Consider the following 53,955-nt stretch of genomic DNA (forward strand, 5'->3'; position numbering starts at 1 on the left):
GGCTCGGCACCGGCGCCACCCCTTGCGCCTTCCTGCTGCCGCCCCTTCTCGCCGATCTCAAGCGCCGCTTTCCCGACCTCGATATCACCGTGACGACGGGCAACAGCGCCGACATCGTCAGGGCCGTCGATGACAACCTGCTCGACATCGGGCTGGTCAGCCTGCCGGTCGCCGGCCGCATCTTCGAGATCACGCCGCTGTTCGACGAACGCTTCGTCGCCATCGCCCCGGCGGAAACCGCCCTGCCCGACACCGTTACACCCGAGACCCTGGCGCAGCGACCGCTGATCCTTTACGAGCCAGGTGCCAATACGCGCCGGATCACCGATGAATGGCTTGCTTCCGGCGGCACAACGGTCAAACCGGTCATGGCGCTCGGCAGTGTCGATGCGATCAAGGAAATGGTCGCCGTTGGCCTCGGCGCGGCACTCGTTCCGGAAATCGCGCTCCGCGCCACCGATCGGGAGCGGCTGGTCGTACGCCCGCTGTCGCCGCCACTCTCGCGCCGCTTCGCCCTCGTGCTTCGCCGCGACAAACGCCTTGATCGGGCGCTCCGGGAAACACTGGCGGCGCTGAAGACGCTGGCCGCATTGGAGCAGCCCGGGCGCTAGGGCAGTTGCAGAAACGGCGCGAAGCGGTCTTGCGTCGGGAATTGCGTGGAAACAGACGGACAGAGCAGGAAGCGCGCAAAAGCGCTCACGCAGGCAGGCTCAAGCAGCCGCAACGCTCAGAGATGCCGCACCTCTGATGGTGTCGAGCCCCAATCGTCGTTCAGCCCGTCGAAGTAGGTGACGGGTGCTGCGACCAGTTCGTCGATATCGACGCCATCGAGGCACGCCACGTTGATGTTGTAGTAGATGTGCCCCGTCATGTTCGGCATCTCGATGCGCTCGAACGGACGCACGCCGCAATGGTGGCAAAAGAAGTGGTGGGCGACCGGATTGCGGCCGCGATAATCCGTCAGCGCCTCCTCGCCGGCAACAAGGCGAAAGGCCTCCGGCCTGACCTCTACCGACCAGAGCCGCATCTTGGTGCAGAGCGTGCAGTTGCACTTGCCCGTGCCGGCGCTGATGTCGATATCCGCCTCGATGCAAACCGCGCCGCAATGGCAACTGCCGGTGTAGGTTTTCAGCATCTCGTTCCCCTCCCTCGCCTGAATGCACCTGGAACCCAGGATCTGGGCGCGCCCGACGCGGCCGGCTCGATGCTGCCCCGCAAGCGCGACTATGCCACCACTCCCACCGATTGAAAATCGCGGAGCCGGAGAGCCTGAGCCACACGCAGCCTGGGGCCGGCGATCACGCAGCGACCGTCACCGATGACCGCTCGACCTTGCTCGTGCAAACACGCGCGCGATAGTGCATTGTCGTGCCTTGAACAAATCTTCCTCGCCCGGGTCCACCGAGCGCGCAACGGAGGCTCCCTTGATCAATCCTGCACCGGCATCCGCCTTGTTGCATATCCCGACCTTCCACGATGTCCAGACCGCACGAGAACGCATCTCTGGCGTAGCGCACCGCACGCCCGTCTTGACATCGCGGACTGCCAACGCCCGAACCGGAGCAGCGCTTTTTTTCAAGGCGGAGCCTCTGCAGCGTGCGGGCGCTTTCAAGTTCCGCGGCGCTTACAATGCCATCGCGGCGCTGGACACGCTCTCGCGGAAGAATGGCGTGGTCGCCTTCTCCTCCGGCAACCACGCCCAGGCACTTGCCTATGCCGCCGGGCTCCAGGGGGTTGCGGCAACGGTGGTGATGCCGCGCGACGCACCGGAGATAAAAGTGTCGGCGACGAAGGGCTACGGGGCCCGGATCGTCTTTTATGATCGGTACACGGAAGATCGCGTGGAAATAAGCGAGCGCCTTGCACGCGAACAGGGTGCGGCCCTGATCCCTCCCTATGACCATCCGGACGTTATCGCCGGACAAGGCACCGCGGCGCTGGAGCTGATCGAGGAGGTCGGGGAGATCGACTTGCTCGTCGTTCCCCTAGGCGGCGGTGGTCTGCTTGCCGGCAGCGCGCTCAGCGCCCGGGCGCTTTCGCCCACTTGCACCATTGTCGGTGTCGAGCCCGAGGCAGGCAATGACGGCCAGCAATCCTTGCAAAAGGGCGAAGTGGTCAAGATCCCGGTGCCGAAGTCCATCGCCGATGGCGCGCTCGTCACGCATGTCGGCGACCACAACTTCGCCATCCTGAAAAATACGGTCGATGATATCGTCACGGTCACCGATGCCCAACTGGTCGAGACGATGCGGTTCTTTTCCGAGCGCATGAAGATGATCGTGGAGCCGACCGGTTGCCTGGCGGCCGCGGCCGTCTTGCATGGCGCAATCGCCTGTAGCGGAAAGCGGGTCGGCATTCTGCTCAGCGGCGGCAATATCGATCTCAAAACCTTCAGTGCGCTCCTGGACGGGCGCTAAAGCTACCCTTTGCTTGCATCAATGCTAAAATGGAGCCGAACGGGGATCTCGCCATGGTCGAGGGGCAAGCGTTCTACTATGTCCTGATTTGGATACTGGCCTTCGCTGTCTGGTTTTTCGTCTTCCGCTGAAGGTCATCAACCGTCGGCCCTGGCATGAGAGTGCTTGAGCCGCTTCATCGCCACGCCGAGCTTTCAAGCGCGCACGGCAACATGGGATCGTGGCAGCGGCCGGGCCCCGACGCGGCTTTCCGCGCCGCGCGGTGTTCAGTACCTCCCGGCTGCTCAAATCCTCGACGACCCCCGTCTTTCCTTTGCAACGATCGGAAATCGGGTGGGCGCTGCTCCTTGCCGCCGATACGCCAGGGCCCTCAACCAAGAGGAGCAAGTCCATGTCCATGTTGCTGAACAAGATCGTCATCGTCACCGGCGCCTCGTCGGGTATCGGCCGTGCGGTCGCGGAGCTTTTCGCCGCCGAGGGCGCGAAGCTGATTGTGAATGCCCGCGCCGAGGCGCCGCTCACAGCCGTGGTCGAGGCGATCCGTGCCGAAGGCGGTGAAGCGATCGCCGTCAGCGGCGACGTTGCCGATGAAGACACGCATGCCCGGCTGGTCGACGCCGCCGTCACCCGGTTTGGCGGTCTCGACATCGCCATCAACAATGCCGGCGCCGTCGGCGCGGTCAGGCCGCTTGCGGCGATAACGGCCGCGGAATGGCAGGAGGTGCTGACCGCCAACCTCACCTCCGCCTTCCTCGGCGCCCGCCACCAGATCCCGGCGATGCTCGCGCGCGGCGGCGGCGCGCTGGTCTTCACTTCCACCTTCGTCGGCACCAGCGTCGGCATTCCCGGCATGGCCGCCTACGGCGCTTCCAAGGCAGGACTGATGGGGCTGGTCAAGGGCATAACCGCCGACTATGGCGCCAGCGGCATCCGCGCCAATGCTCTTCTGCCAGGCGGTGTCGACACGCCGATGGGCGGCAGCAGGGAGCAGAAGGAATGGGCCGCCGGCCTGCATGCCATGAAGCGTATCGCCCAGCCCGACGAGATCGCACGGGCGGCGCTGTTTCTGGCAAGCCCGATGGCAAGCTTCGTCGCCGGCTCCGCGCTCTATGCCGATGGGGGCAATGCCGCGGTCAAATGACGCCGGCGGCAACGCCGTCCTTGTGCGCCGGGGTAGATCGCCCCGGCGCTTCCTACGCGTCCCCTTTGCATCGGGTTTGCGGTCGGCGAAGCCGCCCGGCCGTCACGCATCAGATCGGTATCTCCGTCGTGTCCTTGCCCGTGCGAATGACGAATGTCGTGTAGTACCGGGCAACGTTGCTCTCCTCGCGAAAGAGCCGCTCGGTCAGGGCATCGAGCTCCTCCATGTCCTTCAGCCGCAGCATCAGCAGCGCGTCGGTCGCGCCGCTGACGCTGTAGGCCTGGGTGACGGCCGGTTCCTTGGCGGCCATGTCGAGGAACCGGCGCACATATTGTTCGCCGTGGCGCTCGAGCTCCACGGTAATGATCGCCTTCACCGACCTCCCGGCCTTGGCCGGATTGAGGACCGCGACGACGCGTTCGATGACACCAGCCGCGTTCAACCGCCGGATGCGACGCAGGCAGCTCGATGGCGAGAGCCCGACTTCGGCCGCAAGATCGGCATTGGTTCGCGACGCGTCCTGCTGCAGCAGTGTGAGCAGCTTCTTGTCGATCCGGTCCATTTCATTCCCCTTTGTCGTCGCATGCAATTTTATTGCACAAACTCGCATATTTTGACCACAACTGCGAACGACCTCGCGTTAGTCCTTGGAGGACAACCAGGGAGACATCGCCATGACCTTTCACATCATCCTCTATCGAAAGACGCTGGATACGCTTGAAGTCTATTGGGACCTCGTGCGCATCATCGTGCCCGTTACCGTCGCAACGCATGTCCTGCAGGAGCTTGGCGTGATCCGCGCCGTTGCGCCGGCCTTCGAGCCGCTGATGACCCTCGTCGGCCTGCCGCCCGAGCTTGCCTTTGCCTGGCTGACGGGACTTTTGGTGGGGATCTGGGGCGCGGTGGTGGTCGTCTTCACTCTCGTGCCGGTGTCAGAGCTGACCACCGCCGACATGACCGTGCTTTCGGCGCTGCTGCTGGTGGCGCACGCCATTCCGATCGAGCAGCGGATCATCCAGAAGGCCGGCCCGAGCTTCGTGGTCACCGCAGCGCTTCGCGTAGGCGGCGGCCTGATCTTCGCGGCACTGCTCCACCAACTCTTCGCCGCGACCGGCTGGCTCTCCACCCCGCTGCAGCCAACATGGATACCGGTAAGCCAGAGCGCCGACTGGATCGGTTTCGTCGTGAGCACGCTGAAGACGCTCGGCACCATGCTCGTCGTGCTGCTGGCGCTCAGCTGGCTGATCGAGATCCTCAAGATGGTCGGCATCCTCGGCTGGCTGAACCGGGGCATGGCGCCACTGTTTCGGCTAGCCGGCATCCAGCAGCAGACGGTGCCCTTCGCCGCCGTCGGCGTGCTCCTTGGCATTTCCTATGGCGGCGCGCTTTTGATCCGCGAGGCACGCGCGGCGAGCGTCGCGCCGCGACAGGTCTTCCTCGCCTGCGTCTTCATGGGCTTTACCCACAGTCTGATAGAGGACACTTTGCTCGTTGTCGCACTCGGCGCCGATTTTGCGAGTGTCTTCTTCGGCCGGCTGGTCTTTGCGATCGTTGCGACGGCCGTGATCGCCAAAGCCATCGGTTCGGCACCCGACAGGGTGTTCTTCACACGGTGCTTCCGAAAGGAGCGTGTGACACTCGCGCCGTCGGAAGCCTGACTCTTGGCGCACGGCTCGGCGGCGCGGTTCGCGCCGCCCTGAAGCCTTATCTCATCCGACGAACCGGCGGAGCGGCGCAGGCGCATTGATGGAGATCGTGCGGTATCCCAGCGAAACAAGGCCACGCGCAACAGCACGGCGTTGCCCTTCCCGCCTTCGAAGCCCCATCGTAACGGTTACATCCTTGTCTAATTTTAGCATTCTGTAATTCTCTCTGTTTCAGCAGAGGAGAAGCGACAATGTTAAGACTTGGAACGCTGTTTCTTGCTACCTTGAGTTTGACGGCAACTCCGAATTTCAACGCCAATGCGCAGGAAACCACTGGCGTGCCTGGCTCGCCCAGTGCAACAACGACGATCGACGGCCGATACTTGCCGAACCCGCCAGCGGCCTTCGGTGGAGAAATCGGTCTCGACGCGAAGACCTCCAAGCCCTATTGGCCAGCACAGATCGTGCCCCCAAAGGGCGCTCCAAATATCCTGCTGATCATGACGGACGACGCCGGCTACGGTGTTGCAGGCACCTTCGGAGGCGTCATACCGACGCCAGCGTTGGACCGTGTTGCAAACGCCGGCTTGCGCTTTACCCAGTTCCACTCCACCGCGCTCTGTTCCCCATCGCGCGCCGCGCTGATCACCGGCCGTAATCATCATTCGGCGGGCTTCGGCGTCATCTCTGAGCAGGCGACCGGTTATCCCGGATATGACTCGATCATCGGTATCGAGAACGCGACGATCGGCAAGATCCTGAAGCAGAACGGCTACGCCACGTCCTGGTTCGGAAAGAACCACAACACCCCCGCTTTTCAATACAGCACCGCTGGTCCGTTCGATCAATGGCCGACGGGAATGGGCTTCGACTATTTCTACGGCTTCATGGGAGGAGATACCAATCAGTGGGAGCCGTACCTGTTTCAGAACACGACCCAGATTTTTCCCTGGACCGGCAAGCCCGGGTACAATCTCGTAACGGACACAGCCGACAACGCGATTGATCATATCAAGCAACTAAATGCGACAGCACCTGACAAGCCGTTCTTCGTCTACTACGTGCCCGGCGCCACCCATGCCCCCCATCATCCCACGAAGGAATGGATCGACAAGTTCAAGGGCAAATTTGACATGGGTTGGAACGAGTTGCGCGAGCAGATCTTCGCCAATCAGAAGAAACTTGGCGTCATTCCCGCCAACACGCAGCTAACCGAATGGCCAGATAGCCTGCCGACATGGGATTCTCTCGACGCAGAAAGCAAGAAGCTGTTTGCCCACCAGGCCGAGGTGTATGCTGCCTACGTGGCCTACTCGGACCACGAGATCGGACGGGTGATCCAGGCCGTCGATGACCTTGGAAAACTCGACAATACCCTGGTCATCTATATCGAGGGTGACAACGGAACCAGCGCCGAGGGAAGCGTGCTCGGAACGCCAAACGAGCTTATCACAATCGAAGGCATGCAGATGCCGGTTGCGGCTCAGATGAAGTTCTTTGATAGCTGGGGCTCGAACCAGACCTATCCGCATATGTCGGTGGCGTGGTCATGGGCCTTTGACACGCCGTTCAAGTGGACAAAGCAGGTTGCCTCGCACTTCGGCGGCACGCGTCAGGGCATGGCGATGTCCTGGCCGGCACGGATCAAGCAGGCCGGTGGCGTTCGCACTCAGTTCCACCACATGATCGATATCGTTCCGACCATCCTCGAAGCGACGGGCATTCCAGCGCCGGTGATGGTCGATGGCGTTGCGCAAAAACCGATCGAAGGCGTCAGCATGGCCTATAGCTGGGACAATGCCCAGGCGCCATCTGCCCGCAAAACCCAATACTTTGAAATGTTCGGCAATCGCGGGATCTACAGCGATGGCTGGTATGCTTGCACGACGCCGCCTGCAGCACCCTGGTTGATGGGCACGACCGCGATGCCCGACGTCGTCGATGGCTACAAATGGGAACTGTACAACCTCACGGAGGATTATTCGCAGAACAACGACCTTGCAGCAAAAATGCCGGAAAAGTTGCATCAGATGCAGGAGCTGTTTCTGATGGAAGCGGCAAAATACGACGTCTTCCCATTGGACAACTCAATCCTGGAGCGCCTTACGACGCCACGACCGAGCGCCACTGCCGGGCGGACGGAGTTCAGTTACGGCGGCTTGATGTCAGGTATCCCGACGAGCAATGCGCCAAACGTCATCAACAAGTCCTATACGATCACCGCAGAGATAACCGTTCCTGAAGACGGCGGCGAAGGTATGCTCGTCACCACAGGGGGCCGCTTCGGTGGATACGGGTTCTATCTGCTCAAGGGCAAGCCCGTGTTTCTGTATAATTTCGTCAACATGGAGCGCTTCCGTTGGCAGGGTCAGGACACCCTTTCATCGGGCAAGCACACACTGGTCTTCGATTTCAAATCTGATGGTCCCGGCATGGGCAAGGGCGGCACTGGCGTCCTGAAGGTCGACGGCAAGGAGGTTGCGAATGCGAAAATACCGCACACGATTCCAGCGCTCATGCCTTGGGATGAGACTTTCGATGTCGGCGTCGATACCCGCACAGGCGTAGAAGAAACGGATTATCAGGTGCCCTTTGCTTTCAATGGCGAAATCGCAAGGCTGACCGTCAATCTGCAGCCGTAAATCCAACGAAGGGCTCCGGGAGCGTGCACCCGGAGCCCAACATATGATGTGGTCCCGCGGGGCCTGCGAAGAAACAGAAGATCAACCCGCCCACCCAAGGCGGCCACACCTTCGATGTCCGGGCGACCATCAAGGCTGCAATCGCAAAAGTGACAGCAGGGAGGATAGATTGATCGCCGTATCCGGTGATCAATCGACAGGTCTTGATGGGAGCGTTGAAAAACGGTCTGCCACCGGGATCGTCACGCTGAGGAAGCAAAGTGCATGTGCACGTCGCCTGTTCCGGCGAGAGCAAGGCTATGCATTCCTCGAGCAATTCCGGCAGACGCGCGCAGCGATTTTTCGCCAGGATTTACGGAGAAACAAACAGATACAGGGTTTCGACGGCTCCGCTTGCAAGGGAAGCGCTCCAGAAGCGTGGTCGCTGACGGATCACTCCACGCTGGCTTCGGCAAGCGCGCTTGCAGGCGTCCCCATCCGCCCGAACATGGCGCGATAGGCGGCGGGCGTCGTCGAAAGCTGCTGGCGAAAATGGTGGCGCAGCGTCTGGGTCGAGCCGAAGCCGGAAATGTCGGCCACCTGCTCGATGCCGAGCGCACTTTCCTCTAGCAGTTGCCGGGCCCGCGCCAGCCGTTCGCCAAGCAGCCAGCGTGCCGGCGTGGTGCCGGTCGCCGCCTCGAAGCGGCGCAGGAAGGTGCGCTCGCTCATGCCCACGGATCTGGCAAGCACGGCCGTCGAAGAATCCTCGCCGAGCTCAGCGCGCATCCGGTCGATCAGCGGGCCGAGGCGTGCGCTCTCGTGCACCTTGGGCACCGCCCTTTCGATATATTGCGCCTGCCCGCCATCGCGGTGCGGCGGCACGACGAGGCGGCGGGCCACCCGGTTGGCCGCCTCGCTGCCAAAATCGCGGCGAATGAGGTGCAGGCAGAGATCGATGCCAGCGGCACTGCCGGCAGACGTCAGCACCGTGCCACTGTCGACATAGAGCACATCGGGCACCACCTCGATGTCGGGATAGGCCGCCTTCAGCTTGTCCGTATAGCGCCAATGGGTCGTTGCCCTCAGGCCAAAGAGCAGGCCGGCTGCCGCCAGCACGAAGACGCCGGAGCAGATGGAAAGCACCCGCGCGCCGCGGGCATGCGCGGCGCGCAGCGCCTGGCACAGGGCTTCGGGCACCGGCGTATCGGCCCCGCGCCAGCCGGGCACGATGATGGTGCCCGCCTCACCCAGAAGATCGAGCCCGCCATCGGCCACCATCCGGATGCCGCCGGTCGCCCTCAACTCCCCCGGCTCGATCGCCGCGACGGCGAAGCGATACCAGCCCTCGCCCATTTCAGGACGCGGCAGGCCGAACATTTCCACCGCCACGCCGAACTCGAAGGTGCAGAGACCGTCATAGGCAAGAGCGACAACAAGCGGGTTGGCGGGCGACGGGGGTGAGGTGGATGGTTTTGGCATGATCTTGAGCATATATGGCAAACCTGCCATCTGCCAGCCCCTCTCCGACGTTGTTACAACCATCCTCGTCAACCGCTGAAGACCAGAGCCACAGGAGAGCCAGATGAGCTACGTCACCGAAACCCCAGCCGCAGCGCCCGAGATCGCCATGGCCCATTTCGCCGGGCGCCTCAGCGTCGAGACCGATTGCGCCGATGTCGCCCATGCCCTCAAGAGCGGCGAGCAGGATTTCGTGCTGCTGCACGCCGTCGGCACCGAGGCAGCCTACGCCCGCCGCCATGTGCCGGGCGCGATCCACCTGCCGCATCGCGAAATCACCGCCGAGCGCATGGCCGAATGGCCTGATGACACCCTGTTCGTCGCCTATTGTGCGGGTCCGCACTGCAACGGTGCCGACCAGGCGGCGCTGAAGATCGCCCGTCTCGGACGACCGGTAAAGATCATGATCGGCGGCATCACCGGCTGGGAAGACGAGGGCTTCGCCTTCGCTTCGGGTACAGCCCCCGGCGAGCCGCAGTTGCTGCTGGCCGCCTGACGGCGGCGGATACGAGACGGAAGGGCCGCCATCAGGCGGCCTTGGCGGATCAACGCAAACACGCCAAGGTAGACGGCAGGAACATCGACGCCGACCCTGCCCCTTTAAGGAACCCGATGACCAATTTCCTTTCCGTCCGCCCGTTCGACCATCGCGATGTGCCCAAGGTGCTGGAGCTGATGCGCGGCCTCGCCGTGTTCGAGGGCTACATCGACAGGTTCGCCGTCACCGAACAGGACCTGATCGACCATGGCCTATGCGACACCCCGCGCTTCGGTGTCCTCGTCGCCGAACTCGACGGTCGCGTGATCGGCATCGCCGTGCACTATGCCATTCCCTGGACCTACGACCTGAAACCGACGGTCGTGTTGAAGGAACTGTTCGTCGAGGACGGCGCACGCTCATCAGGCGCTGGCGCTGCCCTCATCGCCGCCCTGAAACGCCACGCCGCCGCTATCGGCGCGCCGCGCATCAACTGGACCGTGCTTGCCGGCAACGAGCCTGCGAAACGCTTCTACCGTCGCCAGGGTGGCAGCCCCGACGAGTTATGGGAACCGTGGACGATGGCGACATCATCCGGCGATGAAAGCTGAAGGCGCTTTGCGACCGATGGCGCAACGGCTGCTTGAGCGCGACGCAGCACCCGAACCCATTGGCTGATGTAAAGAACGCACGCCAACCCGATCAATCCTCGAGACGTGGCCAATCCATTTCCGGGGGTCCGGGTAGCGCACCGCTTTCGGCTTGGTTGGATGACGGTGCCGCGTTGGGCTTTACGGCGCAGAAACGCATTAATCCGCACGCACAATGCCTTGAATCGATTCCGATTTGAGGCATTGTGCGGCAGTATTTTGTCAGTCCACACGTCAAAAAGCTAAGACAACGTCTTGCGCCCAGCCAAACCAGGCGTTGTTGTTGTTGCAGTCAGATGAAGCCGCGCCGGAAGTTGGAGGATGAAGACCCAATGAATGCATCTGAGCATGTCGACCAGTTGATCGCCAACACCGACGACTGGCGCGGCAAGACACTCGCCAATGTGCGTAAGCTCATCCTTGGGACCGACAAGGACATCGTTGAGGAATGGAAGTGGATGGGGAGCCCGGTGTGGTCTCGTGACGGCATCATCGCCGTCGGCAACGCCCACAAGGATAAGGTGAAGCTGACCTTCTCCCACGGCGCCAGCCTGCCGGACCCTGAAAACCTGTTCAACAACGGCCTGAACGGCAAGGTGTGGCGGGCGATCGATCTCTTCGAGGGCGACGAAATCGACGAGCGCGCATTCCAAAACCTCATCCGCGCTGCCATCGACTTCAACCAGGCCAAGGCGAAGAAGAAGACGTCTTCGGGAACGCGAGCAAAAGCGGCAAAAAGCAAGGACGCGTGACCCGCTGGCCGGTCCCTGCGCGTGCTTCAGGCCGTGACTATCTTACCGCCTGCCCGGTATGATCGGCGAGAGCCGCCGGATTGAACGCATCTGTTTGCGGGCGAACACATTGCGGTTCACCTTGCGCAGGGACTGAAGCAGGCGACGCTGGTTGTCGAGCAGCCCATTTTTTGGCAGGTGCGGCAACCGTCGGGCCAGGTACCCTAACGGTACGGAACGCCCCGCAGCGTGCGCCTCACGTCAAGCAACACCCCTTGTTCGACAGTGAAGGCTGCACCGCCTGCCGTTCCAGACAGGGCAGCGCCATCAATGCCCGCCCAGCACCAGCGTCTGCACCGGCAGCATCACCGCCTGCATGCGCAGGATCATCGCGTGCACCAGACCTACCGTATCGACCACATGCAGATAGACCCAGCGCAGCGAACTGATATCGGGCGACTCCAGCTCGTCGTGGCTGTTGGTGTAGGCGTTGGCAATACAGCTGCTGCCCGGCGGAATGCCGTCCAGCGCGCCTGCAAAGAGCGGTTCGAGGAAGACCGTCAGCGTTCCGGGTCTCGCCAGTTGCGTGACATCGACCAACTGGTCGCTCGCCCTGATCTGCCCACCGGCAATCACGTCCTGTACCTCCGTGACCACCATCGGAATGATGGTGAAGGGCTTGCCGACGCAGGTCGCCTCGGCAATCATGCCGACCTTCAGCACCTGCGCCTCTATCTGGCCGAAACCGGCAATCAGCGCCACCTTGCCAGCCTCGGACGGCACCAGAACGCCGGCCGGGCGCAGCATCGGATTGACGACTTCGCCGACGCGCAGCGTGAACTGATGCAGCGTGCCCGTGACACCGGCGCGCACGGTCGTCTTGTCGAGTTCTGCAGAGGCCTGCTTCAATGCCGCCTCGGCGCTCGCCTTTTGCGAGGGCAGCAGCGACGCAATCTTCGTCTCCAGCGTCTGCCTGCTGGAAAGGGCAGCCGTAAGCGCGCCCTTGCGTCCTTCGAGCGCGACCTGCCGGCGTTCGATCTCACGCCGTGCGACCACGTTGGCATTGAGCCGGTTCAATTCGACCTGCGTATCGTACTCGTCCTGAGCCTGCCTCACGGCGGCTTCGGCCTGCACGATCACGCCGTCGGCTGCGGCAAGCTCGGTCTGCGCCACTGTCGTCTCGGCTTCCACCTCGGCGATCTGGCGGCGCGCCAGCTCTACGGCCGCCTCCTGCTCGGTACTGTCGAGCCGGAAGAGCGGCGTGCCTGCCTCGACCGTCTGGTTGAGGCCGACAAAGATTTCGGCCACACGCCCGCCCGTCTCCGGCAGGATCGCAACCGTACGGAAAGCCGAGGTGACGTTCTTCGTCGACGGATGGAAATAGAACACCAGCGTAATCAATGTCAGCGTTAGCATCACGCAGGCGGTAATGCCGTACCGAAGCTCGTACCAGACGGAATAGAGCGTGATCTCGCGGCCGAACCGCCTGCCCTGGACATAGCGGCGATAAAGGTAATCAGGAAGGATGGTCAGCATGGAGCAGAGCAGGAACTCGAACATGGCTCATGCCCTCCCGTCGGTCGAGGTCGAAACGACCGTGGTTTCGGCGACAGGCAGCGCCGGTTCGCCAACGGCTGTGTGGGCGGCAGGGACATGCCCATGGGCGTCCAGCTCCGGCTCCGGCTCGCGGCCCGACATTTTCTCCAGCGAACGCGCGATCGATCTGAGGGGTGACCAGAAGTCTGGCAGATCGACCAGCGCCAGCAGCAGCCCCGCGATCCAGAAGAGATGGTTGTGGGTAAACAGCGCGATGAGCGCCAGCACCGCCACGACCTCGAACTTCGCCTTGCTCGCCCCATGCGCCATCTGCTCGGGCAGAGCATGCAGGCGCAGGTAGAAGGTGCCGAGCAAGAAGATCGCGAGCAGCAGGAAAACCAGGACGACATTGAACAGAACATCGGTCTGCCCAGGCGCTGTGATGAACATCGGCAGATGTTCGATCGCTTTCGGATGCACTGTTGCGTCCATCTCCGTCTCCCCAACGCAGATCAGATTATCGATCCTACATCAGAGAGTTAGCATACAATTGATGCTTGTAAAGCAAAGACTTTCTGACACCGCATGCGACCATCGTTGGCGTCACCTGGGCGCGCCTTGACGCCCGTCGGCCACCGTCATCGGCCCATCGGACGGTGGCCGCGAGCGTGTTGGGCGCGCTACTTCCGCCGCCAGCATCGCTCGAACCGCAGCCCTGCCTTGGCGCTATTGCCCGTCGCGCAGGGTCTCCTTCTGGGTAATCAGCCGGGCGCTGTGCTGTCCGCTGAGATAGGTCCCGAACCAGCTCCAGGCGACGGCAAAACGGCTGCCCCCCTTGAGCTTGAAGCGGCCGAAATCGGTGATCGCAGCCCGCTCGACCGGCTTTCATGGCCCTGAAACAAAGGTATCCATCGCCGCAAGGCGGCAGGCATCAAACATGCCGATCGTGATGGCTTCCCGACGGGAAACATTCGCTTTGCCCCACAATGCCTTTCCCGACTTGCTGCCGGGTGAGCGGATCGACCCCAGCGCGGGCAGCAAGGTTGCATTCACGCAGCCGATGACGTGCGCGCGCACCGCCTTTGTACCGCATTCTTGGCCGCGGACGTTCAATTGCCGTTGCGACAGGTCGCTCAGCTGTCGCTCCACGCCACCGAGGAGAAATGCTTGTTCATCTCGGGGAAAAGCGCTCTTTGACATCACCTTCTGCAGTTTGGCGTACTCAGTAGCGTAGTTGACTTTCGGGCAAGCGCCAGCGGCAAGCACCGCCGTCGCACTCGAGGAAAAGAGCGCAAGCACAATTGCGCAGATGCAGCCTAAGGGCCGGCTTGTCATCAACGAATCTCCTCGCCTGGCGCAAACGCCTGCGCCGCCAGGTACATGTCACAATACAATCCCGCAAGGGACCCCTTGCAACCGACGGGCGATGTCAGTCCTTTTCCCGCACCGTCTCCTTCTGGGTAATCAGCCGGGCGCTGTGCTGGCCGCTGAGATAGGTCCAGAACCAGCTCCAGGCGACGGCAAAGCGGCTGCGCGTGCCGATCAGGAAGTAGATATGGGCAATGCCCCAGATCCACCAGGCAAGCGCGCCCTTCATCTTGAAGCGACCGAAATCGATGATCGCCGCCCGCCGGCCGATCGTCGCCAGGCTCCCCTGGTGGCGATAGCGAAAGTCGCCCGGCTGCTTGGCCCCTGAAAGGCGGGCACGGATGACCTTGGCGACATAGGCGCCCTGTTGCTTGGCGGCGGGTGCGATGCCCGGCACCGGCTTGCCGCCGTCATAGGTGACACTGGCCGTGTCGCCGATGACGAAGATATCGTCATGGCCGGGCGCCTTGAGGTCGGCACCGAGGATTGCCCTTCCCGCCCGGTCCTCGGCAATGCCGAGCCAGCGGGCGGCAGGTGATGCCTGGACACCGGCGGCCCAAACGAGCGTGCGGCTGGCCACGAAGGTCTCGCCGATCGTCACGCCTTGCGCCGTGCAGGCCGTCACCGGCGTACCGGTGCGAACCTCCACGCCCAGCCGCTCCAGTTCGCGCCGGGCGTACTCGGACAGATCCTCGCTGAAGGCAGCCAGGATGCGAGGTCCCGCCTCAACCAGGATCACGCGAGCCTGGCGCGTATCGATGCGGCGAAACTCGGAGGGCAGCGTGCGGTGCGCCATCTCGGCGATGATGCCGGCAAGCTCGACGCCCGTCGGCCCGGCACCGATCACGGTGAAGGTCAAAAGCGCCTGGCGGATGACAGGGTCTTCTTCAAGTTCCGCCTGCTCGAAGGCAAGCAGCACGCGGCGGCGGATCGTGGTTGCATCCTCGAGCGTCTTCAGCCCCGGCGCCACCGGCTCCCATTCGTCATGACCGAAATAGGCGTGGGTCGCGCCGGTCGCAAGCACCAGCGTATCGTAGCCGATCGCCTGCCCGCCCTTGAGCGTTACGGTCCTGGCGCCGGCGTCGACACCGGTCACTTCGCCGAGCAGCGTCGTCACCTCCGGTCGGTCGCGATAGAGGTTGCGGATCGGCCAGGCGATTTCGGAGGTGGCAATCAGCGTGGTGGCGACCTGATAGAGCAGCGGCTGGAACAGGTGATGATTTCGCCGGTCGATCAGCGTGATGCGTACCGGTGCACCCGCAAGCCCGTTGACGAGCTGCAGCCCGCCAAATCCTCCACCGACGACGACGACATGATGCCTGTCCTGCATGGTCCTGATCCCGATTTGACTTTTCTCAAATGTGGAGCACGCGCGCACCAGCACAACAGCCCGCTTTGGATGTCACCCTTGCAAAATCGGATATGGCGCTTGGCGCGGACCTGCAATAGGCTGATGGGCTACCGTGCAGTGCGCCTGCGCATGGCGCGCCTTGCGCCAATCCCACCATCTCCCGATATCGCCGACACGCCTCAGCCGCCGCAAAACGCGGTCAAAGATATCCGTGCAATGTCCGTGCAATCCAGTGTTTGCAAACGTCGCGATGCGATAAAAACTGCATTGGCCGCAAGCGCTCGATGCACCGCGTTGCCAGTCTAACAATGGGGTGCAGATGGTGAGAAAGCTCTGGCCACGGTCCCTCAAGCAGCGCCTGATCGCGCAGCTTCTGGTCTTGCAACTGGCGATCCTGCTCGTCTTCGGTCTCTCCTTCGTCACCCTGCTGGTCGTTGCCGACGAAGGCGGCGTGCTCATCGGCCCGGCACCGGTCGAGACGGCGTTTGCGGCGATAGAGAGACGGCCGGACGGCAAGCTTGCCTTCGCCAAAACCGACAAGCTGGCCGATGTGCTCGCCAGACATCCCAAATTCTGGTTCATCGCCCTCAGCGACCGGGGCGAGATCCTGCGGATCGGCGAGATCCCGGAGATCTACAAGGGCATCAGCCAGACACTCGACCGGATGACCTATTCGGATATCCGCGATGTCGGCGATCCCTCGCCCTATCTTGCAGTCCTCAGGCGCCGATCGAGCCCGGCCGGCGATTTCACCGTCTTCGGACAGGGTGAACTCATGAACGAGCAATCCCTCATTCTCACCTTTTCCAAGGTGTCGCTCGCCCCGATGCTGGTTCTGCTGGCGCTCGTCACGGTGATCGGCGTCCCCTTGATCGTCAATCGTGCCATCAAGGGTATCTCGCAGCTGGCGCGCGAAACCGACGGCATCGATATTGCCCGGCGGAGTTACCGGCTGACGGAAACGGCCATTCCGAGCGAAGTCCGGCCCCTCGTTCAGGGCATCAACGGCGCGCTCCATCGGCTCGACCTCGCCTATGATCGACACCAGCGCTTCATCCTCGATGCGGCGCACGAGATCCGCACGCCGGTGGCTATCCTGCAGGCGCGGCTCGATTCTCTGGCGGCTGGCCCCGATCGCGATCGGTTGATCGCCGATTGCGAGAGGATCTCGGCGCTTGCTGAACAATTGCTCGACCTGCAGCGGCTTGAAGCCAATGCCAAGCCGCTGACGCCGGTCGATCTGGTCGAATTGTGCCGCGACGTCGCTGCCGACCTCGCCCCGCTCGCGATCGACCAGGGCTATGACCTTTCCTTCGAGCCCGAGGTGGAGCGGTCGCCGATCCAGGGCGATCCGGCGTCGCTTGCGCGCGCCATCGCCAATCTGATCCAGAATGCGATCGAGCATGCGGGAAACCAGGGCTCGATCATCGTGCGAGTGGCATGCGACCGGGTGATCGAGATCAGTGACGATGGGCCTGGAATTCCGGAAGCGGAGCGGGAGCGTGTCTTCGAGCCGTTTCATCGGTTGAAGCCGCGCGATCGGGGCGCCGGTCTCGGCCTGAACCTTGTTCTGCAGATCGTTCAGCGCCACGGCGCGCAAATCCGCATTCTCACCTCGCCAAGTGGCGGGGCATGCTTCCGGCTGGTCTTTGCCGAGCTGACGGCTTGAACCGCCGGAAAACAGCCGCATGCCGCAGCCCGGACAATCGCTCCTCCCCCTCCGCCCCCTAGCGGCCCGTGAGCCCCCAACGTCCGCCATCGGCTGGACGCCACGAAGGTCACGCAAGGCACCCCTCGCCGGGATGAGACGGCTTCTGCCGGCAGGCGCTGCCGCCAGGCGATCGCGGCCCGGAAAGGACACGGGTGGCGTGAGGCGCAGGACCGTCTGCTCGGCCAATTCCATGGAGAGCTGCCTGCCCGTTGGTTTGGCCAGTCAGCTCTCCTCAAAATACCTCGCATCCGATTAAATCGGATTTTGATTGACATTCGAATTTCGTTTCTGTATTTACATCGCATCCGAACTAATCGGACATGAATTAATCCAAAAACGGGATACAGCTATGACCGAGAAGCTTCTTTTCACCGGCAAGACCTACAACACCGGCGGCCGCAACGGCGGCACCCGCAGCAGCGACGGCCAGTTGGACATCCGGCTATCCGCGCCGCATCCGGCCGCAGAACGCCTGTTCGGCGCCGCCTGGTCGGCCTGTTACATCGGCGCGGTTCAGGTCGCCGCGTCTGAAAGAAACATCACGCTTCCCGCGGGAGCCGAGGTCGACGCCGAGATCGATCTCAACGTCGATGACGGCAATTACTTCCTGCGCGCCAGGCTGAATGTCAGCCTTCCCGGCCTCGACCGGGATATCGCCCATCAACTGATCCATGCCGCCCACAAGATCTGTCCCTACTCCAAGGCGACGAACGGCAACATCGATGTCGCGACCAATCTGGTCTGAACGCGATCCGGTCAGGTCCGCCTCCTGCCCGGCAGACCTGACCGCCTTCACGTCGACCAGGAGAACATGATGAACAGTGACCAAGTTCAGCCACAGCAAGCCCACAGCAAATTCTCCGATGTGCTCGACCCGGCCATCTATGAGCCATTGCCCGATGATTGGCTGATTGCCATCACCGATGTCGTCGACTCGACCTCGGCAACCCGGTCGGGTCGCTACGAGGACGTCAACTTCGCCGGCGCCTCGGCGATTGCCGCTTTCGGCAATGCCTGGGGCACGTTCGATTTTCCCTTCGTCTTTCGCGGCGATGGGGCAGCATTCGCGTTGCCGCCTGAGGCTGCCGCAACCGCCACATCGGCGTTGCGGCAGGTCGCCGCCTTTGCAAAGCGCAGCCTTGGCCTGGCCCTTCGAACGGGGTTGCTGTCCGTGCGCGACGTTCGCGCCAACGGGCGCGATGTGACGATCGCGCGCTACGCGGCCTCGCAGGACGCCACCTACACCATGTTTGCCGGCGGGGGATTGAAGTGGGCCGAGAACGAGATCAAGCGCGGGCGCTATCTGGTAAAGCCGCACATGGACACGGCGCAGCCGAACCTGACCGGCCTCAGATGCGAGTGGAAGCCGTTTGCGAGCCAGCGCGGTGAAATCTTATCCTTGCTGGTCGAGCCGACGGCACAGTCAGGCGCTCAAGGTTTCGTCTCATTGGCGAGACGCGTTCTCTCCGTGCTCGAGGCCGGGCCGCGGCAATCCAATCCGGTACCGGATGCCATCGGCATACCCAAGGACGAGCGCACGCAAGTCGATCCAAAACGCTGGTCGACGGTCGCGGCCGGTTCGGATTTCCGCAAGTACGACGATGGCTTGCGCCTGACGCTCGACTGTACGCGCGAACAGATCGATCGGGTCGAAACCCTTCTTGTCGCGGCCAGGCACCGTGGTGAGGTCAATTTCGGACTGCATCGCCAGTCTCACGCGCTGATGACCTGCCTGGTTCCCTCGGCCAAGCCGGATTCGCATCTGCATTTCCTGGATGGAATGGACGGCGGCTACTCCAAGGCCGCCGAGATGCTGGCGCCAGCCGGGCTTGCTGCGGCGTGATGATGCCAAGAAGAGGACGCATGAATTTCGCAGCCACCGACACATTGAGGCAGGCGGGGTATACCTTGCCCTGTGTCGAACAATGGCGGTGTGTTTGCATGCCGCTCGACGTCGGCAGGGCAGATCGGTCCACGCGTTTCCCAAGTCATCGGCCATGCCCAATGGAGCCGGCTTGATGCTGGGAGGACGGGAGAAGCCCCTCTGCTGCTTACGCAGCCCCAGCTGATCTCCTCGCCAGGCCTTTTCTCCCGGCCTGGCTAAGAACGCATTTATTGAGCCTCGCCTTCAAGGTCGGCGCAAGGACGCAAACCCGCTCTCTTCATCGACGCTATGCGACGTCCACCCAGCCACGCGTGTGGCTCTGGAGCGGCCCTGGCCGCCCCTCAGCATCTCGCACGGGCGGGGCCGTGGTAGATCTGCCCGCCCCCGCCACCGTCCGCTATACTTTCCCGGAACCGCCCTGCGTTGCGCGCAGGAGATTGTCGCGTAGCGTCGCCACCGTCTGCTGCACGACCGGAAAATCGTCCCCAAGACCGGTCGCATCCGTCAGCGCTGCACCCGGGTCCATTTCAACCACCCTGTGGCCGGCCTGCGTCAGCGTCACGCGCACCTGCCGTTCGTCGGCCGGATCGCGCCGGCGCTGCAGATAGCCCTCGGCCTCGAGCTTCTTGAGGATGGGCGTCAGCGTGTTCGACTCCAGGAAGAGCTTTTCGCCGAGCGCACCGACGGTCTGCTCGTCTTCTTCCGAAAGCGCCACCATCGTCACGTACTGGGTATAGGTCAGGCCGAGCTTGTCGAGGATCGGCTTGTAGGCGCGGCCGAAGGCGAGATTGGCGGAGTAGACGGCAAAGCACAGGAAGTTCGAAAGCTTCCTGCCGCCGGTCTCGGCCTGCGCTGCGGAAGACTGAGCGGCTTGCGCACCTTTTGCTGTCGGGGATGTAGGCATCGGTATATCCTGTTCCATTGTCCTCTGTGTCGCCTCCATATAAATCGTATCCGATTAAATCGCAACGGTATTGACATCCCGCTTCACTTGGCATACTTATCTCGCATCCGATTGAAGCGGATGCGATAAAACTTAACCAGAAAGGATACCACCATGACCGAGAAGCTTCTTTTCACCGGCAAGACCCACAACACCGGCGGCCGCAACGGCGGCACCAAGAGCAGCGACGGCATGCTCGAACTCAAGCTGGCACAGCCGCACCCGGCTGCCGAAAACCTCTTCGGTGCTGCATGGTCCGCCTGTTACATCGGCGCGATCGAGGTCGCCGCCTTGCAGAGAAAGATCAAGCTCCCGGCAGGTCTCGCTGTCGACACCGAGATCGATCTGAACGTCAATGACGGCTCCTACTTCCTGCGTGCACGGCTCAATGTCAGCCTGCCGGAACTGGACCGCGACGTCGCCCACGAGCTGATCCATGCGGCCCACGCCATCTGCCCCTATTCCAAGGCAACGCACGGCAACATCGACGTCGAGACCAACCTTATCTGAAACAAACAGCCTGCCCCCAGGATCGACACTGCCGGCACCGACATGTGAATGCGCCGGAACACTCGAAGGACAACGCATCAGGCCTGTCGCTTTAAACCACACGACAGCCTGCATGCCAGCACAGGCGGCCCCGACCGGGGTCGCCCGAGACCCCACCAAGGGTCGGGGCACACCAAATTCACCCATTCTGCGTGACGGACCCTTGGAACCAGTGATCATGGTTCGGGTCCGTCATTTTTTTGGCAGCGTCGAATGGACCGTCATCGCGGCCGGTCGGATAGTCGCCGCGCCCGCAGTCGCATTATGTCCGAGCTAATCCGAACGGATGTCCGACATATCTTTGGGATGACTGGCCGAAAACAGCCACACTCGTCTTGTCGTTTAAGGGAAGGCAACACATCGCAGAAGTGCACCTGGATTTGCGTCCAACCCCGAAGGGAGGCCACCATGCCCACAATCATGGTCTATCACGATGTCAAGGACACCAAACACTGGCTGGCATCCCCTCTGCGCAAGCAGATATTCGAACCGATCGGCGTGACCAATATCCGCACATTCGTCGACATCAAGGCGTCCAACCGCGTCGGCCTGGTCATGGATGTTGCCGACATGGCAAAGCTGGACGCCTTCATGCAGACCAAACCGGCGGCCGATGCGATGGCGCATGACGGCGTGCTGCCGGAAACGCTGGTATTCCTGGTCCAATCGTAACGGTAGAGGCTGTCGCGTCCGCGCCGTCACTCCGCATAATCGACCGGCACCGCCGTGCCGCTTTTCAGGATTTCCATCGAGATCGACGCCGAAACGTCGAACAGCTCGACCTTGCGCACGATCTGCTTGTAGACCACGTCGTAATGCTCGACCCGCGGCAGCACCACCTTGACGATATAGTCGTAGTTTCCGGTCAGCCGGTGCGCTTCGACGATCTCGGGAATGTCGCTGATCGCCCTGCGGAAGGTCTCGATCCATTCGTCGGAGTGATGCGCGGTCTTGATCATCGCAAACACGGTGGTCGGCACGCCCATGCGCTCGCGGTCAAGAACGACGATCCGCCTGGCGATGTAGCCCGCCTCCTCCAGCCGCTGGATACGGCGCGAGCAGGCGGAAAGCGAAAGGTTCACCCGGTCGGCAAGTTCGCCGACCGGCATGCTGCCATCCTGCTGCAACAGCGCCAGGAGCTTTCGGTCTCTCTCGTCAATCACGCTGATCACTCCCATTTCAATTCGCATGCACGCGGCATGTTTGCACAATCCACTAACATGACGCAAATCGTTCGCGCCAAAATGCCATTCTCTCGCTATATAAGCAAACCATTGCGGAAGAAGATCCGGCATATTTCCCTCAATCGAACGACAGCCGCAAAGCACCAAAGCGAGTGGCGACAGGCACAGGGAAAGCGATGATGGAAATGCGCAAGATCGGCCTTATCGGCGGCATGAGCTTCGAAAGCTCGGTGGTCTACTACCGCATGGTCAACGAGGCCGTTCGCGAGCGGCTGGGTGCATTGCATTCGGCAGAGGTGCTGCTGCACTCCGTCGATTTCCAGTCGATCGTCGACCTGCAAAAGGCCGGCCGCTGGGATGACGCCGCAGGAAGGCTCGCCGAGGTTGCCCGCGGGCTGAAGGCCGCCGGCGCCGACTGCGTGCTGATCTGTACCAACACCATGCACCTGATTGCCGATGCCGTTCAGGCGGCCGTCGACATCCCGCTAATCAACATCATCGACGAGACTGCCGCCCGCCTCAAGGCCGCTGGCATCCGCAAGCCGCTGCTGCTTGCCACCCGCTACACCATGGAACACGGCTTCTACGCCGAGCGTATGAAGAGCCACGGCATCGAGGTGATGGTGCCCGACGCGGACGGTCGCACGCTGACGCACAACGTCATCTTCGACGAGCTTTGCGCCGGCAAGGTGCTTGGCACCTCGCGCAGGGCGCTGGTCGAGCTGATCGACAAGGCCGAGGCCGAAGGGGCGGATGCCGTCATCCTCGGCTGCACCGAGATCTGCCTGATCCTCGACCCGAAGGCTCTGCCGCTGCCGGGCTTCGATTCGACCGCGATCCACGCAGACGCCGCCGTAGAATTTGCCCTCGGCGAAGAGGATCTCCGTCGGGCGGCGTAAGGCAGGCATCTAGCGATGCTCGACGGGCGCCCGGCGCTCGCCCCCTTGATCTAGTTGCCGGCACCATAGGCGCGCGGCCCTTCGCTCTCGCAGGTCTTGGCCGTCTGGCGATTGATGATCGAGCCGGCGGCTGAGGCCTCGCGCCCGCAGCGCTCCCGGCCCACCATCGGGGTCAGTGGTTGGCCTTCTTCCACATGAGGTCGTCTCGGAAGCGCAGAGGCTGCCCGAGCAGCGCGCAGAAGAGATTGCATTGCCGCTCTCTTTCAACGGCTAGGAACAAGATCGGCGCTGATAGCAGGAACGCGCTGGAAGCGGTTCGAGAAGCCCCTCATTCGGCGTCGGTCACGTCGCTGGCACAACGCAGCTCTTTCGGCTACGCTGCCGACAGCTTGTCGCAATTCACGTGGCAGGACCCCCAAAAAGCTTCGATGGCCCTTTTGATACAGGGTTATGCCGACCACTCCCCCCCCCGTTCGCGAGCTGCAATGCCTTCTACGTCCGTCCTGCACGACATCCCTGGTGGAAATGCGCTGTTTGAGTGGTTCGGGCGCGTACCCCGCTTCCATGATTCCAAACTGCTTGAGATCACCGTCTCCAGTAACGGAGCCGGGCTGCTGCGCATTCACGCCTGGAATATGACGGACGAGGTGGATGCCAAGGGCTACTTCGTCCTCGACAAGCACGCGATAGTCACTCTTACCCTTGAGGGCGTGACCGCGATCAATTGTACCGATTTCGATATGGTACCGGGCATCATCTTCGATTTGGAAATCACCAAGGTGGACGAGCATTTCCGCGTTGAGTGGGATGCAAGCTACGGAGTGACCGGCTTAATCACGGCCAGACACGTCCGGATCGGCCTGCTACCGGGGAAACCCGACTGAGGCGCTTTTCGTGACAAGCCCTAAGCCCGCCTTAACCCCTTGGCGGCTAAGGAAAGATTGCAGGGATTGGGGATTGCGTGAGCATGGCGGGCATATCGGGGCCGGAGCGTCAGCCGCAGAAATTGCGGCTTGCGGAAATCGTCAGCGCGCTCAGCTACGCGCTCGACCTGACGGACGGCCAGCCGGCGGGCCATAGCGTGCGCTGCTGCTGGATCGGCATGCATCTTGGCGAAAGGCTCGGCCTTTCAGACGCCGAGAAACATGATCTCTACTACACCCTGCTGTTGAAGGACCTCGGCTGCAGCAGCAACGCGGCCCGCATCTGCAAGCTGTTTGCCACCAGCGACCATGATTTCAAGCGCAACGTCAAACTGATCGACAACAGCTTCACCCAGGTTCTCGGCTTCATCGCGGCCAACACCGCCGTGCGCTCCGGCCTCGCCGTCAAGCTGCGCACGGTGCTGAACCTGGCGATGAGCGGCGGCAAGATCGACCGGGAGCTGATCGAAACCCGCTGCGAACGCGGCGCCGAGATCGCGCGACGCATGCGCTTTTCCGAGCCGGTCGCGCAGGCCATCCTCGATCTCGACGAGCATTGGGACGGTCGCGGCCAGCCGCTCGGGCGCAAGGGTGCGGAGATCTCTCTGCTGGCGCGCATCGCACTCCTCGCGCAGGTCGTCGACGTCTTCTTCATTACATCAGGCCGCAAGGCCGCCTGTCGCGAAGTGCACCGCCGGGCGGGAAAGTGGTTCGACCCGCATCTGGCTTCGGTCTTCGAAGACGTCGCGGCTGACCCCGATTTCTGGTCGGCACTGGAGAACCCACAGCTCGACAACCGCGTCTTTGCCCTTGAGCCCGCCGGGTTTTCACAGGCCGTGGACGAGGACCTGCTCGACGACATCGCCGACGGCTTCGCCCAGGTCATCGACGCCAAGAGCCCGTTTACCAGCGGCCACAGCAAGCGCGTGGCGCTCTTTGCCGACCTGATCGCGACGGAGCTCGGCTTCAGCCGCGCCCGCAAACGCTGGCTGGTGCGCGGCGCACTGCTGCACGACATCGGCAAGCTCGGCGTTTCCAACGAGGTTCTGGACAAGCCTGCCAAGCTCGACCCGCAGGAATGGGCCGCGATGAAGGGCCACCCCGACCTCGGCGCCGCCATCCTGGAGCGGATCGACGCTTTTCGCAGGCTCGCCACAATCGCCCGCAATCATCATGAGAAACTCGACGGCAGCGGCTATCCCAACGGCCTGTCAGGCAGCGAACTCGACCTCGAAACGCGCATCGTCACGGTCGCCGATATCTTCGACGCGCTGACGGCCGACCGGCCCTACCGCGCTGCCATGCCGGCCTCAAAGGCGCTGGCGATCATGACAGCCGATGTCGGGGTCGGCCTCGACCCCGCCTGTTACGACGCCTTGACGCGCGCTTTGCAGGGCCTGGAAGCCAAGGCCGCCTAACTCCACGAACATATGCAAAAACAAAGCGCTACGACGCCTTCGCGATTCACCTTGCGAACGGCGAACCTTACCCCTTAAAGGCCTTTCGCCCCGCTGCGAGGCCCGCGAAGGCCAATGCAATTGCCCCAGGGGTCGCGGACCTGACACATCCACAACCCGTCCTCGATCGCCAGCGGACCGCGATAGAGTGGCGCGCCCAGATCGTTGAAATGGGCAAGCGCCCGGTCGAAATCCTCGACCTGCCAATAGACGACCGTACCGGCCGCGCCGCTTGCCACCTTCTCATCCGCCGGCACGATTTCCAGATGGGTCGAGCCAATCTTCAGATATTCGAAATCGAAAGCCTCCAGCCGACGCCGTTCGGCGCTCGGGAAGGCACGCTGGTACCAGGAAAGCCCCGCCTCCACATCGGCGACATGCACCAGAACGGCAGACACGAATACAGTCATGGGCATCCTCGTCATGGGGCGAATCGAGCCTTACGGCCTCGTCGAAAGAGGCCGGCCTTATACAGCCTGGATGCGCCGCCCCCAACGCATTTCAGCCGACACTGCCCAACCTCTCCGGGCAAGGAAATGGGCAAGGCGAAAGACGAGGGAGGCAAGCAGACGCGCCTGACAGGCGCGCGCCGTAAATGTGCTCTGAGGCAGGACGCTTCAGGCCCGCACCGGCACCGCCGCTGCCACGCTCGACCGATGACCTTCGTCCTTAACACGCGCCCAGTCGCACTCCTTCAGCCCCGCGGCCGCGAAGGGATCGATTAGCGTGCCCGAGACGATCGAGGCGAGCAGCGCCGGCGAAGGCGGAATGCGGGCGATCGTCGCCACCAACCGGTCGCGCAGCCAGGCAAGGGCCACCGAATCCGACTGGTAGAAGGGGGTGAAGGCCAGCGACAGCATCTGGAACAGCGCCATATGGTTGCGCCTCGCCCGACCGTAGGCGGCGAGTGCGGCGGCGAGATCATCAGTCACGGAAAGCGTGTGGGCCAGCGTCGCCGCATCGATCAGCGCCATGTTGGCGCCCTGCCCCAGCTGCGGGCTTGTCGAATGCGCGCTGTCGCCGACGAAGGCGACGCGGCCCGACGCCGGCGGGCGCATGGTGCGGTGGGCATAGCGCGCCAGTGTCAGCTGCTCCCAATCGTCGATCTGGTCGAGCAAGGGCGCACATTCAGGCCAATACCCGCGAATGCCCGCCTTCCATTTGTCGAGACCCGCGCGCTTCACGGCATCGGCATCGCCGGCCTTGACGCTCCAGAAGAAGGCGACGCGGTTGCGCGCCCCGGCTTGCGCCCGGCCCGCCGGCAGGATGCCGATCATCACCTTGGCTCGGTCATAGCGCTGCGTCAGCGCGTGCGGGTCATGGGCAAGGCCGTCGCTGTCGAGCGTCGCCCAGAAGGCGCCATAGGCAAGTTCGCGCACGCCGGGCGCCGTCTCTGCCCCGGCTGCGATCGCCGAGCGCGCACCGGTCGCATCGATGACGAGATCGTAGCGTCCGACCTCCTGGCCCGAGGCGTCGAGCAGCAGCGCTTTTTCACCCACCGTGCTGGCCGCGGCCAGCGTCACCCCCGTGCGTATCGGAATGCCCTCGGCAATGACGGCATCGTGCAACACGCCGAACAGGGCCGCCCGCTGCACGGCCAGCCCGAAACGACCACCGGCTAGCGCATCGTAACGCACATCGAGCACGGTCCGGCCGGACTTCGCGTCGGCACCATAAAGCCGGTCGATCCGGCTGCCGAGCGACAGCATCGGCTGCAACAGGTCAAGCGCACCCAAAACTGTCAGGCCGGTCGGCTGCAGCATCAGCCCGGAACCGACAGGTGACGGCTCCTGGAAACGTTCGAGGAGTTCAACCCGATGGCCCTGCCGCGACAGCATCAGGGCTGCCGCAAGCCCCGCCGGGCCGGCACCCGCAATGCCGATGGTCAATGTCTTCATGGGTCCCCAAGATGGCGCGAGATCGAAGCGCTGCGTTTGTTTCCTCGGAAAACTATAGGGAAAATCAAAGCGCTACGGCAAGCTCGCTTTGCCGGGACATGGCGTCGCGCACCGCGCGGCCAGACGCAACCGCCCCTCATCCGCCTGCCGACACGTTCTCCCCGCCTGGCGGGGAGAAGGGACATCGCGGCACACGCTCGTCCCACGACAGCGCCTCTCAGTCACACCGCTCTTTGACAATAGATGCCAGGTGATGATGCAGCCGCATCGCTCGTCCCCTCTCCCCGCACGCGCGGAGAGGGTTAGGGTGAGGGGCAGAGCGCACCCAAAGGTGAGGCGGCTGAACGAGCCTCTCCGGCAGACCGGACAAACGCCCCCTCAGGACGCCGCGTCATACACCTCGCGGGCCGAACGGATGGCCCCGTGGTTGGCAAGCGACCAGTCGACAAAATGCTTCAGCAATGCCAACAGCGATCGCCCGAGATCGGTCAGCGCATATTCCACGCTCGGCGGCTGTGTCGGGAACACCGTGCGGCTGATGTAGCCGTCGCGCTGCAGGTCGCGCAGCGTCTGCGTCAGCATGCGCTGGGAAATATCGGGGATCAGCCTTCGCAGTTCGGAAAACCGCAGGGCGCCGTCGGCGAGTGACAGGATCATCAGCGAATTCCACTTGCCGCCGATATTGTCCATGACATCGCGCACCGGGCAGTTTTCGACATCCATCGGCACGCCGCAGACCATCGCCACGCGCTTGCCCTTCACATCACCGGTCAGCTTGTTCATCGGTATCTGCCTTTCTCGGCCTGTTCGACGCGGGGGACGGTACCCTTTTTGTAACCACAGCAGAAAAAACTGCCTCCTTTACAGCTCTTACCAGATTACTAGATTAGAGCAACTCTCAAAAAGAGACCAATACCGGCAGACCCGCTTTCCCTCCCGAAGCCGATCGGCTGGCACCACAGAGAAAAGGAAAAGTTCATGTCCGATACACTGCTCGTGACCGGCGCCACCGGCCAGCTCGGCAAGCTCGTGCTCGATGCGCTCCTGGCATCCGGCAAGGTCGAGCCCGCCAACATCATCGCCACCAGCCGCGACACGGCAAAGCTGTCCGACTATGTCGGCAAGGGCGTACAGGCACGCGTTGCCGACTTCGACGATCCGGCCTCCCTCGACGAGGCTTTTGCCGGCGCCGACCGCATCCTGATCATCTCCACCGACGCACTCGACCAGCCGGGCAAGCGCCTGCGCCAGCACCTGGCCGCCGTCACCGCCGCTGAGAAGGCCGGCGCGAAGCACATTCTCTACACCTCGATGCCAAATCCGGAAACCTCGGTCATCCCGTTTGCGCCGGACCACCTCGGCACGGAAAACGCCATCAAGGCGACCGGCATCCCCTACACCATCCTGCGCAACGGCTGGTACATGGAAAACCTGTTCATGGCGCTGCCGCATGCGCTTGAAACCGGACAGTGGTACTCGTCCTCCGGCCAGGGTCGCCTCGCCCACCTCGCCCGCGCCGACGCGGCAAAGGCCGCCGCAGCCGCCCTGCTTTCCGCAGGTAGCGAAAGCCGCACCTACACGCTGACCGGACCCGAGCTGCGCTCGACCGACGAGATCGCAGCCCTCGTCTCCAAGGCGGCCGGCAAACCGCTCGACGTCGTGCATATTTCCGACGACGCGCTGGCGGGCGGCTTGAAGGGCGCGGGCCTGCCCGACTTCCTGATCCCGATCGTCGTCTCTTTCGACGCCAACACCCGCGAAGGCCATATCGATATGGTGACGAGCGACGTGAGTGCCCTGACCGGCGCCACGCCACTGCCGCTCACCGCTTTCCTCGACGCCAGCAGGGCAAGACTTGCCGGCTGATCGGCGCTCATAGAAGCGAGGTGGGCCCGGCCGTTTGCGCCGGGCTCATCGTTTGCGGCGAAGTCCGGGAACGGTTGTTCCAGATCGGCCTGCCCTGCCGACGACCGGTTAGGGTCTTGAACCAGGAATAGCGCCTCCGCGTTTTTGTTCTTGTTATGTTCACGACATCACGATATAGATCCCGTCGGTTCCGCAACCGAGAAATGGGGGAGATCATGACCGTTTACATGACAGTGGGCGCACTGGATTCCGACTCGTCCAATGCCTTCTATGACGCAGCCTTGGCGACCATCGGCTGGAGCAAGCACACGGATTTTCCGGGCTGGCGCGCCTATTCCGAAGGTGGAGCAGGCGCAGGACCTGTCCTGTGGGTCTGCAAACCCTTCAACGGCGAACCGGCAAGCGCCGGAAATGGCGCCATGGTCGGCTTCATGGTCAAATCCCGTGCGGAAGTGGATGCCTTTTACGAAGCGGCCATGGCCCATGGCGGAGCAGATGAAGGCGCGCCCGCCGCGCGCCCACATTACGGGCCCACCTGGTACGCCGCCTATATGCGCGACCCCTCGGGAAACAAGATTTCCGTCGTCCATAACGATTAGCGTTTCACCCAGTTTGTGAAACATCCGAAAGCCGAGATGCGGCGCGTTCGAGGCAGACCCTGCGAAACGGCGACAGCGACTCCATCGGCGCTGCGCGGCTTGCGTCGCCGTCTATCGAGCGGCCTCTACCGGCGCCACGTCTCCTCGCACCGCGATCTCGGCCAGGGCAAGCGCGCTGATGCCGGCAAGGAAGAAGCCGGCCGACAGGTTCAGCGTCGTACCGTCGTAGAAGGCACCCATTGCAATCGCAAACAGGGTCGCCACCAGGCTGGATCCGGAAGCGATCAACGATGCGCCCAGCCCCGCGACCTGGCCAAGCGAGCGCATGGCCATGGCGTTCAGGTTGCCGAACAGCACCCCGATCGCAAAGAACGCCGCAAAGCCGAGCGCCATCAGCAGAGGTAAGGGCGGCCGTCCGCCCCAGGAAGCCGATACCGCGAGCATCACCAGTCCGGCTGCGGCCAGACCGAGAAAGCCATATCGCGCCATTGTCTCCGCCCCGAAGCGCTGCACGAGCTTCGCGTTGAGGAGCGAGGCAAGCCCGATGCCCGTCGCCAGCATCGCGAAATACAACGGGAAGGTCTGGCCGATCCCGTAGGCATCGAAGAACAGATCCGCCGCCGTGCTGAGATAGAGGAGCTGCGCCCCGAAAACCATTCCGGTCGCCACGATCAAGAGCGTCACGCGCCGGTTCGACAGGATGCGCCGCCCGTTCAGCAGGAGAAGCTTTGGGCGAAAGGGAATGCGCTTGGCTCGCGGCAGCGTTTCCGGCTGCCGCAGCACCAGCCACACCCCGAGAAGGCCCGCCACTGCAAGATAGACGGCAAAGACACTGCGCCAGCCGCCGATGGCGATGATGCCCTGCGCCATAGCCGGAGCCAGCATCGGCACGAGAATGAAGAGCGTGAACATGAACGACATGACCCGGGCCATTGCGTCGCCCTCGAACTGGTCGCGGATCATGGCGCGCGTGGCGATCTTCGGCCCGGACACGCCGACCCCCTGCAGCAGCCGGCCCAGAATGACCATCTCGAGCGAGCCCGCCACCATGGCGATAACCGTGCCGAGCGCATAGACGCCAAGGCCGAGAACAAGCGCCTTCTTTCGCCCCATAGCGTCGGAGAGCGGGCCCAGCAGCAATTCCCCGAACGCCATGCCGAGGATGAAGAGCGAAATGATGTGCTGGGTGGAAAGCGGTGGCGCGACGCCGACATCGGCGCCAATCTGGCGCAGACCCGGCAACAGCGCATCGACGCTGATGGAGGTGAGCGAGGTCAGGAGGGCATAGAGCGCGATGCGCTCACGGAAACTGGTCTGAGATGTCATTGGCCGCATATATGGGAAAACATTGGCTCAACCTATAGCAGTCTTGCCGCTGATATCTGTGGTGGAAATTGAGCACCCCTTGCAAGGGCGATCGGCGCTCAGCAGGTCAGGTGTGAAGCATCCGCCAGGCTGACGACCGCCCGATTTCGGAAGAAGTTATCCTGGCGTAGATGCGTGATGCTCCCCGATTTTGCCGGGAAGCTCAGGAAGCCGCAGGCATCGATCGGCACCTTCATCCAGGCCGCGAGAACCAGCGTCAACGTGAAGCCATGGGTGACGATGATCTGCGTCTCGCACGGCCGCTCGACGATCGCGTTCACGCGGGGATAGACGCGGGCGGCCACGTCGCGGCGCGTTTCCGCGCCATCGATCCCGCAGGGATAATCGAGCCGGTTGTCGTCGGGCGCCGGGCTATAGCGCGCGTCGAGCCACGCCTGGGGTTTCCCGCCGGCCACGCCGTAGCTGATTTCCCGGAGATCCGCGGTCTCGGCCACCGGCCGTTGGAAGCGCCTGGCAATGGCTGCTGCCGTCTGCGAAGCCCGACGAAGATCCGAGCTGTGGATCTCCACGTCTCTGTCACCAATCAACGCCAGCAGCCGTTCGGCCGTCGCCGCCGCATCCTCTTGGCCCCGCGCCGTCAGGTCGGTGTCGTACCAGCCTCCCACCCTATCCTCTTCGTGATGGATGGACTGCGTGTGGGTAACGACGAAAATGTCTTTCATATCGGTCGTCTCATCAAATTCGCGTCTTGCAGGACGCTCTGAAAAACAGAGATGCCGAGACTGTTCTGGGAGCGAAGGGCCGGACGTCCTGCAGTTGCTTCTCGTATCGTGCGAACCGCAATCATCCGGCTCAAATCGCCGCCGCTGACCGCGGCCCTACGGCCTTTGGCTGCGAACGCACACCTGTTCCCGCAACGCGACGATCTCTTCGTGATGATCGCCAAAGCTGTACATGTCGAAACAGAAGCCAATGCTCAAGGCGGTGGCAAGCTTCTGAAGCTCAAAGTCCAACTCCCAGCCGAAACTCTGCTGATAGTAGCCGACGCAGGCGATCTGAAGCCTGGCCATGGTCGCGGCGTGCAGCAGCCCCTCACGATAGGGCGAGAGGGCATCCAACAGAGATCTGACATGCTGGTTCAGCGGATGCGTATCGTCCAGCCCGCTATTCAGCTTCCAGCGTGACTGCGCCCGCCTGAAGGCATGCCCCCGTGCGAAAAACCCTTCCCCCGTTGCCCAGCTTTCGCTGGGATCAAGGCCGATTGCATTAGTGATATCTGTCGGGTCGAAGGCGCCTACGGCACAGAAATAGGCATATTCGCGATCCGCGACCGCTTGCATTGCATCACACCGCCTGCCCGCAGGCGCGGCGGAAGCGGCGCACGGTCTCAGCCATGCCGTATTCCAGCGCGTCGGCAGTCAGGCCGTGGCCGATCGACACTTCGGCGATATTAGGGACATGCTTGACGAGCAGCGGCAGGTTGGCGACCGTCAGGTCGTGGCCGGCATTCACTTCGAGGCCGAGGCTGGCGGCGATCGCGGCGGTGCGCCCCAGTTCGGCGGCAATCTTCTCCGCCTTTTCCGGGTCGTCATAGCAGCCGCCATAGGGGCCCGTGTAAAGCTCGATGCGGTCGGCACCGGTTTCCCGGGCAATGCGCAGCGCCTCCGCGTCCTCGTCGCCATCGGCAAACAGCGAAACCCGGAATCCCTTCTTCTTCAGCCTGCCGACAACACTGCCGAGAAGGTTGTGGTTCTTGCGGAAGTCCCAGCCGTGGTCGGAGGTCGCCTGCGCCGGATCATCGGGCACCAGCGTCACCTGCTCCGGCTCATGGGTTTCGACGAGGCGCAGAAACTCCTCGTTCGGGTAGCCTTCCATGTTGAATTCGGTCTCGGAAAACTCGTCGTCGATGAGATCGCGGATCGGCTGCAGGTCGGAAAAGCGCACATGCCGCTGGTCGGGGCGTGGATGCACCGTCAGCCCGCTTGCGCCGGCCTCGAGAGCGATACGGCCGAGCGCAGTAACGGACGGCCAGGGAAGATCGCGCCGGTTGCGCAGCATGGCAACGGCATTCAGATTCACGGACAGTTTTGCGGGCATGTCGGAACTTTCCAGAGGCGGGCAATGTCAATGCAATCTTCTACTGCATAATTGCAAAAACCGAAAACGGTTTGAGGCCAAGATTATGCAGCAATTCCAAAGAGTACGTCCGCCGGCGAAAGTCGGGCCCGGCGTCGCCTGATTGCCGGCCATCTCTTGACGAAACCTTGACATTAGTGGGACCTAACATGCAATCAGACCCATGGGGTTGGCTCGACCCAGAGCACTCGACCGGTATGGATTCAGGCGGCGCAAGACCCGCAAACATGGTACCGCTACGTTCTGCCACAGGGAGATGGTCGCAATTCCTGCTTTTATTTCAGATAAAACTCAAGTTTGGAGCAAAGCACTCCTGACAACAGCTTTTTTTGAGCCTAAATTTCCGAATCACATCGAATGGCCATAGTCTGCCCTTCGATCACCTTCATAAAGTTTCGCGGCGAATGAACCTGGAGCAACAACCGATGACGACGGTCGAAAGACCCTGCAACGAGACGATCCGGCAGATTCTGCGCCGCATCCTCGAGAGCAAGGCTTTTGCACGTTCCGAACGCCTGCGCGCTTTTCTCGCCTATGTCGTCGACAAGGAGATGATCGGTGAAGGTCCGCAGTTGAAGGGCTACTCGATCGCCATCGACGTCTTCGATCGCCCCCAGGCGTTCAATGCCGACAGCGACCCCCTGGTGCGGGTGCATGCGGGCAAGTTGCGCAAATTGCTCAAGACCTACTACGAGACCGACGGCGCTAGAGACGAATGGCATCTGGTCATTCCCAAGGGCACCTATGTACCCGAATACAGCCGTGGACGGATCGATGCGGTTGGTGCTGCCGAGCCGCAAGCCCGTCAGCCGAAGCTGACGAGGAAGCGCCTTCCCGGCCAGAAGACAGCTTGGCCGCCGGCACCATTGTCTTCGCCGCTCGCCGTTTTGTCCGTGTTGCCGCTGCTCCTGTTTGCGCCCCTGCCCTCACCGGAAATGACGCTGGATATCGATGCGCAGGCGAAGCTGTTCAACGGCCGCTATGCGACCGAGCGTGTGCTGCCGTCGGTCAACGTCATTGTTTCGGGCGACCAGAACGGCGATATCAAGGCCTTCGCCACCGCCCTTCGCACCGCCGCACAGCGCCACAAGACGCTGGCGCGCGCCACCGATGGCGACACGGGACGGCCGGTGTCGCGCAATGCCGCGCTGTCGTTTTCGCTCGACCTGACCTGGTACGATGCGCCCGCAGCCGGTGTACGCGTGACCTTGAAGCATGACGGTGAAGGCGTGCCGCTGCGGCAGGATTTCATCACCATCGAGCGGTTGAAGAGCGAGCCGGACCTTTTGTTCGAAAGCATGTCGCTGGCATCGGAACTGTTCTCTCTGGATGGCGAGATCTACACCCACGCGAGCGAGGAACAGATCCAGAGCCCGCTGATGGATTGCATGACCGCGACCGCGCAATACCGCAAGCTGCTGACCCGCGACAGCTTCGAAAAGGCCTGGTCCTGCCAGCAGCAGCTGGCGCCCCTGCGCGGCGACGAGCCTCTCTTCATCCTCAGCGCCAAGAGCCCGCTAAAGGTCGTCGGACACTGACGAAAACCATGGTTCCGAGCGCCGGGAGGCGTTCGGCCGCCACCGCTCAAACCAGCATATCCCCTGCAATATTAAGGACTATTCATATATGCGATTCGCGTATACGGTGTAGTCATGCGTTGGGAATTGGTGCCTGGTTGCTCGTCAGGCAAGCACAATTGTCAGCAGTAATCGCGCCCTTGGCGCTGTGTGCCCCAGCCGAGCAGCAGGCGCCATCGTCGACTCCAGACGGTGGCTTCGGAGTGCGGATCCGTTCCGCTCCCGGTCACGGACGGTCGTGGCGGCGTCCTGATGCCTGCGGCATAATTCCGTAAATCGGCAGCGATATCGGGACCAATTATGCAGCAAATCGAAGCGTTACGACGACCTGCCCTCCCTTGATCGGGCGCGCGGCGCCGTAAACCGGGGACAATCGATATGCCGCGAGACCACTGGAAATACGAGGGCGTGCTGGCGGCGCCCGAACGTGTCGGCTACCTGCCAAAACTGCCGCTGCCCCACCACGACCCCTCAAGCCCGCTTGCAATCGCCGATATGGCCGATGCCTTCGGCGTCACCCACCGCACCCTGCATTTCTACGAGGAGAAGGGCCTGCTTATCGCCGCCCGCATGGGGCCGATGCGGGTCTATGGAGCGGACCATATCCGGCGCATGGCCGTCATCAACGCCTGCCGCGAAATCGACATGCCGATCGCCGCCATCCAGGAGCTGCTCTCGAGCCTCGCTGGAGCCGACGACCAGACCGAAGCCGACCGGCTGTTCAAGGAGGCGCTGCTGTCGCGGCGGCGGGAACTGGCCGCCCAGCAATCCAACCTGCGCCGACAGATGCAACGCATATCCGAACTCCTGGAAAGCGAAACAGAGAATGGCGAGCCCTCACCCGATGACGCCGCACACGTGCACCTCTCACCGATCGAAAGCGAGTGCCTGACCTTCATGGCCGAAGGCTATCCCGCCTCTCGCATCGCCCGGTTGATGGAGATGGATCTGGCGGCAGCCTTGACGCTCGAAGCCGGAATCATCCGCAAATTCAATGCCCATAACCGCTTCCAGGCCATCGCCAAGGCGGTGCTTTCGGGCATGATCGCCGCGGAATAAATGGGGTAAAGGCCCCGCGCCGGCGCCCCCAACTCGCCAGGGGATGGCGAGAAGCGTTGCCCACCGCGTGCCGAAGGCAAACGATTATCGGCCGTTTTCGCGGGACCATTCGGCTGCAATTCTCTGGCGGTCAGGGATAATATGATGTTCTCGGCGCCACCTGCATGGTACGAGGCGCCGAAACAACATGAACGAGACACCCCGATGCTTCCCTGGATCCAGCTAGACCGCGCAACCATTCCCGGCGATGGCGACGAGTTGCGCCTGAAGCAGCGCGGCAGCGAGTTTTCCATCATGCTCGGCTCGACCGAATTGATGAACAGCCGGTTGAGCGGCTCGGAAGAGGCGTTGGCGACGCTGAGCTATGAGCGGATCGCCGGCCGCAAGAATGCCAGCATGCTGATCGGCGGGCTCGGCATGGGGTTTACCTTGCGCGCCGCCCTCGGCGTCCTCCCGGACGATGCCAGAGTGGTCGTCGCCGAGCTCGTGCCTGCCGTGGTCGACTGGGCGCGCGGCCCGATGGCGGATCTGCACAAGGGCACGCTCGACGATCCCAGGGTCGAGATCCATGTCGGCGATGTCGGTGGGCTGATCCGTTCGAAATCGGCCGCTTACGATGCCATCCTGCTCGATGTCGACAATGGCCCCGACGGGTTGACGCGCCCTTCCAACGACAGCCTCTACAACCACACCGGCCTGCGTGCCGCCAAGGCTGCGTTGCGCGCCAACGGCGTGCTTGCCGTCTGGTCTTCGGCGCCGGATAGCGCTTTTACCCGCCGATTGCGCGAAGTCGGCTTTGCCACCGACGAGGTGAATGTGCGCGCAAATGGCAAACGTGGCGGCGCACGCCATGTGCTGTGGATGGCGACCAAGCGATAACCGTCAGGTTGCTGCCAGCCGTCCATTGCCAATCGGGCCCTACGACGGCGATGTCGGCGGAATAAATCTCGGTCGTCACACCTTGCGGAAGGCCCGGCTCGACACCGAGATCGGGTTGTCGCTTGGGTCCTTCGCGTTGGCGAACTGATAGCCGTCAGCCTGATGGATCGAGCCAAACACCAGCCCTTCGGCAGCGCAGCGCGCGCAGAACGCCTCGACATCCCTGACATCGAACACCAGCTTGACCAGCGACTGGCCGCGCCGCTGCCCCTTGGCGGCCGGGTGGACCATCAGGCTGGCGCCGCCTTGCCGGCAGATGAGCTCGACGATCCGGTCGCCGGGCTCCCGCGAAACCTCGAAACCGAAGTGCATCTCGTAGAAGCGAACGGTCGCCTCCACATCATGGGCGTAAAGGATGATCCGGTTGATCGGCACGGGGTCTCCTCCGCTCGAAGCCTCGGCGACCGCCCGAAGTCAGCGAACGATCGTCAGGCGTTCGGCCGCGCGGGTAATCGCGGTATAGAGCCAGCGCTCGCGGGTATCGCGGAAGGCCCAGCTCTCGTCGAACAAAACGACGTTGTTCCACTGCGAACCCTGCGCCTTGTGCACCGTCAGGGCATAGCCGAAGTCGAATTCGTCGTAGCGCTTGCGGGTCGTCCAGGGGATTTCGCCCTCGACCTCTTCGAAGGCCGCCTTCAACAGCTTGATCTTGGCCGCACCGCGATCCATGTCATCGTCTTCAGGGCGGATCATCAGGTTGATGCCGGGCTTCACCGTTTCCTTCGACGAACTCATGACCTGCCAGAGCGAGCCATTGAGCAGGCCCTTGGCCGGGTCGTTCCTGAGGCACACCAGCTTGTCGCCCGATTGCGGATACTCGCTGGTAAAGCCCTTGAGCTCGCGAAGCCGCTGGTTGTAGCGCCGCCTCGTCTTGTTGGTGCCGACCAGCACCTGGTCGGCCTCCAGCACCAGTTCCTGGTTGACCTGCCCGCGGCCGATGACCTGCGTGGTGCCGTAGTCGCCATGCGCGATCTCGTTGCCCTCGCGCACCTGCATCGCCAACCGGATGATCGGGTTGTCGCGCGCCTGGCGGTGGATGTCGGTGAGCAGGTAATCCGGCTCCTGGTTGGTGAAGTAGCCGCCGCCGGTAACGGGCGGAAGCTGGCCGGGATCGCCCAGAACCAGGATCGGCGTGCCAAAACTCATCAGGTCCTTGCCGAGCGCCTCGTCGACCATCGAGCATTCGTCGACGATGATCAGCGCCGCCTTGGCGACCGGGCTCTGGCGGTTGATCGAAAACATCGGCGCGATCGAGGTCTTGCCGGTTTCCTCGTCGGAAACCTCTTCCTCGCCGCGCGGCCGGTAAATCAGCGAATGGATGGTCTTGGCGTTGCTCGCCCCCTTGGAGCGCAGAACCTGGGCGGCCTTGCCGGTAAAGGCGGCAAACAGCACGTCGCCATCGACATGTTCGGCGAAATGGCGCGCAAGCGTCGTCTTGCCGGTGCCGGCATAACCGAACAGCCGGAAGAGCGGCGAGCGGCCTTCCTTCAACCATTGCGAAACGGCCTTGAGGGCCTCGTCCTGTTGCGGAGCAAATTGCATGACGCGAAGTGTCAGGATTCGGGGTGCACAAGCAAGCCCGGATTTCCGGCCGGCAGCCGGCGGCTGCACTCTGAGCGGCCCCGATCGCCAATTCCTGCACCGGATCGCCCGGATATCGCGGGTCTATCCGACGTCCGGGTGCACGGCGACACATCACGACTGCCCAACGCAATGGCAACGCCCCGGTACTGTTCGACCTGAGATCTCGATCTCCCGCCGTCTCGGCTGTGGCCATTTCTTGCCCTGTGGGCTGCCTGCCGCTTGAATGCCCGCGCGCAATGCTGCTAACGAGCGGTTGCGCGGCATATCGCCCCATCGACGGGGCTGTCCGCGCCAAACTGATCAGGCACGCGCGAACGCGCAAAGCTCCTGAAGCAATGCCGGAGAATGCCCTTGAAGCCCGACCAGCCCGCCATGCCCACCCCTTCGGCACCCGTCGGCATCGGCCGGCTCGCACCGGCGCTGCAGTGGTTGCTTCTCACGCTGGTCTCCCTGGTCTTTACCGTGGCCCTCGAACTGATCGGCATCCCCGCCGGCTTGCTGATGGGGCCGATGTTCGCGGCCGTCCTCTTCGGCATGAACGGCAGCACCATCCGCTTGCCCAAGCAGGTGTATTTCTGCGTGCAGTTCATTCTGGCAATGATGATCGCCGGCGCGATGACGCCGGGCATGCTCGGCACTTTTTCCGGCAACTGGCCGCTGTTCCTCAGCGTCATTCTTTCCGTCATCGCCGTCAGCACGCTGTGCGGCTGGGTGATCACCCGCATGCGCATCCTGCCGGGCACGACCGCGATCTGGGGCTCGTCGGCGGGCGCTGCCTCCACCATGCTGATGATGGCGGACGCCTACGGCGCCGATGCGCGCCTCGTCGCCTTCATGCAGTATCTGCGCGTCATCTTCGTGGCCAGCACCGCGACCATGGTCGCCCATCTCTGGGTCACCGGCACCGAGGCCGAAACCACGATCGTCTGGTTCGAGCCGGTCTCTGTGCTTCCCTTCCTGACAACGCTTGCCGTCGGGCTTGGCGCCGCCTTTGCCGGCCGGATGCTGCGCGTGCCGGCCGGCGCATTCCTGATGCCGTTTCTCGTCGGCGCGGTGCTCAATGTCAGCGGCGTCATGACCACCGAGCTGCCGCAATGGCTGCTGGCGCTCTGTTATGGTCTGCTCGGCTGGAACATCGGCCTCGGTTTCACCCGCTCGATCCTTGCCCATGCCCGCCGCGCCCTGGTGCCGACGGTGATCTCGATCGTCGTGCTGATCTCGTTTTCCGGTCTGCTCGCCCTCATCTTGATCAAGGTGGCCGGCATCGATCCGCTGACGGCCTATCTCGCCACCAGCCCGGGTGGCCTCGATTCCATCGCGGTGATCGCGGCCTCCAGCAATGTCGACCTCTCCTTCGTCATGGCGCTGCAGTCCGCCCGCCTGATGATCATCACCATGATCGGCCCGGCGCTCGCCCGCTTCGTCGCGGATCGCGCCTGAGCGCGGCCAGCATCGTCGCCTTCAAGAAAATCACGACGATGCAACACATCCGGGAATAATCGCCACCCTCCTCGTGTCTCATGTTCGGAAACGCACCCCGCGCACTCCATCAGAAACAACTTGAGGAAGGAAAGCTCCCATGAGACCGTTACCCCTAGCGATTGCTATTTCTCTTGTCGCCGGCGTCGCCTTTGCGGCACCGCCGGTCAAGACAGTCGAAACGGCGAAGGGCAATGTGCTCGCCGCCGCCAACGGCATGACGCTTTATACGTTCAAGAACGACAAGAAGGGCGAGTCCAGCTGCTACGATTCCTGCGCCACCAACTGGCCGCCGTTCATGGTCGAAGGCGATGCCAAGGCCGAGGGAGCCTTTACGATCGTCGAGCGCAAGGACGGAGCCAAGCAATGGGCGAAGGACGGCATGCCGCTGTACTTCTGGATCAAGGACAAGAAGATGGGTGACGCGACCGGCGATGGCGTAAAGGGCGTCTGGGATGTCGTCAAGCCGTGACCGCATGAGCGAGGGTGCGGAGGCGAATGCCGCCGCGCCCGACCGGTTCGAGGAGGACGTGCTGGCGCTGATGCCGGCGCTTCGGCGCTATTCGCGCAGCCTCGTGCGTTCGGATCCGGATGGTGAAGACCTGCTGCAGGATTGTGTAGAGAAGGTTCTGGCGCGCCGCGCCCAGTGGCGCGGGGTCAACCTGCGCGCCTGGGCCTTCACCATCATGACCAATCTCAGCCGCAACCGGCACCGCCACACGGCGCTCCACCCGCAGGTCGAACTCGACGACGACCTCGGACTGCAGGCCGAAACCTATGAGAGCGATCCGCTAGAGCGCTCGCGGCTGGAGCGCGCGCTCAACGGGCTTTCGGCGGAAAACCGCTCGGTGCTGATGCTCGTGGTGATCGAGGGATACCGATACCAGGATGTGGCCGACATGCTGGCCATACCGATCGGCACGGTGATGTCGCGGCTGTCGCGCGCGCGCCACCAGCTTGCCGAAGCGATGAAGGACGACAACGTGATCAGCATGCGGAGACCGAAATGACGGACGAATTGAACACCGTCTCCGAAGACGACCTCAACGCCTATGTCGACGGCTTCCTGAGCGAGGCGGACCGGGCGCGGGTCGAGCAATGGCTCGAGCGCAATCCGGCGCGCGCCGAAGACGTTCGCCAATGGCAGGCCCAGGCAACCGAGCTTCGTGCCATGTTCTCCCCCTATGCCCGCAGCGACGAGCGCGACCGCGCGTTGCTGTCAGCCACAAATGTCAGCGAGGTTGCCACTTCGGGCGATCGCTGGACCGAACGCCTTGGCAGCCGTATTGCCGCCGGTCTCCTGCTTTTTGCCGCCGGCGCCCTCACCGGGCTCTATGCTCCGCATATCCTTACGCCCCAGCGGTCAGAGCAAGTTGCCCAGGTAGCGGAAAGCCTGCCGCGCCAGGCGCAATCGGCATTTCTCATCTATGCGAGCGAAGTGCGCCACGCCGTTGAGGTCGGGCCGGACCAGCAGACCCACCTTGCCAACTGGCTCGGCAAGCGCCTCGATCATCCGCTCAACATCCCCGATCTGTCGAGCCTCGGCTTTTCACTCGTCGGCGGCCGGCTGCTGCCGGTCAATGGCAAGGCGGGCGCGCTGTTCATGTATGAGGATGCAAGCGGCCAGCGGCTGACGGTTCTGCTCGGCCGCAATCCCGACAACCGCGAGACGAGCTTCCGCATCGACAGCAGCGGTGGCGTCGAGACCTTCTACTGGATCGACGGCCCGATCGGCTACGCCGTCACCGGCGAAGTGCCGCGCGCGCTTCTGCAGAAAGTCGCCGACGAATGCTACCGCCAGTTCGAGAAGCCGGCTGCGTCCTGAACGCAGTTCGTTCGCCGGCGTCCGGGAGGATCGCACATTTGGCGGCAGCGCCCGGAACTAAGGTTCGCTGCACGCCGTGTTCGGTCAATGGCTTGAGCCTTCAGCGGCACCGGGTATAGATCCGCCCGTAGGCATCGACAACCTGCACGCAGCCGGGCGCGTAGACCGTCGCGCCCACCGCAGCTCCCGCTGCAATTGTCCGGCGTGTCGTGCGGCGCGCCACTCCGGCGTAGCTGACCGGCGTCAGCGGGCGTCCGACAATGGCCTGGGCTTCGGAGATGAAGGAGCCGGTTCCATCCGTCGGAATATCGCCCAGGAGCATCGCGGCAATACCGATTGCCAGGGCGGCTAGTCTTGCATAGCGGGTCATTGGCTGCCTCCTTCGGGAACTTCATCTATATGGGGCATCGCCTTCGCATCCACCCGTTTGCTGTCGGCCGGCGGTGCGAACTTGAAGTCATTCTTCGCCTCTCCACTCCAGGAATTGATGACGAGCGTGTACTGCGGCGCCTGCCCCACAGCCTTGGAGGTGATGACATACTTGCAAGGGATTGGTTCCGGCCCGGTGCGCACCCACAACTGCCAATCCGTATCGGCGTTACGGAAGGCGAGGTGCTCGCACTCGATTCCGCCAACCACACCGGTGCCTATATGCTTGGCATCGATGATGCCGGCATTGAGCGCATCGTAGACGTTGGACAGAAGCAGGTCGGCTCCAGGCAACGCCTGGCCATCTGCTTCAAGCTTCGAAACAAGCTCGTCGAGCGTACCGGGCATGTCGGCCTGCATGAACACTTTGGCGTTCTTCGCGTGAACGGTCATCTGCTTGCCGTCGAAAAACATCTCGACATCGGCGAAACCGCCTGTGCGGGCAGCATAAACCTTGTCCGGGCGGCTGACGGACACCTCACCCGAACTTGCGAACTGAACCTTCTGCATTTCGGGCGTCACAACCTCGATGTCGGAGTTGAAGGTTGCGGTAAAGGCCTGCTGTTTCGCCAGGTAATCCGACATGGATTTCAGAATGGCGCGGGCATTATCCTCCGCATGCGCAGCAGGCACGAACAGTGCCAAGACGAGTATTCCTGTTGCTAGTCGACTTTCGGCTCTCATGGTTTCCTCCACCATTGAAACGGCCTGAATGGACTCAATCGCTGGGACTTTGCATGGATGGTCTTGAGCAGCTTGCCGGTCGGGAGCGATGTCAGGACGGCCGGCGTCTGATCGCGCAATTCGATGGGATGTGAACAGTCTGCAACCTCATCCCCGCGAGTGATCATCGTTGACAAAATCGCGTTCGCCAACATCTTTTCCGCGCCATCGTTCAAGCGCCGGATTGCATTGGTTTCTTTTTTCCATCGGCACGGGTTATCGGGCGCATACCCAGGGCTGCGCAGTCGCCCTTGGCGTTGCGGTCATCTATGAATGCACTGCCCTTGCGCTATCGGCGTCGAGCTCTCAGCAACCCATCCGGCTCCCAAAACGGCCCGGCACAAGGAATGAGCCCGCCGATCAGCCCACGCCTGGCCGCGCTGACTGGATTTGCATAGTCCGTGACTGCCTGCTTGGGTCGGACGCTGCGTGCCAGCATGGGCGCACCCCGGCCGCTACCGCAGCGGATCGTTCTCAATGAGGATCGGATGCCCGTGCGGCGTCGCTTCGGCCGCGCGCTGCCAGCGCTGCGTCAGATGCTCCAACTCGCCACCGGATACGATCGAAAGCTCGGTGACAAGCCGCGATAGCGCCGCCACCCAACAATCGAAATAGTCGCTGGCATCCGCCTTGCGGCCGGGCTTGTAGAGTTCGGCCGAAAGCGCCTCGGCCCATTCCGGCCAGGAGAACACGCCCTTTTCGTGCAGCCGCACTGTCATGGCGAAGGCAGAGGCCTGCCATGGCTCGGCGAAAACAGGATCGCCCTCCGGCGATTTCGGCAGCTCTGCGGAAGCAACCAGTGGCGACGCCACCTTACACATGTTCAAGATAGCTCTCCCAGGCATCGATCGAGACCGTCAGCGTCGGGTCGGCGCCCTCGCCCCAGATCTCACCCCCGTCGAACACCACGGTATAGAGCCACTGCGCGCTCTCGCCGCGGCCATGTGCATTGTCGTCAGGAAAGACGAAGGAGCCCTGCACCGCCTCGATCGTGCCGACCTTGGCACGCGCATAGCGCGGCAGCCGCGTATGGGTCGTCGGATTGAAATTCTTCGTGCGCACCCGTTCGCCGACGACGAAGCCCGGGCGCTGATCGACCGGGCGGTCGCAGGGGCCGCCCTTGGCAAGCACGCCCGGCACCATCTCGGCCTTCAGCACGCGCTTGGGTGCCGCACCTTTTTCGAGCATGTGGCCGCCGTCGAGCTCGGCCTGGGTGACGAAGCCGTGGCGCTTCAAAAGCGTTTCCAGCGCCCGCGTCCAGATCTCGTAATAGCTTGCCGAGAGATAGGTCTCCGGGGCCAGATTTTCGCGCGCATGCCGGCTCTCGTCGATCGTCCAGGCGCCGAATGCGCCGCAGGAAAGCGTCACGCCAAGCGCCCGCTTTTCCCATTCGGCGTGAAAATAGGGTTCGTTCGGCTCGGGCGCGACAGGCCCCATGCCATGCTGACCGCCGAGATCGTGCGGGCCGTTCATCGCAGCACCTCCGGGGAAAGGGCAAGCCCGGTGCCGATCATCGCGTCACGGGTCACGAGGTCCGCAAGCTGCTCCTCGTCAAGGCCGTCGGTCCCTGCAGGCCGCACCGGCACCACGAGATAGCGCAGCTCCGCCGTCGAATCCCAGACGCGGATGCGGGTTTCGTCTGACAGCGTCAGCCCGAATTCCGCCAGCACCCCGCGCGGGTCGATGACCGCACGCGAGCGATAGGGCGGCGCCTTGTACCAGACCGGCGGCAGGCCGAGAACCGACCAGGGGTAACAGGAGCAGAGCGTGCAGACGACAAGATTGTGGGTGTCTGCAGTGTTGAACACGGCACGCATGTGCTCGCCCTGCCGGCCGGTATAGCCGAGGCTGGCGATTGCCGCCGTTGCGTCACGCTTCAGCCAGTCGGCAAATTCGGCATCGCTCCAGGCCTTGGCGACGACACGGGCGCCATTGCGCGGGCCGATCTTGGTCTCGTAGGTCTCGACGATGGCATCGATCGCCGCCGGGTCGATCAGCCCCTTCTCCGTCAGCACCGTTTCCAGCGCCTTTACCCGCGCTTCCATGTCGGTGAAATGGTTGTCGTGGTGATGGTCGTGATCATGGTGATCGTGGCCATGATGGTGTTCGGACATTGCCTGGCTCCTCGCAGCACGGCGCCCCGCGGCCACGCCGATGGCGCCGCTGCCTCCCTGAGGCAACAGTCGTAGCGAATAAACGCCGATTTCGAAATCGATTTTACCAGCGGCCGTGGGCCAGAATTGTCACCGTAACAAGTCCGGTTCGACATGGTCCTGCCACCCAAGCCAACCCGACGACCTCGACCGCAAGTCATCATCAAGCAAGCGACGACGAGATGATTGCAATCCGCGGCCGTCACAAGTCCAAGGTTGCGTTAAGGTCTTCGCACGCCCGGTGATTCGACGCGACGACCCTCCAGTGGCGGCGGATTCGGGACGAGGCATGAGGGAACGGACAGCGGATGACGACACCAATCGAAAGTGCTTTCCCATCCCGTGCGATCAGGATCGTTGCGCCGTCGTTTTCCCTTGGCTTCTTTTTCTTGCTACTGGCACTTTTCCCGTTGCCGTTCGCAGTCGGGCTGCTGCGGCTGCCGATCGACGAGATCAGGCGCGATTACGCCATCAGCCAGAATCCCGTTCTCGTCAGCGGCGCGGAGATTTGCACGGTCGATTGCGTGCGTGGCAGCGGCGAGCCGCCGCTCTGCAAAACGCAGGTTCGCTTTCAGCACGATGGCAGGCCCGAAGAGCATGTCTTGAGCACCCGTTCGGTCGGCCCACCCGGCACTTGCCGGCAGGGCAACATTACCATCGCCGGCGACAACCCCGAGCATATCAGCCTCACCCATGATTATCGCAGCATCATGCGGTCGACTGCGCAGCGACTTATCCTCGGCGCCGGCCTTGCGCTGTTCAGTCTCGTCATGTTGCTCAATGCTATGCCCATTTTCCTTGCTCGCCGCGTGGCCGGCCGGCAGTATCTGCTGAAACCGGTCATCGTCGATCTCAGCGGCAGCCAGGTGCTGCGCTACACGACGAGCCTTCCCTTGGCGCGCGGTGCGATCAAGACAGCCTATACCCGGATGAAACCGGGCGAGCACCCGCTGTACCTCCGGCCGACCGGCGACAACGGAACGTTGCCGGCAACCGCCTTTGCCGGTCACGACTACCCCGCCCTTGCCGTTGTCGCCGAAGGCGTGTCGTTGCCGATCCTGCTTGACGACAAGCTCACCCGGCTAGATCTGAGCGAGCCGGAGCGCAAGCTCATTCGAGCGGCCATCGACGAAACCATCGGGCAGTCCGACGGAGACATCGTAACCCCTGCTTCGGTGCGGGAGAGGCTCATCCGGCCTTTGTTGAGACGCAAGCCCCTCGATGGACCGCGATTGTCGCCAAAATGGGCATACCGGCTTGCCATTAGCGGGGCCGCTGCGGTCGCGATTCTGCTCCTTATCATATCGCCCTGGCTCGACGTTTTCGGCGACTGAAGACCTAGCCATGTCCGCATGGGCCATGGAATGGCGCCAGCTCGGCGCGGCGAACGCCTTCCCTTGCGTCCTTCAGCAAGACGGAACCCATTCAACGCGTGAAGCTACGCTGCACATTTCGAATGTTCCGGCTACCTTCGATTGTCAATTGTAACCCGCGGCCCTCTAATCTGATGCCATGAAAATTCTGATTCTCGGCGCCACCGGCTTCATCGGCTCGGCCATCCTCGATCGACTGAAAAGCGACCGACATGCGGTGACCGGCCTTGGCCGCAATGTCGGCCGCGCCCGTCTGAGGATGCCCGATGCACAGTGGCTTTCGACCGATCTTGCGACCATGCGCACGCCTGAGGATTGGCAGCCCCTCGTCGCAGGCCACGACGTGGTGGTCAATTGCGCCGGCGCGCTTCAGGACGGGCTTTCAGACGATGTAGCCGCAACTCAGGAAGCGGCAATGCTGGCGCTCTATGTCGCCGCCAAAAACAAGCCGTCGATGCGCATCGTGCAGATTTCAGCCCCTCGCGGCGGTGCCGGCGCGGAGCGAGCCTTTCTCGCCACCAAGTTTCGCGCCGATGACGCACTTGCCGCAAGCAGCATATCGCATGTCATCCTGCGCCCGGCACTCGTGCTCGGCCGCAACGCCCATGGCGGCTCGGCGCTCATCAGGGCGTTTGCCGCCCTGCCCCTGGCGATCCCGCTCGTCCATTCGGATGCCCGCGTCGAGACGGTTGCCTTGAGCGATGTCACGGAAGCCGTCAGCGCCGCGGTCGCCGATCTCCTGCCCGATCGAAGCGACCTCGTGCTCGGCAACAGCGAGCGACTGACGCTTGGCGAACTTGTGGCGCTCCATAGTGGCTGGCTCGGTCTGCCCGCCGCCCGCATCGTGGCGCTGCCGGCTGCCTTTGCCGCGCCGGCCGGCTTCGTTGCCGACATCGCCGGACGCCTCGGCTGGCGCTCGCCGCTGCGCTCGACGGCGCTTGCCGTCATGGCCGGCGGCGTCGGTGCGGCACCGGATCAAGGCAACCGTGCGGCGATCCCGTTGCTCTCGGCCAGGCAGACGCTTTCGGCCAACCCGGCAGGGGTGCAGGATCTCTGGTTTGCCCGGCTCTATCTCCTGAAGCCGCTGATGATCACAGGGCTTTCGGCGTTCTGGCTGCTGTCAGGCTTGATCCCGCTTCTCGACCTCGATGCCGCCCGGCAGCACTTCCTGCGGTTCATGGGCGAAGGACCGGCGACATCGTTGACGCTCCTGACCTGCCTTGCCGATATCGTGCTCGGCATCGCAGTGCTCGTCCGCCCCTACGCCAAACGGGCTCTCGTCGGCATGCTTGCACTGACCGCAGCCTATCTCGTCTCTGCAACCCTCGTGGAACCTCAGCTCTGGGCCGATCCGCTCGGGCCGCTGGTCAAGGTGCTGCCGTCGATCCTGCTTTCGCTCGCCACTCTCGCCATCCTGGATGAACGCTGATGCTGTCGGACGATCTCCTGCGCCTTGCCCATGTCATCGGCGCCACCGTGCTCTTCGGCACCGGTGCAGGCATTGCTTTTTTCATGGTGATGGCACGCCGGACCCGCGATGCGCGGCTGATCGCCCATGTTGCAGGCACGGTGGTCGTTGCTGATACGGTCTTCACCGCCACCGCCGTGGTGTTTCAGCCGATCACCGGCTATCTGCTGGCGACAGGGGTCGGCTGGTCGCTCAGCGAAGGCTGGATCGCGCTGTCGCTGATCCTCTATGTCATCACCGGCCTGTTCTGGCTTCCCGTGGTCTGGATCCAGATCCGGCTACGCAATCTGGCGCGGCTGGCCGTGGCAGAAAATACCCCGCTGCCGGCGGCCTTCGATCGCCTCTATGCCATCTGGTTTGCCTGCGGCTTCCCGGCTTTCTTTGCCGTCATCGGCATCTTCTGGCTGATGCTGGCAAAGCCGCAGTTCCAACTATTTTAGCATCGGCCACAGGCTGACGACGAGCAGCACCGCCATGGTGATGTTGAACCATTTCAGCCGTGCTGGTTCCGACAGCCATTGCCTGAGCGCTGAGCCGAAGCCGGCCCAGGTGGAGACGCTCGGCACGTTGACCAGTGCAAAGACGAGGCCGACGACAAGCACGCTCATGAGGTAGTTCGCGCCGCCCGTATAGGTCGCCATGGCCGAGACGGCCATGACCCAGGCCTTGGGGTTGACCCATTGGAATGCGGCGGCAGAAAGGAAGCTCATCGGCGCGGCACCGGCCTTGCCTTCGCCAAGGGAGCGCGAGGTGCCGATCTTCCAGGCGATCCACACGAGGTAGGCGCCGCCGGCAAATTTCAGGACGGTGTAAAGCAATGGCACCGAATGCAGGAGCGCGCCGAGCCCCAGGCCGACGGCGATCAGCAGCGAGAAGAACCCGGCGCCGATGCCCAGCATATGCGGGATGGTGCGCACGAAGCCGAAGTTCACGCCCGAGGCAAACAGCATCATGTTGTTCGGACCCGGCGTGATCGACGTCGTGAATGCGAACAGAAACAGCGCCAGAAGCGTATCGGCCTGCATGGTCTTTCTCCAGTTGAATTAGGTCAACATAGTTGACCTAATTCCGACGCGAAGCCGGATATTTGTCACGGTGACAAGATCGAGGGACAACTTGTGCGATGCAAGCCTGCCTGGGCCGGAAATTGCAATGGCAGCGCCGTTGGCTATAAACATTCCGCCCGCTTGATTTTGGAGGAGGTGCAGCATGGACCGGTTCACGGGCGGTTGCCGGTGCGGCAAGGTGCGGATCGTGGCGTCGGGTCGTCCTTATCGGGTGGGGCTTTGCCACTGCCTCGACTGCCGCAAGCATCATGGCGCCCTGTTTCACGCCTCCGCAATTTTTCCGGAGCATGCCGTAGCGATCGATGGCGAAACACGCGATTACGCCGGCCGGTTTTTCTGTCCCCGCTGCGGCTCGCCCGTTTTCTCGCGCTCTGCGGACGAAATCGAAGTGAACCTCGGATCCCTGGATGCACCGGACCAGCTGACGCCGACCTATGAACTCTGGACAATCCGTCGCGAATCCTGGCTACCGCCGTTTCCGCTCATGAGGCGATACGAGCGCGATCGTGACGAGACCAGCCGCTTCGAGGACCAGACTTAGATCGAACAGGGACTTATCCGCCCGACCCCACGATGAAAACATGCGGAAACGCAAGGTGCCGCAGCGACCCGCACGCCTCAAAAGACGCACGGGTCGCCATGGTGTCGGATGGGTTCAGCCCCACTTCATCTCGCCCTTGGCGACCTTGGCGCCAAGCTCGAGCGAAGAGACGTCGGTAAAATCCGGATAGAGCTTGGTCATGGCAGCGATCAGTTCGGCGCTGTCCTTGGCCTTGGCTTCCGCCGCGTTGAAAGCGATAAGGTAGTCACGGGTAAACAGGATCGCCTCGATGCCATCAGGCCCGCCCGCGCCCTTGTGCGCCGGCACGACGATATCGGGCTTGCGTGCCGCCGTCGCCTCGAGCGCCTCGATCCATTTCTCCCGGCCTTCCGCCGTAGGCTCATCGGCGACCCAGACATGCGAACCGGAATAGACGAGCACGCCGCCGAAGATGGCGTTGAGCGAAGGCACATGCAGGTAGCGGCGATCTTTCAAGCCATCGATGGTGACGATGTCGATCCGATTGCCTTCGAGCGACAGCGACGAAAGATCAGACGCCTCGGGGATGGTGACATCGGCAAGCACCTTCGGCCCGTTGTCGCCGAGCTGCGGGCTCCAGGTATCGAGCTTGGTCTGGACATTGGCATTGATCGCCGCAACGGTCGCCGGCGCCGCCAAGACCTTGGTATCCGGGAACGCCTCGACGACAGGGCGCAGGCTGAAATAGAAGTCCGGGTCGCTGCAGCTGACATAGATTGTCGTCAGCCTCTTGCCCGTCGCCTTGATGGCGTCTGCAACAGCCTTGCCGTCCGATAGCGTGAAGCCGCCGTCGATAAGGATTGCCTCCTTCTCGCCGGTCAGAAGCACTGGCGTACGGCTGAAGCCGACTTCGTTCGCCTGGAAGTACGTCCATTCGAGCTTTGATGCAGCATGGGCCACAAGGCTGCCGGCCGGCTGCAACAGGGCAACTGCGCCAGCGGCAACGGCCGTCTTCAATGCGGCGCGCCGCGTCATCAGGATGTGCATGAGGTCTCCTTCACCAGGCCAATTGTCGATGGCGCGACAATGCCGGGCGAAACCCTCTTGAAAAAGCCCGGCAGCTTGAACAGATTGTCTGATCATTTCAGACAATCACAAGAAAAGTCGCATGACCGTCAATCTGAACCGCCTTTCCCATTTTGTTGCCGTCGTCGAGACCGGGTCGTTTACCGCGGCGGCGGAAAAACTCGGGCTTGCAAAGGCCGCTGTCAGTCATCAGGTGGCGCAGCTGGAAAAGGAGCTCGGCACCACCCTTCTGATCCGCACGACGCGGCGGCTGCGGCCGACGGACAGCGGCCTGCGGTTTTACGAGCGCTGCGTGCTGATCCTGCGCGACGCCGATGAGGCGGTCGGCGCAGTCTCGGAGGAAGCGGAAATTCCAAGCGGCACGCTGACGCTGACCGCACCGCTCGACTATGGTATGCGCGTCGTCGTCGACGCAGTCGCCCTCTACGTCGCGCGTTACCCGGCCATGCAGGTGAACCTGTCCTTCAACGACATCGTCTTCGACATGATCGAGAAGCGGCTGGATATCGCCATCCGCGCCGGCTGGCTGGTGGATTCCAGCGAGCGGGCACGGCGCATCGGCACCTTCGAGCAATATCTGGTGGCATCGCCCGCCTACGCCGTCCGCCTCGGCACGGTCGAGCACCCGCAGGCGCTGTCTCAGGCAAGCTGGATCGCCAACGGCGCGCTGAAGGCGCCGCTGAACTGGACGTTCTCCCATGCCGGCGGCGAACAGGCGTCGGTCGTCGGCAGCGGCGTCGTTGCCGTTGACAGCACGGATGCCGCCTATTGCTGCGCCCTTGCCGGTATCGGCCTTGCCGTGCTGCCAGATTATCAGGTGCGCAGCGAGCTTGCCGAGGGCCGCCTTGTCCGTATTCTCACCGATTGGACGCTGCCATCAGGCGGCATCCACGTCGTCTACCCGCCGTCGCATTACCGCCCCGCCCGCGTGCGCGCCTTCGTCGATATCCTGCAGAAGCTGGAAAAGGAGCGCGGCCGCTCGGCTGCGTGAGCCCGATCCGCTGCCTTCGAATGACATCTCGAAAGACCAGCCGATTGCGCTAGATTGCCACGCGAGAAACGCCGTGTCCCTGCCCGAAGCCGAACGCGACGCGACATCCGACCAAGAGGAAACCGCATGCACGATCCGATCCCGACCACCACGCTCATCAACGGCCGCAGCGTCCCGGTTCTCGGCCAGGGCACCTGGCGCATGGGCGACGAGCGCTCGCGTGCCGCAGACGAAGTGAGAAGCCTGCAGGCCGGCCTCGACCTCGGCATGACGTTGATCGACACAGCCGAAATGTACGGCAACGGCGCCTCCGAGGCGATCGTTGGCCAAGCGGTCAAGGGCCGGCGCGACGAGGCCTTCATCGTCAGCAAGGTGCTGCCGTCGAACGCCAGCCGTGATGGAACCGAGGCTGCCTGCGAGCGCAGCCTGAAACATCTCGGCATCGACCATATCGATCTCTACCTCTTGCACTGGCGCGGCGGCTATCCGCTCGCCGAGACGGTTGCCGCCTTCGAAGCCCTGAAGCGGGCCGGCAAGATCGGTGCCTGGGGTGTGTCCAATTTCGATGTTGACGACATGGAGGAGTTGCTTGCAGTCCCGGATGGCAGACACGTTGCCGCCAACCAGGTGCTCTACAACCTGTCCCGCCGCGGCATCGAATACGATCTCCTGCCCTGGTGCCAGAGCCGCGGTGTCGCCGTCATGGCCTATTCGCCGCTCGACGAGGGCCGGCTGTTGCGCAACGCCGATCTCGTCCACATCGCCAAGGCGCATCAGGCAACGCCGGCACAGATCGCACTCGCCTTCCTCAAGACACAGCCCGGCGTGATCTCTATCCCCAAGACTGCCTCACCGGCACGCGCCGGCGAAAACCGCGACGCCATGGACATTCACCTGACGGGCGAAAACCTCGCCGCCCTCGACGCCGCCTTCCCGCCGCCGAAGCGCAAAAGGTCGCTGGAGATGATCTAGCGGCTTTTTGGTCTCACTGTGCGGGCCGCTTCCGTCGATAGCCGCCCGCCTTCGCCATCGACAGGCAGGAACATCGCCGTGACCCGCTCGATGCGCCTCAAGCGGGCGCGTGGCCTGGTGTCGGACGACAGCTTGATCGTCTGAACGCACGGAACTCTAACGGCCAGACCAGTATTCTTCGTGCAGTTGCGCCGCCTCGCCCGCAAGCATCGGGCCTACAACTTCCGTCGGGCGCTGGCCCGCGGCAAACACGATGTGGCAGGGGAGATCCAGCGTCGGATTTTCCTCGCTCTCGCCAATCTGTTGCTTCATCTCCTTCTCGGACTGGCCAAACACGACGCGCCCGATGCCTGCCCAATAGATCGCGCCCGAGCACATGGCGCATGGCTCGGCGGATGTGTACATCGTGCATTCGGCAAGAAACGACAGATCATAGGCTTTGCCGGCGCGCGTGGCTAAAAGTCGCTCGGCGTGCGCCGTACGGTCGCCCCCTTCCGAAGTGTAGCCATTGCCCTGCTCCAGCAGGACATTGCCATCACTGTCGGCGAGAATGGAACCGAACGGGTGATCCCCGCCTTCGCGCGAACGCCGCGCCACATCGAAGGCCTTGCGCAAAAGGGACTCATCGTAAGGCCGCTTGGTGCTTGGCATTTTGTGCGCTCCTGAAAATTGTCGAGAGTTCATTCACCATCGATGTTTGCCGGCAACGGAGCGGGCAATTTGTGTTCTCGGGCAAGTGGAAGGTTACCGGCTTCCCGGCGCTGGCTGTCCGATTTCCCCCGATGAACAGGCATCAAAAGCGGATGTTGATCCCTTTTGACGGGCGCAGCAAGACCGAGCGAAGATGCAAGCCTGTCGGACAAGGATCGGGAGACCGGCGCAGTTGCAGCCGAATGGCACAAACTCGAGGCTGCCCCCTCAGCCCGCCTGCGACGAGAGGGCCGGCGTGAGGGCAAACTCGCCTGCCTGGCTCCGATAAACCAGGCAAGGGCCGCCCTGTCCGCTGGCTGAAAAGCACATGCCCTGCAGCTCGCGGCCCTCGAAACGGTGCCGATACGGCAGGCGCTTATGAAACCGAGCCGCTTGCGATCTCCACCACCACCTTGCCCTTGGCACGGCCGGACTCCAGATAGGCAAAGGCTTCGGCAACGTCCTTGAGCGGAAACACGCGATCGATGACCGGCGTGATCGATTTTGACTCGATGAGACCGGCAAGCTCGGCAAGCTCGACACCATCAGGATGCATGAAAAGGTAGCGGTAGGAGACGCCGTATTTCCTCGCGACTGCGCGTATCCGGTAGGACGCAAGCCAGAAGAGCGTTCGCAAGAACACGCCGCGACCGAGATCCTTGCGGGCCGTTTCCGGTTCGGGCATGCCGGCGATTGAGACGACTTTTCCACCGCGCTTGACGACGCTGAATGACTTTAGAAGCGTTTCGCCGCCAAGCAGATCGAAGACGCCATCCATGCCGCGCAACTGCTCCTCGAAGCTTTCAGTCGTATAGTCGATCACCACGTCCGCGCCGAGCCCTTCGACAAGCGCACGGCCACGCGGCGATACCGTGGTCGTGACCTCCGCCCCCAGCCATTTCGCCAGTTGGATGGCGAAGGTACCGACGCCCCCGGCGCCGCCGGGTATGAAGATCCTGCTGCCTGGGCCGACATGAAGCTCGTCGCGCAGCGCCTGCAACGCGGTGAGGCCGGCGAGCGGCACACCGGCCGCCGTGGTGAAATCGATCGACGCCGGCATCTTCGCCAGGAACTGCGCCGGCACCACCACATATTCGGCAAGGCCCCCCATGGCACCCTTGGGCATGCGCGCAAAAACGCGGTCTCCCGGCTTGAAGGACGTGACGTCGTCTCCCAACTCCTCGACG

At 62.9% G+C, this 53,955-nt stretch carries 58 protein-coding genes and 2 pseudogenes (2 of these 60 cut by a window edge); 31 read left to right on the plus strand and 29 right to left on the minus strand.

Annotation, left to right across the window (positions count from 1 at the left end):
- Positions 1-611 carry the 3' portion of a LysR family transcriptional regulator gene (locus LPJGGPFB_RS14215; RefSeq protein ID WP_173420490.1) on the plus strand. It extends 289 nt beyond the left edge of the window, so 611 of the gene's 900 nt are visible here — the last part of the coding sequence; its start codon lies off the left edge, out of view; the stop codon is at positions 609-611.
- 116 nt (positions 612-727) lie between these two features.
- Here the strand turns inward: LPJGGPFB_RS14215 and LPJGGPFB_RS14220 are convergent, their stop codons facing one another.
- Entirely contained in the window at positions 728-1,135 is a 408-nt protein-coding gene (locus LPJGGPFB_RS14220; protein ID WP_173420491.1) for a GFA family protein, read from the minus strand.
- Between the two features lie 289 nt (positions 1,136-1,424).
- Here LPJGGPFB_RS14220 and LPJGGPFB_RS14225 point away from each other — a divergent pair, with 289 nt between their 5' ends.
- Both LPJGGPFB_RS14225 and LPJGGPFB_RS14230 read left to right on the plus strand, forming a co-directional pair.
- Entirely contained in the window at positions 1,425-2,417 is a 993-nt protein-coding gene (locus LPJGGPFB_RS14225; RefSeq protein WP_210264395.1) for a threo-3-hydroxy-L-aspartate ammonia-lyase, read from the plus strand.
- A gap of 391 nt (positions 2,418-2,808) precedes the next feature.
- Complete coding sequence (locus LPJGGPFB_RS14230; protein WP_173420492.1) at positions 2,809-3,558, plus strand: SDR family oxidoreductase; 750 nt, start codon at positions 2,809-2,811, stop codon at positions 3,556-3,558.
- A 109-nt stretch (positions 3,559-3,667) separates the two neighbouring features.
- On the opposite strand, the gene LPJGGPFB_RS14235 is transcribed toward LPJGGPFB_RS14230, so the two are convergent.
- On the minus strand, positions 3,668-4,120 hold the full coding sequence (locus LPJGGPFB_RS14235; RefSeq protein ID WP_173420493.1) for an Lrp/AsnC family transcriptional regulator: 453 nt from the start codon (positions 4,118-4,120) through the stop codon (positions 3,668-3,670).
- A gap of 112 nt (positions 4,121-4,232) precedes the next feature.
- Here LPJGGPFB_RS14235 and LPJGGPFB_RS14240 point away from each other — a divergent pair, with 112 nt between their 5' ends.
- A complete protein-coding gene (locus tag LPJGGPFB_RS14240) occupies positions 4,233-5,216 on the plus strand; it encodes a nucleoside recognition domain-containing protein (RefSeq protein WP_173420494.1) in 984 nt (327 codons plus the stop codon).
- 239 nt (positions 5,217-5,455) lie between these two features.
- A complete protein-coding gene (locus LPJGGPFB_RS14245; protein WP_173420495.1) occupies positions 5,456-7,846 on the plus strand; it encodes an arylsulfatase in 2,391 nt (796 codons plus the stop codon).
- Between the two features lie 432 nt (positions 7,847-8,278).
- On the opposite strand, the gene ftrA is transcribed toward LPJGGPFB_RS14245, so the two are convergent.
- A complete protein-coding gene (ftrA, locus tag LPJGGPFB_RS14250; RefSeq protein WP_173420496.1) occupies positions 8,279-9,334 on the minus strand; it encodes a transcriptional regulator FtrA in 1,056 nt (351 codons plus the stop codon).
- Positions 9,335-9,407: 73 nt separating this feature from the next.
- On the opposite strand from ftrA, the gene LPJGGPFB_RS14255 reads away from it, so the two are divergent.
- The 3 genes from LPJGGPFB_RS14255 (at position 9,408) to LPJGGPFB_RS14265 (ending at position 11,223) form a co-directional block, all read left to right on the plus strand.
- Positions 9,408-9,839: a rhodanese-like domain-containing protein gene (locus LPJGGPFB_RS14255; protein ID WP_173420497.1), complete on the plus strand. Its 432-nt coding sequence runs from the start codon at positions 9,408-9,410 to the stop codon at positions 9,837-9,839.
- A 116-nt stretch (positions 9,840-9,955) separates the two neighbouring features.
- The gene (locus LPJGGPFB_RS14260; protein ID WP_173420498.1) at positions 9,956-10,432 is read left to right on the plus strand and encodes a GNAT family N-acetyltransferase; all 477 of its coding nucleotides are present in this window, start codon (positions 9,956-9,958) and stop codon (positions 10,430-10,432) included.
- Positions 10,433-10,803: 371 nt separating this feature from the next.
- A complete protein-coding gene (locus LPJGGPFB_RS14265; RefSeq protein WP_173420499.1) occupies positions 10,804-11,223 on the plus strand; it encodes a DUF1801 domain-containing protein in 420 nt (139 codons plus the stop codon).
- A gap of 306 nt (positions 11,224-11,529) precedes the next feature.
- On the opposite strand, the gene LPJGGPFB_RS14270 is transcribed toward LPJGGPFB_RS14265, so the two are convergent.
- The 5 genes and pseudogenes from LPJGGPFB_RS14270 to LPJGGPFB_RS14290 all read right to left on the minus strand — a co-directional run bounded on the left by LPJGGPFB_RS14270 (position 11,530) and on the right by LPJGGPFB_RS14290 (position 15,436).
- Positions 11,530-12,762: an HlyD family secretion protein gene (locus LPJGGPFB_RS14270; RefSeq protein ID WP_173420500.1), complete on the minus strand. Its 1,233-nt coding sequence runs from the start codon at positions 12,760-12,762 to the stop codon at positions 11,530-11,532.
- A 3-nt stretch (positions 12,763-12,765) separates the two neighbouring features.
- Complete coding sequence (locus LPJGGPFB_RS14275) at positions 12,766-13,230, minus strand: hypothetical protein (RefSeq protein ID WP_173420501.1); 465 nt, start codon at positions 13,228-13,230, stop codon at positions 12,766-12,768.
- A gap of 234 nt (positions 13,231-13,464) precedes the next feature.
- Positions 13,465-13,614 (minus strand): annotated as a pseudogene (locus LPJGGPFB_RS14280) (NAD(P)/FAD-dependent oxidoreductase); the annotation flags it as partial.
- 9 nt (positions 13,615-13,623) lie between these two features.
- Positions 13,624-14,073, minus strand: coding sequence for a hypothetical protein (locus tag LPJGGPFB_RS14285; RefSeq protein ID WP_173420502.1), 450 nt, complete (start codon positions 14,071-14,073; stop codon positions 13,624-13,626).
- A gap of 94 nt (positions 14,074-14,167) precedes the next feature.
- Positions 14,168-15,436, minus strand: a complete 1,269-nt coding sequence (locus LPJGGPFB_RS14290; RefSeq protein WP_173420503.1) for an NAD(P)/FAD-dependent oxidoreductase — start codon at positions 15,434-15,436, stop codon at positions 14,168-14,170.
- A 340-nt stretch (positions 15,437-15,776) separates the two neighbouring features.
- Here LPJGGPFB_RS14290 and LPJGGPFB_RS14295 point away from each other — a divergent pair, with 340 nt between their 5' ends.
- The 3 genes from LPJGGPFB_RS14295 (at position 15,777) to LPJGGPFB_RS14305 (ending at position 19,011) form a co-directional block, all read left to right on the plus strand.
- Positions 15,777-17,126, plus strand: a complete 1,350-nt coding sequence (locus LPJGGPFB_RS14295) for a sensor histidine kinase (RefSeq protein ID WP_173420504.1) — start codon at positions 15,777-15,779, stop codon at positions 17,124-17,126.
- A gap of 391 nt (positions 17,127-17,517) precedes the next feature.
- Entirely contained in the window at positions 17,518-17,913 is a 396-nt protein-coding gene (locus LPJGGPFB_RS14300; protein WP_173420505.1) for an Ohr family peroxiredoxin, read from the plus strand.
- Between the two features lie 69 nt (positions 17,914-17,982).
- Complete coding sequence (locus LPJGGPFB_RS14305; protein WP_427858057.1) at positions 17,983-19,011, plus strand: DUF3095 family protein; 1,029 nt, start codon at positions 17,983-17,985, stop codon at positions 19,009-19,011.
- Between the two features lie 439 nt (positions 19,012-19,450).
- Here LPJGGPFB_RS14305 and LPJGGPFB_RS14310 read toward each other — a convergent pair whose 3' ends face one another.
- Positions 19,451-19,957: a MarR family winged helix-turn-helix transcriptional regulator gene (locus tag LPJGGPFB_RS14310; RefSeq protein ID WP_173420507.1), complete on the minus strand. Its 507-nt coding sequence runs from the start codon at positions 19,955-19,957 to the stop codon at positions 19,451-19,453.
- A gap of 153 nt (positions 19,958-20,110) precedes the next feature.
- Between LPJGGPFB_RS14310 and LPJGGPFB_RS14315 the strand changes: the two genes are divergently transcribed.
- Together LPJGGPFB_RS14315 and LPJGGPFB_RS14320 are read left to right on the plus strand one after the other, a co-directional pair.
- Positions 20,111-20,506: an Ohr family peroxiredoxin gene (locus LPJGGPFB_RS14315; protein WP_173420508.1), complete on the plus strand. Its 396-nt coding sequence runs from the start codon at positions 20,111-20,113 to the stop codon at positions 20,504-20,506.
- A gap of 447 nt (positions 20,507-20,953) precedes the next feature.
- Positions 20,954-21,217, plus strand: coding sequence for a hypothetical protein (locus LPJGGPFB_RS14320; protein ID WP_173420509.1), 264 nt, complete (start codon positions 20,954-20,956; stop codon positions 21,215-21,217).
- A gap of 26 nt (positions 21,218-21,243) precedes the next feature.
- Here the strand turns inward: LPJGGPFB_RS14320 and LPJGGPFB_RS14325 are convergent, their stop codons facing one another.
- Positions 21,244-21,708, minus strand: a complete 465-nt coding sequence (locus tag LPJGGPFB_RS14325) for an Lrp/AsnC family transcriptional regulator (RefSeq protein ID WP_173420510.1) — start codon at positions 21,706-21,708, stop codon at positions 21,244-21,246.
- Between the two features lie 200 nt (positions 21,709-21,908).
- Here LPJGGPFB_RS14325 and LPJGGPFB_RS14330 point away from each other — a divergent pair, with 200 nt between their 5' ends.
- Complete coding sequence (locus tag LPJGGPFB_RS14330; protein ID WP_173420511.1) at positions 21,909-22,628, plus strand: aspartate/glutamate racemase family protein; 720 nt, start codon at positions 21,909-21,911, stop codon at positions 22,626-22,628.
- Between the two features lie 56 nt (positions 22,629-22,684).
- Here the strand turns inward: LPJGGPFB_RS14330 and LPJGGPFB_RS14335 are convergent.
- Positions 22,685-22,842, minus strand: a pseudogene (locus tag LPJGGPFB_RS14335) (IS5/IS1182 family transposase); the annotation flags it as partial.
- A 271-nt stretch (positions 22,843-23,113) separates the two neighbouring features.
- Here LPJGGPFB_RS14335 and LPJGGPFB_RS14340 point away from each other — a divergent pair.
- Together LPJGGPFB_RS14340 and LPJGGPFB_RS14345 are read left to right on the plus strand one after the other, a co-directional pair.
- Complete coding sequence (locus LPJGGPFB_RS14340; RefSeq protein WP_173420513.1) at positions 23,114-23,512, plus strand: hypothetical protein; 399 nt, start codon at positions 23,114-23,116, stop codon at positions 23,510-23,512.
- Positions 23,513-23,595: 83 nt separating this feature from the next.
- Entirely contained in the window at positions 23,596-24,969 is a 1,374-nt protein-coding gene (locus tag LPJGGPFB_RS14345) for an HD-GYP domain-containing protein (protein ID WP_173420514.1), read from the plus strand.
- Between the two features lie 74 nt (positions 24,970-25,043).
- Here the strand turns inward: LPJGGPFB_RS14345 and LPJGGPFB_RS14350 are convergent, their stop codons facing one another.
- The 3 genes from LPJGGPFB_RS14350 to LPJGGPFB_RS14360 form a co-directional block, all read right to left on the minus strand.
- Positions 25,044-25,418, minus strand: coding sequence for a VOC family protein (locus tag LPJGGPFB_RS14350; RefSeq protein WP_173420515.1), 375 nt, complete (start codon positions 25,416-25,418; stop codon positions 25,044-25,046).
- A 207-nt stretch (positions 25,419-25,625) separates the two neighbouring features.
- Complete coding sequence (locus LPJGGPFB_RS14355) at positions 25,626-26,906, minus strand: FAD-dependent oxidoreductase (RefSeq protein WP_173420516.1); 1,281 nt, start codon at positions 26,904-26,906, stop codon at positions 25,626-25,628.
- 378 nt (positions 26,907-27,284) lie between these two features.
- Entirely contained in the window at positions 27,285-27,689 is a 405-nt protein-coding gene (locus LPJGGPFB_RS14360; RefSeq protein ID WP_173420517.1) for a winged helix-turn-helix transcriptional regulator, read from the minus strand.
- A 195-nt stretch (positions 27,690-27,884) separates the two neighbouring features.
- Here LPJGGPFB_RS14360 and LPJGGPFB_RS14365 point away from each other — a divergent pair, with 195 nt between their 5' ends.
- Entirely contained in the window at positions 27,885-28,772 is an 888-nt protein-coding gene (locus tag LPJGGPFB_RS14365) for an SDR family oxidoreductase (RefSeq protein ID WP_173420518.1), read from the plus strand.
- Positions 28,773-28,987: 215 nt separating this feature from the next.
- Positions 28,988-29,371 (plus strand): VOC family protein, encoded by a 384-nt coding sequence (locus LPJGGPFB_RS14370; protein WP_173420519.1) that lies wholly within the window; start codon positions 28,988-28,990, stop codon positions 29,369-29,371.
- Between the two features lie 111 nt (positions 29,372-29,482).
- Here the strand turns inward: LPJGGPFB_RS14370 and LPJGGPFB_RS14375 are convergent, their stop codons facing one another.
- The 4 genes from LPJGGPFB_RS14375 to LPJGGPFB_RS14390 form a co-directional block, all read right to left on the minus strand.
- A complete protein-coding gene (locus LPJGGPFB_RS14375; RefSeq protein ID WP_173420520.1) occupies positions 29,483-30,697 on the minus strand; it encodes a multidrug effflux MFS transporter in 1,215 nt (404 codons plus the stop codon).
- Between the two features lie 98 nt (positions 30,698-30,795).
- Positions 30,796-31,419 carry a histidine phosphatase family protein gene (locus LPJGGPFB_RS14380; RefSeq protein ID WP_173420521.1) on the minus strand — a complete coding sequence of 208 codons (624 nt, stop codon included), beginning with the start codon at positions 31,417-31,419 and terminating at the stop codon, positions 30,796-30,798.
- A gap of 156 nt (positions 31,420-31,575) precedes the next feature.
- On the minus strand, positions 31,576-32,037 hold the full coding sequence (locus LPJGGPFB_RS14385) for a DUF4279 domain-containing protein (protein WP_173420522.1): 462 nt from the start codon (positions 32,035-32,037) through the stop codon (positions 31,576-31,578).
- Positions 32,038-32,041: 4 nt separating this feature from the next.
- Positions 32,042-32,794, minus strand: coding sequence for a pyridoxine 5'-phosphate synthase (locus tag LPJGGPFB_RS14390; RefSeq protein ID WP_173420523.1), 753 nt, complete (start codon positions 32,792-32,794; stop codon positions 32,042-32,044).
- Between the two features lie 464 nt (positions 32,795-33,258).
- On the opposite strand from LPJGGPFB_RS14390, the gene LPJGGPFB_RS14395 reads away from it, so the two are divergent.
- The 3 genes from LPJGGPFB_RS14395 to LPJGGPFB_RS14405 all read left to right on the plus strand — a co-directional run bounded on the left by LPJGGPFB_RS14395 (position 33,259) and on the right by LPJGGPFB_RS14405 (position 36,348).
- Complete coding sequence (locus LPJGGPFB_RS14395; protein ID WP_173420524.1) at positions 33,259-34,371, plus strand: hypothetical protein; 1,113 nt, start codon at positions 33,259-33,261, stop codon at positions 34,369-34,371.
- A 417-nt stretch (positions 34,372-34,788) separates the two neighbouring features.
- The gene (locus LPJGGPFB_RS14400) at positions 34,789-35,469 is read left to right on the plus strand and encodes a MerR family transcriptional regulator (RefSeq protein WP_173420525.1); all 681 of its coding nucleotides are present in this window, start codon (positions 34,789-34,791) and stop codon (positions 35,467-35,469) included.
- Between the two features lie 204 nt (positions 35,470-35,673).
- The gene (locus tag LPJGGPFB_RS14405) at positions 35,674-36,348 is read left to right on the plus strand and encodes a spermine/spermidine synthase domain-containing protein (RefSeq protein WP_173420526.1); all 675 of its coding nucleotides are present in this window, start codon (positions 35,674-35,676) and stop codon (positions 36,346-36,348) included.
- A 75-nt stretch (positions 36,349-36,423) separates the two neighbouring features.
- On the opposite strand, the gene LPJGGPFB_RS14410 is transcribed toward LPJGGPFB_RS14405, so the two are convergent.
- Together LPJGGPFB_RS14410 and LPJGGPFB_RS14415 are read right to left on the minus strand one after the other, a co-directional pair.
- Complete coding sequence (locus LPJGGPFB_RS14410; RefSeq protein ID WP_173420527.1) at positions 36,424-36,783, minus strand: VOC family protein; 360 nt, start codon at positions 36,781-36,783, stop codon at positions 36,424-36,426.
- 39 nt (positions 36,784-36,822) lie between these two features.
- The gene (locus tag LPJGGPFB_RS14415) at positions 36,823-37,950 is read right to left on the minus strand and encodes an ATP-dependent DNA helicase (RefSeq protein WP_173420528.1); all 1,128 of its coding nucleotides are present in this window, start codon (positions 37,948-37,950) and stop codon (positions 36,823-36,825) included.
- A 393-nt stretch (positions 37,951-38,343) separates the two neighbouring features.
- Here LPJGGPFB_RS14415 and LPJGGPFB_RS14420 point away from each other — a divergent pair, with 393 nt between their 5' ends.
- The 4 genes from LPJGGPFB_RS14420 to LPJGGPFB_RS14435 all read left to right on the plus strand — a co-directional run bounded on the left by LPJGGPFB_RS14420 (position 38,344) and on the right by LPJGGPFB_RS14435 (position 41,296).
- Entirely contained in the window at positions 38,344-39,432 is a 1,089-nt protein-coding gene (locus LPJGGPFB_RS14420; protein WP_173420529.1) for an AbrB family transcriptional regulator, read from the plus strand.
- A gap of 139 nt (positions 39,433-39,571) precedes the next feature.
- Positions 39,572-39,943, plus strand: coding sequence for a COG4315 family predicted lipoprotein (locus LPJGGPFB_RS14425; RefSeq protein ID WP_173420530.1), 372 nt, complete (start codon positions 39,572-39,574; stop codon positions 39,941-39,943).
- Positions 39,927-40,481 carry an RNA polymerase sigma factor gene (locus LPJGGPFB_RS14430; protein WP_173420531.1) on the plus strand — a complete coding sequence of 185 codons (555 nt, stop codon included), beginning with the start codon at positions 39,927-39,929 and terminating at the stop codon, positions 40,479-40,481. Before LPJGGPFB_RS14425 ends, LPJGGPFB_RS14430 begins: the two co-directional genes overlap by 17 nt.
- Complete coding sequence (locus tag LPJGGPFB_RS14435; protein ID WP_173420532.1) at positions 40,478-41,296, plus strand: anti-sigma factor family protein; 819 nt, start codon at positions 40,478-40,480, stop codon at positions 41,294-41,296. Before LPJGGPFB_RS14430 ends, LPJGGPFB_RS14435 begins: the two co-directional genes overlap by 4 nt.
- 100 nt (positions 41,297-41,396) lie before the next feature.
- On the opposite strand, the gene LPJGGPFB_RS14440 is transcribed toward LPJGGPFB_RS14435, so the two are convergent.
- The 5 genes from LPJGGPFB_RS14440 to nthA all read right to left on the minus strand — a co-directional run bounded on the left by LPJGGPFB_RS14440 (position 41,397) and on the right by nthA (position 44,562).
- Complete coding sequence (locus tag LPJGGPFB_RS14440) at positions 41,397-41,666, minus strand: hypothetical protein (protein ID WP_173420533.1); 270 nt, start codon at positions 41,664-41,666, stop codon at positions 41,397-41,399.
- On the minus strand, positions 41,663-42,370 hold the full coding sequence (locus LPJGGPFB_RS14445) for a DUF2092 domain-containing protein (RefSeq protein ID WP_234902816.1): 708 nt from the start codon (positions 42,368-42,370) through the stop codon (positions 41,663-41,665). The genes LPJGGPFB_RS14440 and LPJGGPFB_RS14445 overlap by 4 nt, the downstream gene beginning before the upstream one ends.
- A gap of 533 nt (positions 42,371-42,903) precedes the next feature.
- On the minus strand, positions 42,904-43,269 hold the full coding sequence (locus LPJGGPFB_RS14450; RefSeq protein ID WP_173421048.1) for a nitrile hydratase accessory protein: 366 nt from the start codon (positions 43,267-43,269) through the stop codon (positions 42,904-42,906).
- Complete coding sequence (gene nthB / locus LPJGGPFB_RS14455; protein ID WP_173420534.1) at positions 43,262-43,921, minus strand: nitrile hydratase subunit beta; 660 nt, start codon at positions 43,919-43,921, stop codon at positions 43,262-43,264. The genes LPJGGPFB_RS14450 and nthB overlap by 8 nt, the downstream gene beginning before the upstream one ends.
- On the minus strand, positions 43,918-44,562 hold the full coding sequence (nthA, locus tag LPJGGPFB_RS14460; RefSeq protein ID WP_173420535.1) for a nitrile hydratase subunit alpha: 645 nt from the start codon (positions 44,560-44,562) through the stop codon (positions 43,918-43,920). The genes nthB and nthA overlap by 4 nt, the downstream gene beginning before the upstream one ends.
- 347 nt (positions 44,563-44,909) lie before the next feature.
- Between nthA and LPJGGPFB_RS14465 the strand changes: the two genes are divergently transcribed.
- The 3 genes from LPJGGPFB_RS14465 to LPJGGPFB_RS14475 all read left to right on the plus strand — a co-directional run bounded on the left by LPJGGPFB_RS14465 (position 44,910) and on the right by LPJGGPFB_RS14475 (position 47,882).
- The gene (locus tag LPJGGPFB_RS14465; RefSeq protein ID WP_173420536.1) at positions 44,910-45,935 is read left to right on the plus strand and encodes a hypothetical protein; all 1,026 of its coding nucleotides are present in this window, start codon (positions 44,910-44,912) and stop codon (positions 45,933-45,935) included.
- 178 nt (positions 45,936-46,113) lie between these two features.
- Positions 46,114-47,403, plus strand: coding sequence for an SDR family oxidoreductase (locus LPJGGPFB_RS14470; RefSeq protein ID WP_173420537.1), 1,290 nt, complete (start codon positions 46,114-46,116; stop codon positions 47,401-47,403).
- The gene (locus LPJGGPFB_RS14475; protein ID WP_427858067.1) at positions 47,403-47,882 is read left to right on the plus strand and encodes a DUF2269 family protein; all 480 of its coding nucleotides are present in this window, start codon (positions 47,403-47,405) and stop codon (positions 47,880-47,882) included. The genes LPJGGPFB_RS14470 and LPJGGPFB_RS14475 overlap by 1 nt, the downstream gene beginning before the upstream one ends.
- On the opposite strand, the gene LPJGGPFB_RS14480 is transcribed toward LPJGGPFB_RS14475, so the two are convergent.
- On the minus strand, positions 47,874-48,467 hold the full coding sequence (locus LPJGGPFB_RS14480; RefSeq protein ID WP_173420538.1) for a LysE family translocator: 594 nt from the start codon (positions 48,465-48,467) through the stop codon (positions 47,874-47,876). The two genes, LPJGGPFB_RS14475 and LPJGGPFB_RS14480, sit on opposite strands and share 9 nt — an antisense overlap.
- 184 nt (positions 48,468-48,651) lie before the next feature.
- Between LPJGGPFB_RS14480 and LPJGGPFB_RS14485 the strand changes: the two genes are divergently transcribed.
- Positions 48,652-49,050 (plus strand): GFA family protein, encoded by a 399-nt coding sequence (locus LPJGGPFB_RS14485; protein WP_173420539.1) that lies wholly within the window; start codon positions 48,652-48,654, stop codon positions 49,048-49,050.
- A gap of 114 nt (positions 49,051-49,164) precedes the next feature.
- Here LPJGGPFB_RS14485 and LPJGGPFB_RS14490 read toward each other — a convergent pair whose 3' ends face one another.
- Positions 49,165-50,067, minus strand: a complete 903-nt coding sequence (locus LPJGGPFB_RS14490) for an MBL fold metallo-hydrolase (protein ID WP_173421050.1) — start codon at positions 50,065-50,067, stop codon at positions 49,165-49,167.
- A gap of 130 nt (positions 50,068-50,197) precedes the next feature.
- Here LPJGGPFB_RS14490 and LPJGGPFB_RS14495 point away from each other — a divergent pair, with 130 nt between their 5' ends.
- Both LPJGGPFB_RS14495 and LPJGGPFB_RS14500 read left to right on the plus strand, forming a co-directional pair.
- Complete coding sequence (locus LPJGGPFB_RS14495; protein ID WP_173420540.1) at positions 50,198-51,106, plus strand: LysR family transcriptional regulator; 909 nt, start codon at positions 50,198-50,200, stop codon at positions 51,104-51,106.
- 126 nt (positions 51,107-51,232) lie between these two features.
- The gene (locus LPJGGPFB_RS14500; protein WP_173420541.1) at positions 51,233-52,078 is read left to right on the plus strand and encodes an aldo/keto reductase; all 846 of its coding nucleotides are present in this window, start codon (positions 51,233-51,235) and stop codon (positions 52,076-52,078) included.
- Positions 52,079-52,234: 156 nt separating this feature from the next.
- On the opposite strand, the gene LPJGGPFB_RS14505 is transcribed toward LPJGGPFB_RS14500, so the two are convergent.
- Both LPJGGPFB_RS14505 and LPJGGPFB_RS14510 read right to left on the minus strand, forming a co-directional pair.
- Positions 52,235-52,729 (minus strand): nucleoside deaminase, encoded by a 495-nt coding sequence (locus tag LPJGGPFB_RS14505; protein ID WP_173420542.1) that lies wholly within the window; start codon positions 52,727-52,729, stop codon positions 52,235-52,237.
- Positions 52,730-53,144: 415 nt separating this feature from the next.
- On the minus strand, positions 53,145-53,955 hold the 3' portion of the coding sequence (locus tag LPJGGPFB_RS14510; protein WP_234902817.1) for an NADP-dependent oxidoreductase. It continues 224 nt past the right edge of the window; only the last 811 of its 1,035 coding nucleotides appear in the window; its start codon lies off the right edge, out of view; its stop codon occupies positions 53,145-53,147.

Origin of the sequence: Ensifer adhaerens, assembly GCF_013283195.1 — a bacterium.
GTDB classification, from domain to species: domain Bacteria; phylum Pseudomonadota; class Alphaproteobacteria; order Rhizobiales; family Rhizobiaceae; genus Ensifer; species Ensifer adhaerens_G.

Coding starts and splice junctions, on each gene's coding strand:
- LPJGGPFB_RS14220 (WP_173420491.1), bottom strand. CDS start 1,135: ATGCTGAAAACCTACACCGGCAGTTGCCATTGCGGCGCGGTTTGCATC.
- LPJGGPFB_RS14230 (WP_173420492.1), top strand. CDS start 2,809: ATGTCCATGTTGCTGAACAAGATCGTCATCGTCACCGGCGCCTCGTCG.
- LPJGGPFB_RS14235 (WP_173420493.1), bottom strand. CDS start 4,120: ATGGACCGGATCGACAAGAAGCTGCTCACACTGCTGCAGCAGGACGCG.
- LPJGGPFB_RS14240 (WP_173420494.1), top strand. CDS start 4,233: ATGACCTTTCACATCATCCTCTATCGAAAGACGCTGGATACGCTTGAA.
- LPJGGPFB_RS14245 (WP_173420495.1), top strand. CDS start 5,456: ATGTTAAGACTTGGAACGCTGTTTCTTGCTACCTTGAGTTTGACGGCA.
- ftrA (WP_173420496.1), bottom strand. CDS start 9,334: ATGGCAGGTTTGCCATATATGCTCAAGATCATGCCAAAACCATCCACC.
- LPJGGPFB_RS14255 (WP_173420497.1), top strand. CDS start 9,408: ATGAGCTACGTCACCGAAACCCCAGCCGCAGCGCCCGAGATCGCCATG.
- LPJGGPFB_RS14260 (WP_173420498.1), top strand. CDS start 9,956: ATGACCAATTTCCTTTCCGTCCGCCCGTTCGACCATCGCGATGTGCCC.
- LPJGGPFB_RS14265 (WP_173420499.1), top strand. CDS start 10,804: ATGAATGCATCTGAGCATGTCGACCAGTTGATCGCCAACACCGACGAC.
- LPJGGPFB_RS14270 (WP_173420500.1), bottom strand. CDS start 12,762: ATGTTCGAGTTCCTGCTCTGCTCCATGCTGACCATCCTTCCTGATTAC.
- LPJGGPFB_RS14275 (WP_173420501.1), bottom strand. CDS start 13,230: ATGGACGCAACAGTGCATCCGAAAGCGATCGAACATCTGCCGATGTTC.
- LPJGGPFB_RS14285 (WP_173420502.1), bottom strand. CDS start 14,073: ATGACAAGCCGGCCCTTAGGCTGCATCTGCGCAATTGTGCTTGCGCTC.
- LPJGGPFB_RS14290 (WP_173420503.1), bottom strand. CDS start 15,436: ATGCAGGACAGGCATCATGTCGTCGTCGTCGGTGGAGGATTTGGCGGG.
- LPJGGPFB_RS14295 (WP_173420504.1), top strand. CDS start 15,777: ATGGTGAGAAAGCTCTGGCCACGGTCCCTCAAGCAGCGCCTGATCGCG.
- LPJGGPFB_RS14300 (WP_173420505.1), top strand. CDS start 17,518: ATGACCGAGAAGCTTCTTTTCACCGGCAAGACCTACAACACCGGCGGC.
- LPJGGPFB_RS14305 (WP_427858057.1), top strand. CDS start 17,983: ATGAACAGTGACCAAGTTCAGCCACAGCAAGCCCACAGCAAATTCTCC.
- LPJGGPFB_RS14310 (WP_173420507.1), bottom strand. CDS start 19,957: ATGCCTACATCCCCGACAGCAAAAGGTGCGCAAGCCGCTCAGTCTTCC.
- LPJGGPFB_RS14315 (WP_173420508.1), top strand. CDS start 20,111: ATGACCGAGAAGCTTCTTTTCACCGGCAAGACCCACAACACCGGCGGC.
- LPJGGPFB_RS14320 (WP_173420509.1), top strand. CDS start 20,954: ATGCCCACAATCATGGTCTATCACGATGTCAAGGACACCAAACACTGG.
- LPJGGPFB_RS14330 (WP_173420511.1), top strand. CDS start 21,909: ATGGAAATGCGCAAGATCGGCCTTATCGGCGGCATGAGCTTCGAAAGC.
- LPJGGPFB_RS14340 (WP_173420513.1), top strand. CDS start 23,114: ATGCCTTCTACGTCCGTCCTGCACGACATCCCTGGTGGAAATGCGCTG.
- LPJGGPFB_RS14345 (WP_173420514.1), top strand. CDS start 23,596: ATGGCGGGCATATCGGGGCCGGAGCGTCAGCCGCAGAAATTGCGGCTT.
- LPJGGPFB_RS14350 (WP_173420515.1), bottom strand. CDS start 25,418: ATGACTGTATTCGTGTCTGCCGTTCTGGTGCATGTCGCCGATGTGGAG.
- LPJGGPFB_RS14355 (WP_173420516.1), bottom strand. CDS start 26,906: ATGAAGACATTGACCATCGGCATTGCGGGTGCCGGCCCGGCGGGGCTT.
- LPJGGPFB_RS14360 (WP_173420517.1), bottom strand. CDS start 27,689: ATGAACAAGCTGACCGGTGATGTGAAGGGCAAGCGCGTGGCGATGGTC.
- LPJGGPFB_RS14365 (WP_173420518.1), top strand. CDS start 27,885: ATGTCCGATACACTGCTCGTGACCGGCGCCACCGGCCAGCTCGGCAAG.
- LPJGGPFB_RS14370 (WP_173420519.1), top strand. CDS start 28,988: ATGACCGTTTACATGACAGTGGGCGCACTGGATTCCGACTCGTCCAAT.
- LPJGGPFB_RS14375 (WP_173420520.1), bottom strand. CDS start 30,697: ATGACATCTCAGACCAGTTTCCGTGAGCGCATCGCGCTCTATGCCCTC.
- LPJGGPFB_RS14380 (WP_173420521.1), bottom strand. CDS start 31,419: ATGAAAGACATTTTCGTCGTTACCCACACGCAGTCCATCCATCACGAA.
- LPJGGPFB_RS14385 (WP_173420522.1), bottom strand. CDS start 32,037: ATGCAAGCGGTCGCGGATCGCGAATATGCCTATTTCTGTGCCGTAGGC.
- LPJGGPFB_RS14390 (WP_173420523.1), bottom strand. CDS start 32,794: ATGCCCGCAAAACTGTCCGTGAATCTGAATGCCGTTGCCATGCTGCGC.
- LPJGGPFB_RS14395 (WP_173420524.1), top strand. CDS start 33,259: ATGACGACGGTCGAAAGACCCTGCAACGAGACGATCCGGCAGATTCTG.
- LPJGGPFB_RS14400 (WP_173420525.1), top strand. CDS start 34,789: ATGCCGCGAGACCACTGGAAATACGAGGGCGTGCTGGCGGCGCCCGAA.
- LPJGGPFB_RS14405 (WP_173420526.1), top strand. CDS start 35,674: ATGCTTCCCTGGATCCAGCTAGACCGCGCAACCATTCCCGGCGATGGC.
- LPJGGPFB_RS14415 (WP_173420528.1), bottom strand. CDS start 37,950: ATGCAATTTGCTCCGCAACAGGACGAGGCCCTCAAGGCCGTTTCGCAA.
- LPJGGPFB_RS14425 (WP_173420530.1), top strand. CDS start 39,572: ATGAGACCGTTACCCCTAGCGATTGCTATTTCTCTTGTCGCCGGCGTC.
- LPJGGPFB_RS14430 (WP_173420531.1), top strand. CDS start 39,927: ATGTCGTCAAGCCGTGACCGCATGAGCGAGGGTGCGGAGGCGAATGCC.
- LPJGGPFB_RS14435 (WP_173420532.1), top strand. CDS start 40,478: ATGACGGACGAATTGAACACCGTCTCCGAAGACGACCTCAACGCCTAT.
- LPJGGPFB_RS14440 (WP_173420533.1), bottom strand. CDS start 41,666: ATGACCCGCTATGCAAGACTAGCCGCCCTGGCAATCGGTATTGCCGCG.
- LPJGGPFB_RS14450 (WP_173421048.1), bottom strand. CDS start 43,269: ATGTGTAAGGTGGCGTCGCCACTGGTTGCTTCCGCAGAGCTGCCGAAA.
- nthB (WP_173420534.1), bottom strand. CDS start 43,921: ATGAACGGCCCGCACGATCTCGGCGGTCAGCATGGCATGGGGCCTGTC.
- nthA (WP_173420535.1), bottom strand. CDS start 44,562: ATGTCCGAACACCATCATGGCCACGATCACCATGATCACGACCATCAC.
- LPJGGPFB_RS14465 (WP_173420536.1), top strand. CDS start 44,910: ATGACGACACCAATCGAAAGTGCTTTCCCATCCCGTGCGATCAGGATC.
- LPJGGPFB_RS14470 (WP_173420537.1), top strand. CDS start 46,114: ATGAAAATTCTGATTCTCGGCGCCACCGGCTTCATCGGCTCGGCCATC.
- LPJGGPFB_RS14475 (WP_427858067.1), top strand. CDS start 47,403: ATGCTGTCGGACGATCTCCTGCGCCTTGCCCATGTCATCGGCGCCACC.
- LPJGGPFB_RS14480 (WP_173420538.1), bottom strand. CDS start 48,467: ATGCAGGCCGATACGCTTCTGGCGCTGTTTCTGTTCGCATTCACGACG.
- LPJGGPFB_RS14485 (WP_173420539.1), top strand. CDS start 48,652: ATGGACCGGTTCACGGGCGGTTGCCGGTGCGGCAAGGTGCGGATCGTG.
- LPJGGPFB_RS14495 (WP_173420540.1), top strand. CDS start 50,198: ATGACCGTCAATCTGAACCGCCTTTCCCATTTTGTTGCCGTCGTCGAG.
- LPJGGPFB_RS14500 (WP_173420541.1), top strand. CDS start 51,233: ATGCACGATCCGATCCCGACCACCACGCTCATCAACGGCCGCAGCGTC.
- LPJGGPFB_RS14505 (WP_173420542.1), bottom strand. CDS start 52,729: ATGCCAAGCACCAAGCGGCCTTACGATGAGTCCCTTTTGCGCAAGGCC.